This window comes from Acinetobacter nematophilus (genome assembly GCF_026344175.1).
GTDB classification, from domain to species: Bacteria; Pseudomonadota; Gammaproteobacteria; order Pseudomonadales; family Moraxellaceae; genus Acinetobacter; species Acinetobacter nematophilus.
In genome coordinates this window covers 1-51,752 of sequence record NZ_JAPKMY010000018.1, presented here as the reverse complement: position 1 = coordinate 51,752, position 51,752 = coordinate 1, and the positions used below count along the sequence as shown (strand labels likewise).

The 51,752-nt window shown below is 38.9% G+C and carries 46 protein-coding genes and 1 pseudogene; 34 read left to right on the top strand and 13 right to left on the bottom strand.

Translation table 11 applies throughout. The features are described from left to right. Positions 1-163: 163 nt before the first annotated feature. Positions 164-3,520 carry a DEAD/DEAH box helicase gene (locus OSH00_RS19970; RefSeq protein WP_266131877.1) on the bottom strand — a complete coding sequence of 1,119 codons (3,357 nt, stop codon included), beginning with the start codon at positions 3,518-3,520 and terminating at the stop codon, positions 164-166. A gap of 194 nt (positions 3,521-3,714) precedes the next feature. On the opposite strand from OSH00_RS19970, the gene OSH00_RS19965 reads away from it, so the two are divergent. Next, entirely contained in the window at positions 3,715-4,878 is a 1,164-nt protein-coding gene (locus OSH00_RS19965; RefSeq protein ID WP_266131876.1) for an acyl-CoA dehydrogenase family protein, read from the top strand. 74 nt (positions 4,879-4,952) lie between these two features. Then, positions 4,953-6,122 (top strand): acyl-CoA dehydrogenase family protein, encoded by a 1,170-nt coding sequence (locus OSH00_RS19960; RefSeq protein WP_266131875.1) that lies wholly within the window; start codon positions 4,953-4,955, stop codon positions 6,120-6,122. A gap of 53 nt (positions 6,123-6,175) precedes the next feature. On the opposite strand, the gene OSH00_RS19955 is transcribed toward OSH00_RS19960, so the two are convergent. Together OSH00_RS19955 and OSH00_RS19950 are read right to left on the bottom strand one after the other, a co-directional pair. After that, on the bottom strand, positions 6,176-6,586 hold the full coding sequence (locus tag OSH00_RS19955; RefSeq protein ID WP_266131874.1) for a hypothetical protein: 411 nt from the start codon (positions 6,584-6,586) through the stop codon (positions 6,176-6,178). 88 nt (positions 6,587-6,674) lie between these two features. Continuing rightward, positions 6,675-7,274, bottom strand: a complete 600-nt coding sequence (locus tag OSH00_RS19950; RefSeq protein ID WP_266131878.1) for a TetR/AcrR family transcriptional regulator — start codon at positions 7,272-7,274, stop codon at positions 6,675-6,677. Positions 7,275-7,441: 167 nt separating this feature from the next. Here OSH00_RS19950 and OSH00_RS19945 point away from each other — a divergent pair, with 167 nt between their 5' ends. The 7 genes from OSH00_RS19945 to OSH00_RS19915 all read left to right on the top strand — a co-directional run bounded on the left by OSH00_RS19945 (position 7,442) and on the right by OSH00_RS19915 (position 16,799). After that, entirely contained in the window at positions 7,442-9,232 is a 1,791-nt protein-coding gene (locus tag OSH00_RS19945) for an acyclic terpene utilization AtuA family protein (protein ID WP_266131873.1), read from the top strand. Between the two features lie 88 nt (positions 9,233-9,320). Further along, positions 9,321-10,232 carry an SDR family oxidoreductase gene (locus tag OSH00_RS19940; protein WP_266131872.1) on the top strand — a complete coding sequence of 304 codons (912 nt, stop codon included), beginning with the start codon at positions 9,321-9,323 and terminating at the stop codon, positions 10,230-10,232. Beyond that, complete coding sequence (locus tag OSH00_RS19935; protein WP_266131871.1) at positions 10,229-11,842, top strand: acyl-CoA carboxylase subunit beta; 1,614 nt, start codon at positions 10,229-10,231, stop codon at positions 11,840-11,842. Before OSH00_RS19940 ends, OSH00_RS19935 begins: the two co-directional genes overlap by 4 nt. A 100-nt stretch (positions 11,843-11,942) precedes the next feature. After that, entirely contained in the window at positions 11,943-13,100 is a 1,158-nt protein-coding gene (locus OSH00_RS19930) for an acyl-CoA dehydrogenase family protein (protein ID WP_266131870.1), read from the top strand. 17 nt (positions 13,101-13,117) lie between these two features. After that, entirely contained in the window at positions 13,118-13,951 is an 834-nt protein-coding gene (locus OSH00_RS19925) for an enoyl-CoA hydratase/isomerase family protein (protein WP_266131869.1), read from the top strand. 90 nt (positions 13,952-14,041) lie between these two features. Continuing rightward, positions 14,042-15,982: an acetyl/propionyl/methylcrotonyl-CoA carboxylase subunit alpha gene (locus tag OSH00_RS19920; protein WP_266131868.1), complete on the top strand. Its 1,941-nt coding sequence runs from the start codon at positions 14,042-14,044 to the stop codon at positions 15,980-15,982. A gap of 151 nt (positions 15,983-16,133) precedes the next feature. Next, positions 16,134-16,799, top strand: coding sequence for an RluA family pseudouridine synthase (locus OSH00_RS19915; RefSeq protein ID WP_266131867.1), 666 nt, complete (start codon positions 16,134-16,136; stop codon positions 16,797-16,799). Between the two features lie 141 nt (positions 16,800-16,940). Here the strand turns inward: OSH00_RS19915 and OSH00_RS19910 are convergent, their stop codons facing one another. Continuing rightward, positions 16,941-18,251, bottom strand: a complete 1,311-nt coding sequence (locus OSH00_RS19910; RefSeq protein ID WP_266131866.1) for an MFS transporter — start codon at positions 18,249-18,251, stop codon at positions 16,941-16,943. Positions 18,252-18,388: 137 nt separating this feature from the next. Beyond that, positions 18,389-19,033 (bottom strand): PAQR family membrane homeostasis protein TrhA, encoded by a 645-nt coding sequence (gene trhA / locus OSH00_RS19905; RefSeq protein WP_266131865.1) that lies wholly within the window; start codon positions 19,031-19,033, stop codon positions 18,389-18,391. A gap of 101 nt (positions 19,034-19,134) precedes the next feature. Between trhA and OSH00_RS19900 the strand changes: the two genes are divergently transcribed. Then, the gene (locus tag OSH00_RS19900) at positions 19,135-20,382 is read left to right on the top strand and encodes a class I SAM-dependent methyltransferase (protein ID WP_266131864.1); all 1,248 of its coding nucleotides are present in this window, start codon (positions 19,135-19,137) and stop codon (positions 20,380-20,382) included. Between the two features lie 184 nt (positions 20,383-20,566). Here OSH00_RS19900 and OSH00_RS19895 read toward each other — a convergent pair whose 3' ends face one another. Then, on the bottom strand, positions 20,567-21,253 hold the full coding sequence (locus OSH00_RS19895) for a hypothetical protein (protein WP_266131863.1): 687 nt from the start codon (positions 21,251-21,253) through the stop codon (positions 20,567-20,569). A gap of 112 nt (positions 21,254-21,365) precedes the next feature. On the opposite strand from OSH00_RS19895, the gene OSH00_RS19890 reads away from it, so the two are divergent. From OSH00_RS19890 to OSH00_RS19870, 5 genes and pseudogenes are all read left to right on the top strand, one after another. Next, on the top strand, positions 21,366-21,806 hold the full coding sequence (locus OSH00_RS19890) for a GNAT family N-acetyltransferase (RefSeq protein ID WP_266131862.1): 441 nt from the start codon (positions 21,366-21,368) through the stop codon (positions 21,804-21,806). Positions 21,807-21,822: 16 nt separating this feature from the next. Then, positions 21,823-22,731 carry a pyridoxal-phosphate dependent enzyme gene (locus OSH00_RS19885; protein ID WP_266131861.1) on the top strand — a complete coding sequence of 303 codons (909 nt, stop codon included), beginning with the start codon at positions 21,823-21,825 and terminating at the stop codon, positions 22,729-22,731. A 71-nt stretch (positions 22,732-22,802) separates the two neighbouring features. Next, positions 22,803-23,462, top strand: a pseudogene (locus OSH00_RS19880) (HAD family hydrolase). Beyond that, positions 23,459-24,142, top strand: coding sequence for a hypothetical protein (locus tag OSH00_RS19875; RefSeq protein ID WP_266131860.1), 684 nt, complete (start codon positions 23,459-23,461; stop codon positions 24,140-24,142). The pseudogene OSH00_RS19880 and the gene OSH00_RS19875 overlap by 4 nt, the downstream one beginning before the upstream one ends. Then, positions 24,143-24,526, top strand: a complete 384-nt coding sequence (locus tag OSH00_RS19870; protein WP_266131859.1) for a hypothetical protein — start codon at positions 24,143-24,145, stop codon at positions 24,524-24,526. Between the two features lie 12 nt (positions 24,527-24,538). Here the strand turns inward: OSH00_RS19870 and OSH00_RS19865 are convergent, their stop codons facing one another. Continuing rightward, entirely contained in the window at positions 24,539-25,402 is an 864-nt protein-coding gene (locus OSH00_RS19865; protein WP_266131858.1) for a patatin-like phospholipase family protein, read from the bottom strand. Beyond that, on the bottom strand, positions 25,395-25,676 hold the full coding sequence (locus tag OSH00_RS19860; RefSeq protein WP_266131857.1) for a hypothetical protein: 282 nt from the start codon (positions 25,674-25,676) through the stop codon (positions 25,395-25,397). Before OSH00_RS19860 ends, OSH00_RS19865 begins: the two co-directional genes overlap by 8 nt. Before the next feature lie 420 nt (positions 25,677-26,096). Here OSH00_RS19860 and OSH00_RS19855 point away from each other — a divergent pair, with 420 nt between their 5' ends. The 11 genes from OSH00_RS19855 to OSH00_RS19805 all read left to right on the top strand — a co-directional run bounded on the left by OSH00_RS19855 (position 26,097) and on the right by OSH00_RS19805 (position 35,867). Continuing rightward, entirely contained in the window at positions 26,097-28,736 is a 2,640-nt protein-coding gene (locus tag OSH00_RS19855) for a type VI secretion system Vgr family protein (protein WP_266131856.1), read from the top strand. Position 28,737: 1 nt separating this feature from the next. Then, on the top strand, positions 28,738-29,286 hold the full coding sequence (locus OSH00_RS19850) for a DUF4123 domain-containing protein (protein WP_266131855.1): 549 nt from the start codon (positions 28,738-28,740) through the stop codon (positions 29,284-29,286). Beyond that, positions 29,286-29,891 carry a hypothetical protein gene (locus OSH00_RS19845; RefSeq protein ID WP_266131854.1) on the top strand — a complete coding sequence of 202 codons (606 nt, stop codon included), beginning with the start codon at positions 29,286-29,288 and terminating at the stop codon, positions 29,889-29,891. The genes OSH00_RS19850 and OSH00_RS19845 overlap by 1 nt, the downstream gene beginning before the upstream one ends. Position 29,892: 1 nt before the next feature. Then, positions 29,893-31,197, top strand: coding sequence for a hypothetical protein (locus tag OSH00_RS19840; RefSeq protein WP_174763297.1), 1,305 nt, complete (start codon positions 29,893-29,895; stop codon positions 31,195-31,197). A 20-nt stretch (positions 31,198-31,217) separates the two neighbouring features. Then, positions 31,218-31,937 (top strand): hypothetical protein, encoded by a 720-nt coding sequence (locus OSH00_RS19835; protein WP_005031201.1) that lies wholly within the window; start codon positions 31,218-31,220, stop codon positions 31,935-31,937. A gap of 55 nt (positions 31,938-31,992) precedes the next feature. After that, on the top strand, positions 31,993-32,601 hold the full coding sequence (locus OSH00_RS19830; protein WP_266131853.1) for a transporter: 609 nt from the start codon (positions 31,993-31,995) through the stop codon (positions 32,599-32,601). A gap of 20 nt (positions 32,602-32,621) precedes the next feature. Further along, complete coding sequence (locus OSH00_RS19825) at positions 32,622-33,344, top strand: hypothetical protein (RefSeq protein WP_266131852.1); 723 nt, start codon at positions 32,622-32,624, stop codon at positions 33,342-33,344. A 34-nt stretch (positions 33,345-33,378) separates the two neighbouring features. After that, complete coding sequence (locus tag OSH00_RS19820; protein WP_266131851.1) at positions 33,379-34,068, top strand: hypothetical protein; 690 nt, start codon at positions 33,379-33,381, stop codon at positions 34,066-34,068. 60 nt (positions 34,069-34,128) lie between these two features. Next, on the top strand, positions 34,129-34,842 hold the full coding sequence (locus OSH00_RS19815; protein WP_266131850.1) for a hypothetical protein: 714 nt from the start codon (positions 34,129-34,131) through the stop codon (positions 34,840-34,842). Next, the gene (locus OSH00_RS19810; RefSeq protein ID WP_266131849.1) at positions 34,820-35,320 is read left to right on the top strand and encodes a hypothetical protein; all 501 of its coding nucleotides are present in this window, start codon (positions 34,820-34,822) and stop codon (positions 35,318-35,320) included. The genes OSH00_RS19815 and OSH00_RS19810 overlap by 23 nt, the downstream gene beginning before the upstream one ends. Before the next feature lie 169 nt (positions 35,321-35,489). After that, positions 35,490-35,867 carry an SseB family protein gene (locus OSH00_RS19805; protein WP_266131848.1) on the top strand — a complete coding sequence of 126 codons (378 nt, stop codon included), beginning with the start codon at positions 35,490-35,492 and terminating at the stop codon, positions 35,865-35,867. Here OSH00_RS19805 and OSH00_RS19800 read toward each other — a convergent pair. Next, complete coding sequence (locus OSH00_RS19800; protein WP_266131847.1) at positions 35,856-36,782, bottom strand: tRNA dihydrouridine synthase; 927 nt, start codon at positions 36,780-36,782, stop codon at positions 35,856-35,858. The genes OSH00_RS19805 and OSH00_RS19800 overlap by 12 nt on opposite strands. 296 nt (positions 36,783-37,078) lie before the next feature. Then, entirely contained in the window at positions 37,079-37,888 is an 810-nt protein-coding gene (locus tag OSH00_RS19795; protein WP_004830303.1) for a cytochrome C assembly family protein, read from the bottom strand. A gap of 144 nt (positions 37,889-38,032) precedes the next feature. Here OSH00_RS19795 and ffh point away from each other — a divergent pair, with 144 nt between their 5' ends. Together ffh and OSH00_RS19785 are read left to right on the top strand one after the other, a co-directional pair. Further along, entirely contained in the window at positions 38,033-39,439 is a 1,407-nt protein-coding gene (ffh, locus tag OSH00_RS19790) for a signal recognition particle protein (protein WP_196077699.1), read from the top strand. Between the two features lie 133 nt (positions 39,440-39,572). After that, complete coding sequence (locus tag OSH00_RS19785) at positions 39,573-40,148, top strand: RBBP9/YdeN family alpha/beta hydrolase (RefSeq protein WP_266131846.1); 576 nt, start codon at positions 39,573-39,575, stop codon at positions 40,146-40,148. 34 nt (positions 40,149-40,182) lie between these two features. On the opposite strand, the gene OSH00_RS19780 is transcribed toward OSH00_RS19785, so the two are convergent. From OSH00_RS19780 to OSH00_RS19770, 3 genes are all read right to left on the bottom strand, one after another. Next, on the bottom strand, positions 40,183-40,872 hold the full coding sequence (locus OSH00_RS19780; RefSeq protein ID WP_266131845.1) for a toxin-antitoxin system YwqK family antitoxin: 690 nt from the start codon (positions 40,870-40,872) through the stop codon (positions 40,183-40,185). 84 nt (positions 40,873-40,956) lie between these two features. After that, a complete protein-coding gene (locus tag OSH00_RS19775; protein ID WP_196077697.1) occupies positions 40,957-41,688 on the bottom strand; it encodes a type III pantothenate kinase in 732 nt (243 codons plus the stop codon). A gap of 100 nt (positions 41,689-41,788) precedes the next feature. After that, positions 41,789-42,544: a biotin--[acetyl-CoA-carboxylase] ligase gene (locus OSH00_RS19770; protein WP_266131844.1), complete on the bottom strand. Its 756-nt coding sequence runs from the start codon at positions 42,542-42,544 to the stop codon at positions 41,789-41,791. Between the two features lie 30 nt (positions 42,545-42,574). On the opposite strand from OSH00_RS19770, the gene OSH00_RS19765 reads away from it, so the two are divergent. The 6 genes from OSH00_RS19765 to OSH00_RS19740 all read left to right on the top strand — a co-directional run bounded on the left by OSH00_RS19765 (position 42,575) and on the right by OSH00_RS19740 (position 51,704). Continuing rightward, complete coding sequence (locus OSH00_RS19765; protein WP_266131843.1) at positions 42,575-43,378, top strand: sulfite exporter TauE/SafE family protein; 804 nt, start codon at positions 42,575-42,577, stop codon at positions 43,376-43,378. Positions 43,379-43,545: 167 nt separating this feature from the next. Next, entirely contained in the window at positions 43,546-44,241 is a 696-nt protein-coding gene (locus tag OSH00_RS19760) for a GntR family transcriptional regulator (RefSeq protein WP_196077694.1), read from the top strand. Between the two features lie 13 nt (positions 44,242-44,254). After that, a complete protein-coding gene (gene smc, locus OSH00_RS19755; RefSeq protein WP_266131842.1) occupies positions 44,255-47,707 on the top strand; it encodes a chromosome segregation protein SMC in 3,453 nt (1,150 codons plus the stop codon). Between the two features lies 1 nt (position 47,708). Continuing rightward, positions 47,709-48,746, top strand: coding sequence for a cell division protein ZipA C-terminal FtsZ-binding domain-containing protein (locus tag OSH00_RS19750; protein WP_266131841.1), 1,038 nt, complete (start codon positions 47,709-47,711; stop codon positions 48,744-48,746). Between the two features lie 80 nt (positions 48,747-48,826). Beyond that, on the top strand, positions 48,827-50,857 hold the full coding sequence (gene ligA / locus OSH00_RS19745; RefSeq protein ID WP_266131840.1) for an NAD-dependent DNA ligase LigA: 2,031 nt from the start codon (positions 48,827-48,829) through the stop codon (positions 50,855-50,857). Positions 50,858-51,110: 253 nt separating this feature from the next. Further along, positions 51,111-51,704: a hypothetical protein gene (locus OSH00_RS19740; protein WP_266131839.1), complete on the top strand. Its 594-nt coding sequence runs from the start codon at positions 51,111-51,113 to the stop codon at positions 51,702-51,704. The last annotated feature ends 48 nt before the right edge of the window (positions 51,705-51,752 follow it).

The window sequence follows — 51,752 nt, the reverse complement described above, 5'->3', positions numbered from 1 at the left end:
TAACACAAAGGGGCAAAATAAAATGAAAAAAACGTTAAGTTAAAAGATGCTAAAAAGTAATTGAATACAAAAAAACAAACCCCATCACAATGACGGGGCTTTTTTGGTATTGAGGTATGGGATCTAACTTCTGTTCAACCTCTTCACGCTTATCCTGGACCTTTCAATCCAACAAACTCATGACATCTTCTTCTGACAATTTCACTTCATTTTCATGATCGATACTCAATACGGATTTGGCAAGATTTGCCTTGTTCTTTTGCAAAGCTAAAATCTTTTCTTCTATGCTTTGATTGGTAATCAGTTTATAGACAAAAACAGGTTTGTCTTGACCGATTCTCCATGCACGATCAGAGGCTTGATCTTCCGCAGCGGGGTTCCACCATGGATCAAAATGTATCACAGTATCAGCAGCGGTCAGGTTCAGTCCGACACCACCTGCTTTTAAACTGATCAAGAAAACAGGAATTTCTCCTGATTGGAATGCCGTGATCACCTCGTCACGCTTTTTAGTTTGTCCTGTCAGTTTTACATTTCGAATGTTTAATGCTTTCAAATGTTCTTCAATCAGTTGAAGCATGGTTGTAAATTGGGAAAAGATCAAAATCTTGCGTCCTTCTTCAACCATGCCTTGCACCATATCTAATAAATGATCCAATTTAGCAGATTCAACATTTTGATTTTTAATTTGATCAAGCTGTAAAAGGCTAGGATGACAACAGACTTGGCGGAGTTTGAGTAGGGCGCTTAAAATCTGGATTTGACTGCGATGGAAACCCTTGGCTGCAATGAGTTCCCGGATATTTTTTTGCATTGTTGCACGAACAGCTTCATAGAGTTTGGATTGCTGTTCATTCATGTCAATATTGACTTCAATTGTCGTTTTCTCTGGAAGTTCTTTAGCAACTTCTGTTTTTAAACGACGCAACATAAATGGCTTAATACGAGAAATGAGCTTGGCTTTTGTCGCTATATCCGCATGTTTTTCGATAGGATTGCGATATTTTTTATTAAATAACTCTTGGCTGTATAGAAAACCTGGCATGAGGAAATGGAATAAAGACCATAGTTCACCTAGATGATTCTCCATCGGGGTGCCTGTTAAACAAAGACGGTGTTTTGCCTTGATTTGACGAACCACTTGAGATGCTTTGGCCCGCGGATTTTTGATGTTTTGTGCCTCATCTAAAATCAGCATATGGTACTGATGTGGCAATAAAAACGCTTCATCACGACCAATTAATGGATAGGTACTCAGCACAACATCTGCATTTTGAATATCTTGGAAATATTCCAAACGATCTTGGCCTTGAAGCACTAAAACCTTTAACTCCGGGGTAAATTTTTCCGCTTCTTTACGCCAGTTATGCATCAGAGAGGTAGGCGCAATAATCAAGGCTGGTCGTTTTTTCAGGCGACCTGCCTGCTTTTCGATGAGAATGTGCGCAAGCGTTTGCGCAGTTTTACCTAGACCCATATCATCAGCAAGGATACCACCATGTTCAGTTTCACGTAAAAACTGCAACCATGCCAGACCTTGCTGTTGATAGGGGCGTAATTCTCCTTGAAAGCCTTTAGGCGTCGCAATTTGATGCTGATAACTACTTTGCAGCTTTTCAGCAAATATCTGTAAGCGCTCACTACTTTGCCACGGCATACCCAAATGATGCTGTAAATCTAAAAATTGTGCAGCATCGTATTGATCTAATGATGCAGATTCTGGGTGACGTAAAATTTCTTTGAGATAAATCAGAATAGGCTTAATGTCTTGTACTTTTAATGCCAATTGAGATTGAGCCTCTTTTAAATGAACGATGAGAAAACTTTCATCCTTCATTTGTGCAATATAATCGTCTTCTAAAAGGTGTGGATTATGTTGAATAGCATAACCCAATAGGTCAATCAGATTGTAGGTTTGCCCATGCACATCTTGAATGGTTGCGCCGACATTAAACCAATCTTGCTTTTTTTCCGATTCAGTCAAAGACAGCTGCAAATTCTGTGTGGCACGTAAATTGAATTGACTGTCGGCTGTATGTTCCACTTTCCAGCCAAGAAGTTCAATCTTATTTTCAGGGATCAACTGGTCAATCCATGCTGTAGGATCTGCACAAATAATTGAATTTTCGGTGATATTTTCAAATGCAGGTCTTTTGCTTTTCGGTATTTTTTTGATCCATTGCAGCGTTGGAATCGCAGCCATCAATGCATCAACATGTTGTTTTTCTACGACAAGATCACGTTGTTGTCGTACTGTTTTTTGCTGAATGTTGCTGACAAAACATTCATCAGGAAAACCCGCTTTAATTCTTCCAGCTTGATATTCAAATTCAATTTCTGCAAATGCGTAATGATGCATATGACCTAAACGATCATATTGCGGATGAGTACCGAAGCGTAAAATAGGGATGGGTTTTCCAGTCAGAATATCAACACTTTGTGTACATTGGGCTTGTGGCAAGTCTTCAAAACACGAATAAGGCTGAATCGCTTGTTGAAACTCAGGCATAAGTTCAACAGGCATCTGAGGCATATTGAGCAGTTCTTCAATCATTTCACTGGAATAGGATGATTCAAGTGCACCCACTTGATTTTTCAAAAGATCAAGATAACTTAATGGGTGAGAATGAATAATGTAGATGTTTTTTGCATGTTCATCCGTAATTTCTGACTGCTGATCATCGAAAAATTGTGCTTTTAATTTTTCAGTTTGTTGCTCAGGTTGAGATTGCCAGTTAAATTCGATTTTATAGTTTTGTTCAGACCAGATTAATGCGGGTCTTTGCACATCCAATGCATAACAATCCCCACTCAAAACTGCAGTTTTAAGATGCTCCTGATAGATACCTGAAATATCCCATGATGAAGGATAAAAATGAGCATTGTTAAAATTTAATTTTGCAAAAAAGTAGAGGTGGCTAAAGGTTTTCTTTTCTTCAGGACTGACTTTCAAACGTTCATTGAGTACATTGTCATAACTGGTATACAGCGCTGTATCACGGATTTTTCCATCTTTATTATGACGAACTTTGTATACACAAAGTTGCAGTTGAGCCGAGTTATTTTTAGCTTGGAAGATATAGACCAGTTGATGAGGTGTTTTTTTGGTGCTGGGCTGAATTTGAGCCAATTGCTGTTTAAATTGATTTAGCCAAGCTTTTGCAGTGCCATGTGCAGTTTGATTGGTTGTCGCTGAAGACTGCTCTGAATGGTTTAAATTCTGTCGCGTGAGTGCAGCCGACATTTCTTGATCATAAAAATGACGCGCTAAGGCGGCTGCGTGTTTACAATCATAGGCCACAGCACAACTACAGTCAGTATCGACAATCTGATTTTTTAGCGGATTGTAAATAACAGCAGTCTCATAATAATCTGTCCCTTGAACTTGTGCCTCTATCACCAAATTGTCACGGTCAGGATAAATTTCTAGAGATTTAAGATCAATTTTTTTGACATAACTCAAGCTTCGTTGAATAGTTGCCGGGCTAAAACGAGATAAAAATTGATTCAGTGTCGCCATTATTTGTAGAGCTAAAAATTAAAATGAAATTATTAAGAGTGTAACGGATTTTTGAAATGGAAGCTGAAATTAATACATGAGTTTTCAGCAAAATTGACATGTTTTTAATTATAAAATGATCATTTCTGCAACTTTAAAACCCTTAAAATCTGTCAGTATAAGTTTTTAAAAATAATGCTGGGAAGCACATCAGGATGAAACATAACCTAATTTACTATACAGATCAGCATTTTGCCTTTGCGGACTCAGTTCGCAAGTTTGTTCAAAAAGAGTTAATGCCACATATCAATGAATGGGAAGAAACTGAAACATTTCCAAAAGAACTTTACCAAAAAGCAGCAGAAATCGGTTTGCTGGGGATTGGTTTCGACGAACGTTACGGGGGGATCCCTGAAACTGATGCCTTTCATGTGCTTTTATCTTCAATTGAACTGGCTAAAACAGGTTCAGGCGGGTTGTGTGCTTCTTTATTGTCACATTCAATTGGCGCACCGCCGATCAATCACTTTGCAACAGATGAAATTAAGCAAACGGTACTCACACAAATCCTGGCGGGTGAAAAAATCTCTGCGTTAGCGATTACAGAACCAACAGGCGGCTCAGATGTCGCTGCGCTCAAAACCAAAGCCGTACGAGAGGGTAATGACTATATCGTGAGTGGTGAAAAGACGTTTATTACCTCTGGTATACGTGCAGATTACTATACGGTTGCTGTGCGTACGGATGCTGATGCCAAAGGTCCAAATGGTATTTCCATGTTATTGGTCGATGCGCATAGTGAGGGTATAACCAAATCAAAACTCGATAAAATGGGGTGGTGGGCTTCGGATACTGCACATTTACATTTCGATCAAGTTCGTGTTCCAGCAGATCATTTATTGGGTGCTGAAAATATGGGCTTTTTGGTGATTATGAATAATTTCAATATGGAACGATTTTTTCTCGCTGCCAGTAGTTATGGTTTTGCTTTAACCTGTTATGAAGAAGCTTTGGAATGGGCACGAGAACGTAAAACATTTGGCCAGCGTTTGGTGGATCATCAAGTGGTACGGCATAAATTGGTGGATATGGCAACTCGCCTGACCACTACACTGGCTTTATTGGAAGATACAGCGTATCGCCTTGGAAAACCTGAAATGCAGGGCAATGAGTTGATTGCCCAAATCTGTATGCTAAAAAATGTTGCAACACAGACCATGCAATTTTGTGCAGATGCAGCAGTACAAACGCTGGGGGGGATGGGCTTTATGCGAGGAACGAAGTCTGAACGTATTTATCGCGATGTAAAAGTGAATATGATTGGGGGTGGCGCGGAAGAAATTATGAAAGATCTCGCCAGTCGTCAATTGGGCTATTAGAATTCGAGCAATTGATTAAGATAGTACTGTATGGAAAATACAGTGTCATAAAAATAACCAGGGAATAACAAGATATGGATCATTTAAATAACCCGATTTACTACAGCGCTGAACATCGTGCATTTGCTGACAGTGTGAAGAAGTTTGTTGAAAAAGAAATTAGTCCTTATGTTAATGAATGGGATGAGGCGGGAAGCTTTCCACGAGAACTTTATCGAAAAGCGGCATCTATCGGACTTTTAGGGTTAGGGTTTGATGAAGATCATGGTGGGATCCCTGATGCAGATGCATTTCATGTTTTGCTTGCAGCCGTTGAAACAGCTAAAGCTGGTTCAGGTGGGGTACATATCTCACTGATGATTCATACCATTGGAACGCCGCCTATCCATTATTTTGCAAAGCCTCATATTCGTGACCAAGTAATGCCACAAATTATTGCAGGTGAAAAAATTTCTGCACTTGCCATCACTGAACCGAGTGGCGGATCTGATGTTGCTGCATTGCAAACCAAAGCGATACGAGAGGGTGATTTTTACCGGCTCAGTGGAGAAAAAACCTTTATTACTTCAGGTATGCGAGCTGACTATTACACTGTTGCTGTAAGAACCAATCCTGATATAAAAGGCGCCAATGGGATTTCGATGCTGCTGGTCGATGCACATAGTGAAGGTATTACCAAATCCCCTTTAAAGAAAATGGGATGGTGGGCATCGGACACCGCACATTTACATTTTGACCAAGTTAAAGTACCTGTAGAAAATCTTTTAGGAGAAGAAAATGCTGGTTTTAAAGTGATTATGAAAAACTTTAACATGGAGCGTTTTTGGCTGGCATCTATGGCTTATGGTTATGCACTGGTGTGTTATCAAGAGGCTTTGGAATGGTCTAAAGATCGAAAAACTTTTGGTAAACGCCTGGTTGACCACCAAGTGGTTCGTCATAAACTGGTGGATATGGCGACGCGTTTAACCTATACGCGCGCTTTACTGGAGGACACTGCTTATCGGATGGGCAAAGCTGAACTACAGGGCAGTGATTTAATTGCACAGATTTGTATGTCAAAGAATGTTGCGACACAAAGCATGCAATTTTGTGCAGACGCTGCTGTACAAACTTTAGGTGGAATGGGTTTTATGCGTGGAACGAAGACTGAGCGAATTTATCGTGAAGTAAAGGTCAACATGATTGGCGGTGGTGCGGAAGAAATCATGAAGGATTTGATCAGTAAGCAGTTGGGGTTTTGATTTTTGTATCTTAAATGATCTGCTCATAATGATATGTAATCGGAGAATTTCTTTTATTTTGGGACGATTTTTAAATGATTTCGACGTTTAATTTTCCGCAAATATGGCGTTATTCTCCAACACAGCGTGTAAGCTGAATTTCCACATGCCCAATAACAAATCGTCGTTGCATGAATGTCGAGGTTATCTTCTAAAAGCTGAAGAATTGTGCTCCATTGCTGATCTGAATCCAGTATTTTTGTCGATTCCTCAAACGATTGTAAAATCGTTTCCATCAGTGCAAATTTTTCGTCTTCATTGAGTTCATTTGAAAGATAAGCATCTATAAATTCATCAATACGATTTGGGTCAGCAACCTCGTATTCCCAATCTTGCATAAAAGGATCGTAGGGTAAGTTAAAGCGTTGAACCAATGCGTAAATTGCCGAGGCGGTAATGTATCGTTGAGGATATGTTTTAAGCATTATTTTTTTGTCTGTTTGATCATAAAACAAAACTTAACTTATTTCGGTTTTTTTAATATGCAATTGATGCAGAGAAACCAAGCAATATTTATTTCAAAGCCATATTTAAAACGGTTTCAGTCAATTCTTCCATTGTCATTTTACCGTTGGGCTTATACCACGTCACTGTCCAAGCAATTGCACCCCCCAATAAGCGACGCCAAATAAAAGCATCATGTTGAACTTTATTGAGTTTACGTAGCTTTTCAATCACAGTCAGCCAAATGTCCTCATAAGCATTGCGAAGTTTAAGCAACTCATCCTGTCTAGGTTTAGATAAAGCAAACCATTCATAAACCAGAACAGCCATCGCTGAACCTGTATCACCGCTAATAGAGATCAGTTCAGCTTTAATTAAGTGTTTCAATTGTTGCTCAGGATCATCTGATATTTGAATCGCATCCAACAGACGAGCATGATTATAAATAATGGTCTGTTGCATCACATGGGCAAGAATATCATCCTTACTTTTAAAATGATGAAACAAGCTACCTGATTGAATTCCAATAAAATTGGCTAACTCACGTACAGTAGTTTTGGCATAGCCTTGTTTGTGGAACAGGTAGGCAGCACCCAGCAATAAACGACCTCTAGGGCTGTCATCAAAACAGGCAATGGACTGAATATCATTGATTGAATTAGCGATCATCGGATCATTTTTTTCCATAAAGTTAAGCCATTTTTTTATTGTTTGAAATGCGTTTTAACACATTTGCCAATTCAGGATAACATTTTGCACTTTACAAACCAAGCGCTTGCTTGGTAGATTGATGTATAAATTTTATTCAGAACAATCAAAACAACATAGGTGTGAAAATGGACGATCAGCGTATTGTGAAAATTGGATGTGCCTCAGGTTTCTGGGGCGATACCAATACTGCTGCATTTCAACTGGTACATATGTCTGACATTGACTACCTTGTGTTTGATTACCTTTCAGAAATCACCATGTCAATCATGGCAAAAGCGATGATGGTCAATCCTGAGCATGGCTATGCTTTAGACTTTGTCAGTCGGGTGATGACGCCATTACTTAAAAAAATCAGCGATAAAAAGATCAAGGTGATCAGCAATGCAGGTGGGGTGAATCCTTTGGCATGCCGTGATGCTTTGCAAAAAGTGATTGATGCTCAAGGTTTAAATTTAAAAATTGCCGTGGTATTGGGAGATGATCTACTTGCTCAACAGACCACTTTAAAAACACAAAATATTCAAGAAATGTTTAGTGGAGAAAACTTACCCGATCAGCTTGCCAGTTGTAATGCCTATCTAGGGGCAATTCCAATTCGTGATGCGCTTGATCAAGGTGCGGACATCGTGATCACAGGACGGGTGGTGGACTCTGCTGTAGTACTTGCACCCTTACTGCATGAATATCAATGGTCTTTGGATGATTATGACAAACTGGCTCAAGGCTCACTGGCAGGGCATATCATTGAGTGTGGTGCTCAATGCACAGGGGGGAATTTCACCGATTGGCGTTTAGTTCAAGGTTTTGACAATATGGGATTTCCGATTGTTGAAGTCAAATCCGATGCCTCATTTGTTGTAACTAAACCCAAAGGTACGGGGGGATTGGTTTCGACTGCGACAGTTGCTGAACAAATTGTTTATGAAATCGGTAATCCTCAAGCCTATTTGCTACCCGATGTCACTGCGGATTTTAGCCAAGTAACATTACAGCAACTGGAACAGGATCGGGTTCTGGTTATTGGCGCAAAAGGTCGAGCACCCACTCAGCAATATAAAGTCAGTGCAACTTACCCAGATGGATATCGGGTGTTGGTGAGCTTTCTGATCGCAGGGCGTGAAGCACCAGAAAAAGCTCAGGTGATTGCAGATGCGATCCTGAATAAATGCGAACGTGTTTTAGCTTTACGTTCAGTGCCGCCCTTTACTGAAAAGTCTGTTGAGATATTGGGCACTGAAAGTACTTATGGGGGCAATGCAAAACCTATTCAAAGCCGTGAAGTCGTGGTCAAAATTGCAGTAAAACATATGTTTAAAGAAGCATGTCTGTTTTTTGCTTCGGAAATTGCACAAGCATCTACAGGAATGGCACCTGCACTGGCGGGTATCGTTGGCGGTCGCCCTAAAGCCTCACCAGTGATCAAACTCTTTTCATTCTTGGTGGACAAATCAGCACTCAATATAGAAATAGATATTGCTGGACAGCGCCATAAAGTTGAAATTCCATCAGGTTCAAGTGAACAGACCTATGATGCATTGCCTGTTGGAGACATTGCCCAATTTTCTGCTCAGGAAATAACGGTTCCTTTGGTTGAAATCGCTCATGCGCGTAGTGGAGACAAGGGTAACCATAGCAATATTGGGGTGATTGCACGTCAACCTGAATATTTGCCTTGGATTCGTGCCAACTTGAATGAAGAAAATGTCAAAGCATATATGCAGCATGTGTTGGACCCAGAAAAATCTCAAGTGATTCGTTATGAAATCCCTGGATTGAATGCGCTGAATTTTATGCTGGAAAATGCACTCGGTGGTGGCGGCATTGCCAGTTTACGCATTGATCCGCAGGGTAAAGCCTTCGCACAGCAACTGTTGGATATGCCTGTCAAAATCCCTGCGAATTTAAAGCCCTCTTAAGTCTTTTATAAAAGTGGAAAACTCGTTTTTATAAAAGATATTAAAAAGGGTTCAAGGAATCTAAAAGAAATTAATTGGAATTAAGACAATGCATTATCACTCAATATTTAGATCAGATGCTTTTCAAGACAAAGTCATTGTTGTAACAGGTGGTGGCTCGGGTATTGGACGTTGTACTGCGCATGAATTGGCGTCTTTAGGCGCTCAAGTTGTCATCACTGGACGAAAAATTGAAAAGCTCAATAGAGTAAGCCAGGAAATCAGCGACGATGGGGGGAAAGTACATCATATCGTTTGTGATAACCGTGAAGAACAACAAGTCAAAGACATGATTGCTGAAGTGATAGAAAAATTTGGCAAGCTTGATGGTCTGGTCAATAACGCAGGTGGACAATTCCCTTCAAACTTAGAAGGTATTTCAGCGAATGGATTTGATGCTGTAGTCCGCAATAACCTGCATTCAACTTTCTACTTAATGAAAGAAGCATACAACCAATGGATGGCAAAACATGGGGGCAGTATTGTCAATATGGCAGCCGATATGTGGGGAGGAATGCCGGGGATGGGGCACTCTGGTGCAGCACGTTCTGGTGTGGATAACTTGACCAAAACTGCCGCAGTAGAGTGGGGGCGATCAGGTGTCCGAGTCAACTGTGTCGCACCAGGATGGATTATTTCATCAGGGATGGATAATTATTCAGGTGATTTTGCCAAATTCATTATTCCAAGCTTGGCAGGTAATGTGCCACTTAAACGTATGGGAACAGAGTCCGAAATTTCTTCTGCGATCTGCTATCTGCTTTCCGAAGCAGCAGGTTTTATTTCTGGGGTTACACTCCGTATCGATGGAGCAGCTTCTTTAGGGACGCGAATGTATCCTCTGGCGGATGCTGTGAATAGCGAATCATTCAATGGTTTCCATCGTGCTTTTATTCCAGATGTACTCAAAGAACAATTAGGCAATTCATCGAATAACTCAACGACAGGAGAAAATACATGACTGTTCTCCAATCCGAAATTGCAGTCGGCAGCGAGCAATATGAACAGAACAAACAAGCGCTACTGAATCAAATTAAAGAAGTGCGCACGGTGCAAAATAAGAACATTGAAAAGTCTTATGCAGCCAAGGCCAAATTTGATAAGAAAGGCAAAATTTTACCACATGAGCGTGTTCGTTTAGCCTTAGATGCGGATTCACCCTTTGTTGAGTTGTGTGGTTTAGTCGGCTACGGCATGCATGATGATAAAGATGGCTCAGATGCAGGAGGGGGCATTATTTCAGGGATCGGATTTGTGAGTGGTGTCCGCTGTCTAATTTCTGCAAGCAATAGTGCGATCAAAGGTGGAACGATGTCTCCGATGGGGGTGCAAAAAACCTTACGCCTACAAGCGATTGCATTCGAACAAAAATTACCAATGCTGACCCTGACTGAAAGTGGCGGTGCAAACTTAAATTATGCTGCTGAAGTCTTTACCTATGGTGGAATGACTTTTGCCAACCAAGCTCGGCTTTCTGCGGCAGGTTTACCGCAAGTGTCTGTGGTACATGGCAATGCAACAGCGGGTGGGGCATATCAGCCGGGCTTGTCTGACTATGTCATTGTTGTACGCAAACAAACCGAGATGTTACTTGCGGGACCTCCTTTGCTTCTGGCTGCTACAGGTGAGGTTGCGACTGCTGAAGAGCTCGGTGGAGCAGAAATGCATGCCCAAGTTGCGGGTACAGCGGAGTTCTTGGCTGAAAATGATGCAGATGGAATTCGTATTGCAAGGGAGGTGTTTGAGCATCTCAATTGGAAAGAACAAACCCAAAAATTAAAGCGAGATTATCCAGAACCACGTTACCCTGCTGAAGAGTTACTCGGCATTATTCCTGCAAATCCCAAACAGCCTTTTGATATGAAAGAAGTGATTGCAAGGATTGTAGATGATTCTGATTTTTTTGAAGTTAAACAGGAATACGATGCATTGACTGTGTGCGGTTGGGCAAAAATTGGTGGATTACACATTGGCATCATTACCAATAATGGACCGATTACCCCACAAGGTGCAACCAAAGCGGCTCAATTCATTCATCTGTGTGAGCAGACCAAGCGTCCTTTACTGTTTTTGCACAACACCACAGGTTTTATGGTTGGAACAGATGCAGAACAAAACGGCATCATCAAGCATGGTTCAAAATTGATCCAAGCGGTGGCAAATACAACAGTTCCCAAAATTTCAATTGTCGTCGCCGGGTCATATGGTGCAGGAAATTACGCCATGTGTGGTCGTCCGCTGTCACCACAATTTATTTTTGCCTGGCCAAATTCACATGTTGCAGTGATGGGCTCTGCTCAAGCCGGTAAGGTGTTGCGGATTGTAGCAGAAGGTAAACAGAAAGCGTCAGGGATGGAGCCGAATGAACAGATGCTGGACTTCTTGGAACAAAGTACAGCAGCCAAATTAGAACAACAGTCTACCGCCTTATTCAATACGGCAATGCTCCATGATGATGGAATCATTGATCCAAGAGATACGCGTAAGGTTTTGATTTTCTTGCTTGAAACAATTTATGAAGCTGAGCATCGAAAACTGAACCCAATCCGTTTTGGCGTGTCGAGACTTTAAACTGTCTAATTCAAATGATTTTATGTATAGGACTGATTTTGAATCAAAAACTCTCTTGTTAAAGTGTGATAAGAGCAGATTTAATTTAAGGAAAAAAATAATGAAATTTACATCAGAGCATGACGCACTACGCCGTACTACACGTCAGTTTGTTGAGACCGAACTCAATCCATATATTCCAGCATGGGAAGCTGAAGGGCGTTTTCCAATTCATGATGTATTTAAAAAGCTGTCTGACCTGGGATTATTGGGGATTTGTAAACCAGAAGAAAACGGGGGATTGGGCTTAGATTATTCCTATAACCTTGTGGTAGCGGAAGAACTTGGGCGTGCAGCATGTGGGGGAGTACCTCTGGCAATAGGTGTACAGACCGATATGGCAACACCTGCTTTGGCCCGTTTTGGCAGCAAAGAATTGCGTGATGAATTTTTAACACCTGCCATTGCAGGTGAGTATGTTGCCTCCATTGCGGTATCGGAAGTGCATGCCGGTTCAGATGTTGCCGCGATCAAAACCACTGCAAAGAAAGACGGTGATGATTATGTAATTAATGGCAGTAAAATGTGGATTACCAATTCACTGCAAGCAGATTTCTTCTGTTTACTTGCCAATACGTCCGATGACAAACCGCATGTCAACAAATCAATGATTATTGTTCCTGCAAAATCCGCAGGCATCTCATTTTCAGAACCTTTAAATAAGCTGGGCATGCGCTCAACGACTACAGCAGAAGTTTATTTTGACAATGTTCGTGTGCCACAGCGTTACTTGGTCGGTGCAGAAGGCATGGGCTTCATGATGCAGATGATGCAATTTCAAGAAGAGCGTATGTGGGCGGCTGCCAATGCTATTGGTGGTTTAGAAAATGTTATTCAGCAAACCATTCAATACACCAAGGAGCGCAGCACTTTTGGACAACCTTTGATCAACAATCAATATGTACATTTCCGTTTTGCTGAATTGATGACAGAAGTCGAGGCCTTACGTGCTTTAACTTATCGTGCTTGTGAAATTCATGTTGCTGGTGGCAATGCGACTGAAATAGCCTCTATGGCAAAACTCAAAGCAGGACGCTTGACCCGTGAAGTCGCTGACAGTTGTTTACAGTTTTGGGGAGGCAATGGCTTTATGTGGGATAACCCTGCTTCACAACTGTATCGAGATGGTCGTTTAGGTTCAATCGGTGGTGGTGCTGATGAAATCATGCTCGGTATTATTTGTAAGCTGATGGATATTTTACCGTCCAAGCGTAAATAAATAGGGAGAATATGGAGATGACACTTTCACCATCGCTAACAGCACAGGTATTTGATTCAAGTATTGAACTTGAACAAGAGGGCAGTATTTTAACTTTATGGCTTAATCGACCTGACAGTCGTAATGCGATGAGTTTGGATATGGTCAAAGCGATTCAGCAAGTATTTCAAGTCATTGAACAGGATGTATCAATTCGTGCGGTCATTTTACGGGGTAAAGGGGGGCATTTTTGTGCAGGGGGTGACATCAAAGATATGGCAAAACTGCGTGGTGAAGCAATCAATGTAGGCTCTCTGCAACCTTATGTTGATTTCAATCGCCAATTTGGTCATATGATTCAACAAGTTGATCAAGCTCCGCAAACTGTAGTTGCAGTATTGGAAGGTGCTGTGTTGGGGGGCGGCTTTGGTTTGGCTTGTGTTTCAGATATCGCCATCAGTCTTGCTGATGCCAAATTTGGCTTACCTGAAACAGGGCTAGGCGTGATCCCTGCGCAGATTGCACCTTTTGTGGTCAAACGAATCGGTTTGACACAAGCACGTCATTTGGCGCTATTGGGATCACGTTTTGAAGGTTACACTGCATTGAAAGTGGGTGTGGTACATGAAGTCGTTGAGAATGAAAAAGCATTGGCAGTGCTGTTGGTTGAAACCATTCAGCAAATCAAACGGACTGCGCCGCAAGCCTCTCGTGTGACCAAAGCGTTATTACATCGAACCTTAAATGAGCCTTTAACAGCACTGTTGGATGATGCAGCACAGCAATTTGCGCAGGCTGTGGGTGGTGAAGAAGGCATGGAAGGAACCTTGGCATTTATACAAAAACGAGAACCGAATTGGTTTGATGGATAGCCAAGACATCAGGATTGATTTTAAGTGATTGATTTATCATTAAAATCAAGATCATCAAATCAATAAAATATAAAAATAGGGGAAACGAGAATGGCATTTTCAAAAATATTGGTGGCGAATCGTGGTGAAATTGCTGTTCGCGTAATGAAAACAGCAAAAGCAATGGGCTATCAAACAGTGGCTGTCTATTCAGATGCGGATCGTCATGCACGGCATGTTCAGTTTGCAGATGAAGCTGTCTATATCGGTGCGTCAAAGGTTTCAGCGTCCTATCTTTCTATAGATAATATTATCGAAGCATGTCAAAAAACAGGAGCAGATGCCGTACATCCCGGTTATGGTTTTCTTTCGGAGAATACTGACTTTGCCGCAGCATGTGCTAAAAATGATATTACTTTTATCGGACCACCTGCATCCGCAATTGAATTGATGGGAAGTAAACGACTTTCAAAGATTGCCATGATCGAGGCTGGTGTGCCTTGTGTACCTGGTTATGAGGGTGATCAGCAAGATATTGAATATCTTGAACAACAAGCCAACAAAATTGGCTATCCATTGATGGTCAAAGCATCCGCAGGAGGCGGTGGTCGGGGCATGCGTCTGGTTCACCAATCGGCTGATATTGTCGAAGCCTTAAAAACAGCACGTTCTGAAGCTGAGAATGCATTTGGTTCAGGTGAGCTCATTCTTGAAAAAGCTGTAATAGCTCCCCGTCATGTTGAAATTCAGGTGTTTGGCGATACGCATGGCAATTATGTTTATCTGTTTGAACGTGACTGTTCGATTCAACGCCGTCATCAAAAGGTCGTCGAGGAAGCACCTTGTCCAGTCATGACTGAAAGCTTGCGCCAACAAATGGGAGAGGCCGCGGTAGCTGCAGCAAAATCTTGTAAGTATGTCGGGGCAGGAACTGTCGAATTTTTATTGGATCAATCGGGTAATTTTTATTTCTTGGAAATGAATACACGTTTGCAAGTTGAGCATCCTGTAACGGAGATGATTACTGGACTGGATCTTGTGGAATGGCAACTGCGTGTTGCCAATGGAGAAACGCTGCCACTTCAGCAATCTGAGCTGGCCTTGACAGGACATGCGATTGAAGTCCGTTTATATGCAGAAGATCCCCGACAGGATTTTTTACCTCAAACGGGACGTATATATCGTTGGCAAGCTGCGGAGTCGCCTCATGTACGCATTGATCATGGGTTACTTGAACAGGATGAAATTAGTCCTTTTTATGATCCAATGGTGGCGAAAGTCATTGCCTATGGTCAAACCCGGCAAGATGCGATTCGGCTTTTGGCGCGTGCTGTAGATGACTGTGTTCTTTTGGGGGTAAACAGCAATAAACAGTTTTTGGTCAATTTGCTTAGACATCCGATTATTGTCAAAGGCGATACCAACACGGCATTTATCCAAGAGCATTTTCAAAATGATCCAAGTTTGCATTCACAAACACTAGATTTAGAGTATTTGGCAGTTGCCACAGCATTATTCACCCATGCTGCAAGTCAAAGCAGTTGGAATACAGGGATTGCTTTATCTTTACCGTTGAAATTGAAACATGAAGATCAACACATGCATGTACTGGTAAAACGTGATCGTGATTTAGTCGGTGTTGAAATCTGTGGGCAAAGCCTTGACATTCAGATCATTGCACAAGATGTCGACCAACTGATTTACGAAACAAATTCTGTGCGCCGTTCAATCAATTATGTCTTAGATGGAAATCGGGTTTATTTGGACGCTGTAAATGGCAATATTGCCATAGAGAATGTTACTTATGCCCCACCAGAAAGTACCGATATTGCGGGCGATGGTAAAATCCGTGCCCCAATGGATGGTGCAATTATTCATATTTTGGTCAATCCTGGAGATACTGTGTCTAAAGGTCAAACGCTACTGATTTTAGAAGCAATGAAAATACAACAACAGATTAAATCGGATGTAGATGGCGTGGTCGAGGAGATCGTTGGACAGGTTGGGCAACAGGTGAAAAAACGACAATTGGTTTTGAATATTCAGGCCTGAGTCGTTTTCAACTGGATGATATTGGTTTGATATCAACTTCAATATCGTTGGATATTGAAGTTTTATTTTGGAAATAATCAGTTTGCTGTTCCCTTGACAGCTTTTCAGTCTATTGTTATTTTTCCGCAATTCTTATCAACAAACATTCTACATGCCCATTGATGATGGCTTTGTTTATCAGCCACCTTTAGACCCGCTCGATATTATTTTTGAAGACGATGACTTTGTTGCAATTAACAAACCCGCTGGTTTGTTATCTGTTCCCGGACGTTTAGTTGAGCATCATGACAGTGCTTATTTTCGAGTATTGGCATTATACCCGAATGCCAAAATCACGCATCGTCTGGATATGGCAACTTCAGGGATTCTGCTTTTTGCCAAGCACCGTGATGCTGAAGTGGCAGCCAGTAAAATGTTTCAGGCCAGAACCGTTAAAAAAAATTATATCGCTTTGGTTCAGGGACAGATCAACAGCAATGGTCAGGTTGATGTACCCTTAATTACAGACTGGGAAAATCGTCCGCGTCAGATTGTGCATTTTGAGTTGGGGAAACCTGCTCAGACCCTGTTTGAAGCTGTAAGCTATGATGCGGAACGGGATATCAGCCGTGTATTGCTCACGCCAATTACAGGTCGTTCACATCAATTACGTGTACATATGCAATATATCGGACATCCGATTATCCGAGATAAGTTATATCATCCTGAACCCTTAAATACCGATTTAAATCGTATGGCGTTACATGCAAGTTATTTATCATTTTTACAGCCGTTTAACAATCAGCTTGTAGAAATCGTCTCTCAACCAGATTTTTAGCCACATTACGTTAACATGAGTTTGATGCAACCATATCTTCAACTCATTGAAAAAATAAGTTTTGACTCGGATATAAAGCTCAAAACAGCAATGAAAAAGCCTGCAAAATTGCAGGCTTCTTTGGTCTGATTGCCAGTGCGATTAAACTTGGTTATTTACATCGTCATTTTTAGTTTCACGAATTGCCAAGAACGCTAAAAGTGAAAGAATGGATGCAGCTGTTAAGTAGTAACCCACAGCTTGTAAACCATATTTGGTGGCAAGCTCTGTGGCGATTAAAGGAGCAAATGATGCACCTAGAATACCTGCCAAGTTAAAGGTTAATGCAGACCCTGTATAACGAACAGAAATTGGAAAGATTTCAGATAAAACTGTCCCAATCGGTCCATATGTCATGCCCATCAATGCCAAACCCACACATAAAAACAGGAACACAATCACTGTACTTCCTGATTCAAGCATACTTGCAAATACTAAACCAAAAAGTGCTGAGGCAACACATACCCCGATCGAGGTGGTTTTACGTCCAAACTTTTCAGCAAACACAGCAGAAAGTGGAATAAATGCAGCAAAACACAGTGTTGCTACAAGTTGCATTTCTAAGAATTGTGCACGAGAGTACCCCAGTTGTTTGGTTCCCCAGTTGAGTGCAAATACAGTGGTCAGATAGAACACAACAAAGGTACAAACCGCTGCAATTGTGCCGAGGAATAACATTTTATAATGCTTGGTCACAACTTCTTTAAATGGGACATTCACTTCTTTTTGTTTGTTCAGTACTTTTTGGAAAGCAGGCGTTTCATGCAACTTTAAGCGAATATATAAACCGACGATCACCAATGCCGCACTTGCGAGGAATGGAATACGCCAACCCCATTGCATAAAGTCTGCTTCAGACATCAATGCACCAAGACCAAGAAAAGAGCCTGTTGCAAGAATAAAACCAATCGGTGCGCCCAGCTGTGGGAACATTCCATACCAAGCACGTTTACCTTCAGGTGCATTTTCAGTAGCCAGCAATACTGCTCCTGACCATTCACCACCAAGACCTAAACCTTGACCTAAACGGCAGAGAGCAAGTAACAGTGGAGCAGCAATACCAATTTGAGCATAAGTTGGAAGCAGACCAATACAAACTGTTGAAATACCCATGGTCAACAATGCTGCGACCAGGGTAGCTTTACGACCAATACGATCGCCTAAGTGACCAAATACAGCAGCACCAATTGGACGTGCAATAAATGCAATGGCAAATGTCGCGAGTGATTGAATGGTTGCCGTCATTGGATCTGTACTTGCTGGAAAGAACAAGTGTGGAAAAATCAAGACTGCCGCAGTGGCATAGATATAAAAATCGAAGAATTCGATTGTTGTACCGACAAGACTTGCGAAAAGAACGCGAGTTTTTGAGTTTGTTTGAATTTCAGGAGTAGCAATAGTTGATGACGCCATGGTGAACCTTACACTTTTAAAAGTAAAACGAGTCTTTAAAGCGTAATCTTTTTAAAAAAGGCGTAATTTCTTAAAAAAACAACGAGATCAACTCAAATCCACTCCATCAGGGTCACTGAATTTTGAGTGTCTATGAATTAAATGACGTAAAGATAGATTGCAAGGAAATGTGATCCTGCACCGATCAGAACAAATATATGCCAAATAGCATGAGTGTATCTTACGCTTTTCAAGGCATAAAACAATGCGCCTATTGTATATGCTAAACCACCGATGACCAATAATTTTAATGCTTCTGGTTGCAAAAACTGTTGCATATCATCCATAACGAGCACTGCGAGCCACCCCATGGTGAGATATGCAGCCAAGGAAATTTTTTCAAAGCGATGAATGAATATTAACTTGAATAGTGTTCCAATAGCTGCAATGACCCAAAGTGCAATCAGCAAGTAATGTGCTTTAGCTGTTGGAATTGCAATTGCCAAAAATGGTGTATAGGTTCCTGCAATTAAGTAATAGATGGCAGTATGATCCAGTTTTTTATACCAGTTCCGCTTTTTTTCATCGACAGCAAAGTGGTAAATGGCTGAACTTGAGAAGAGTAAAATCATACTCAATCCATAAACCACCAATCCGAAAAATTGCCATCCTTGCAGATCATGTCCCTTAATCAGCATAAATACAGTTGCTATGGCAGCCAAAACGGCACCAAATGCATGACTCAAAGCATTGATGCGTTCTTCATGTGCTGCATATGTATGAATCATTTGATCAGTCGACATTGGATTTTATGACCTTAAAAATACACTTGTATAGTAATGCAGTTTTACCTTTAAAGTAAGACGTTTTAAAATAGGTAACTTAATTAATACGAGTTTTGATCATGTCTGATGTCGCGAGTTTATCTGTCCAAGAAAAACAGTTTTTTGATAGCGTACAGCAAGCTATTGATAATCAAAATTTAGATCGATTAATTTTAAGTCAGTATAAAGGTGAATTGACTGATCTGGAGAAAATGACCTTTCGAGTCATCCAATTACAACAAGTGCCTGTGCTGAGTTGTTTATATCGTTATAAAACCAATGATATTACTAAAAATTATCCTTTATCCGATGCTTTAAACACCATTCAACAATTGGCGGAACAATGTAAGCAAGCCAATTTATTTACCAATGAAGCAGAAATACAGCTGAAAAAGAATAAGAAGAAAGCCTTGCTGACCGTAACTAAAAACAAGGTAGGCAAATCTCCTAAAGCCGAACAGCAAGTACATGACCGTAGCAAACAGCGATTTGTCGATCAGCAGAGCTACTTTCTACAACCGCTTGGAATTACCGATGCCAATGCACAGGTGATTCCCAGTATGGCGCGTAAATGGAAACAAATTAATAAATTTGTTGAAATTTTTTCAGGAGCGTTAACGCAGATACAGCAGCAAGGACGACAGGATCAGGTGCAATCTCAAATGCCAGCATTAAAGGTGGTTGATTTTGGTTCGGGGAAAGGTTATCTGACCTTTGCTTTGTATGATTATTTGTCAAAACAGGGGCAAATTCCCTTTGTAACGGGCGTAGAGCTGAATGATAAGATGGTGAAGTTTTGTCAAGATGTGGCAGAAGTCTCTCATTTTGAACAATTGGATTTTTTCCAAGGCGATGTCAGAACTTATCATCCATCACATCTTGATGTGATGATTGCATTACATGCCTGTGATGTAGCAACGGATTTTGCCATTCATACGGGGATTCGCTTAAATGCACAAATCATCATGTGCGCGCCGTGTTGCCATAAAGAATTACGCCCGCAATTGAAAAGCCCACAAGTTTTACAACCGATGTTGCAGTTTGGTATTCATGCTGGACAACAGGCAGAGATGTTAACAGATACGATTCGTGCCTTATTACTCAAGGCATATGGCTATGAAACCAAAGTTTTTGAGTTTGTCGCTTTGGAACATACCAGTAAGAATAAAATGATTTTGGCGACCAAGCGCAAAGATTTTGTCGAACCTGACCAAGCCGTATTGGCTCAGATTCAAGCCTTGAAAACCATGTATGGTGTTCAAAAGCAATCCCTGGAGTTGTTGTTAAACGGGCAATGGGATCAACAAGATATTGGAGCAAAGTGCTAATAAGCTGATGCTCGAGAGGCGCCTCACATTTATAAGAATCGCAAGGGAAAGGTTTACCATAGGGCTAAGCGCAGTTTTATACGCTTAGCCCAGAGTGATCTGAAATGTGGCTACAGTAAAATACCGATATCAGGTTAACTAAAAACAACCTCAATTGATATACAGTTTATTTTATCAATCAACGTTATTCTTGGTTAGTTGTAGCGAGTTCTTCTTCACTTGATCCCATTATTTTTTGAGTAATCGTATCAGGAAAATAGGCTGGGTTATCCATTTCTGGCACCAATTGTTCGTCCACTTTATGAATCAAGATATGGGTTGTTAACGTCTCACGAGGTGCTTTATTGATCAGGTCTGTTAAGAAGTCGGACGCTTTAACAACAGATTTTGCTTCACTGTCTTTACTGTCTTGTACAGGCATTTGAATTTTCTCAAAATCTATGACAGGAACTTTACAGCTTAATGGTACTTGAAAATTTTCTTTATTTTCAATGATTTTTCCGTTCTGTTGACAACTTTTATATACAGCGCCTTGAGCTTTTAATTGGCGTTCAAAAGCAGGTTCAACAATTTTAAAATCGTTGCCGTTAAATTGTTCTTTAAGCATCTGTTTCATTTGTTCAGAAGCCGTTAATTGCTTTTCACCATTTTCATCAAGGTTTTTCTTTGCTTCAACTTCTGAAACACCTGCGATCGCCGCAGCCATTTTTAAATTGAGTTGATCTTGGTGATCATCTTGAGAAAATAATCCGATCATACTTTGCGAGATCACTTTGACACGATCAACATCGGAGGTTTTGGCGTAAATATTTTGAGCAGAAAGTAAAATTGCGCTATAAATAAGTACTTTAAATTTTTGATTTAACAACATAATTATTCTACAGGTTTGGTTAAGTAAGTGATAATGAATACATTATTATGCGTACATTAACATAAATTGAAACAATCAAGGACCAATTTATTGAACATTAGGATTTAAGAGAATGAGTCGATTTGAAATTCAATCAGGACCGTGGAGCCAACTTCAACACGATGCACAGTTGATTCGTAGAAAGGTTTTTATTGAAGAACAAAATATCAGTGAAGTGGATGAATGGGACGACCAAGATGCTGTCTCACTGCATTTTGTGATGTATGAACAAAATCAACCGATTGCCACTGCGCGGTTATTACAAAATGACAGTATCGGGCGTGTAGCGGTATTAAAAAGCTATCGCGGTGAAGGCATCGGGAGGTTGCTCATGCAACATATTATCGATGTTGCCAAGCAGGAACATAGAACAGTACTTAAACTATCTGCACAAACCTATGCGACAAAATTCTATGAAAATTTGGGTTTTCAATTACAAGGTGAAGCATATCTGGATTGTGGAATCCCACATATCGATATGTATCAGAGTTTAAAAAATAGCGAAATAAAATAAGGGAATATCGTCATCAATGCTCAGTATAAAAACCCCGTTAATACAGTCACTCGTTTTAAGTCAACTCAACCAATGCCAGGTATGGCTGAAAATGGAGGCTTTGCAAGCTTCTGCTTCATTTAAACAGCGAAGCATTGGTTATGCTTGTCAAAAATATTTTGAGCAAGGCGCTCAGCGATTTGTCAGCTCTTCAGGTGGAAATGCGGGTTTAGCGGTTGCTTATACTGGACGACAACTCGGTGTTCCTGTCACAGTGGTTGTTCCTGAAACCACAGCACAGCGCGCTCAAGAATTGATTGCTCAACAAGGTGCTGAAGTTATTGTACAAGGTGCTTCATGGGTTGAGGCGAATGCTTTAGCACAGTCGTTATTAACGCCAGATGATGTTTTTATTCACCCTTTTGATGATCCACTGCTTTGGGACGGGATTATCCCCATGATTGATGAGGTGATTGCAGCGGGTGTTGTACCGGATGCAGTCGTGTTATCTGTCGGTGGTGGAAGTCTACTTTCTGGTGTGGTTGCAGGTCTAAATAAACATGGGTTAGGACATATTCCAATTTATGCTGTTGAAACACACGGAACAGCGTCTTTAAATGCGTCTATTATTGCTGGACAACATGTGGAGTTGGATCGTGTAAGCGGAATAGCCACGACATTGGCTGCAAAAAAAGTTTGTCAAAATGCTTTTGATCTGAGCCAGCAATTCGATATACATAGTCAAGTTGTTTCAGACCAAGCGGCTGTAAATGCCTGTCTAAAGTTTGCTGATGACCATCGTATTTTGGTGGAGCCTGCATGTGGTGCAACACTATCGGTACTTTATGATCAGAAAATTCAGTTTAAATTGACTGATCAGGTGTTGGTTATTGTTTGTGGAGGAGCGGGTATTTCATTAAAGACTTTACAAGGATTGAATGGATAAATTCGTTGGATCAGGAATAAACGTTAAAGATATTTTGAATGCTATGCTTTGACTATGGAGCAGATGATAAAATGATTCAAGCTGTATTATTTGATCTAGATCAGACACTTTTGGACCGAACCTCGTCCCTTGAAAAATTTTTAGAATGGTAAATCAATACTTCAACCCTTGTTCCGTTATCACAACAGCAAAATTTTATTCAACGTTTTATTACTCTCGATGCGAATGGTACAGTATGGAAAGACAAGGTCTATGCACAACTCATTCAAGAATTTCAGATTTCCAAAATTACAGTACAAGCATTGCTCACGAGTTATATTGAAGATTTCAACAAGTTTTGTGTGACTTTTCAAAGTGTTGATTCAGTACTTGATCGATTGGTTAAGGCTGATTTTTCCCTTGGACTCATTTCTAATGGCCGAAGTCCATTTCAAGAGCGTAATTTTCAGGCATTGGGTGTAGAGAAGCTTTTCTCTAGCATTATCGTTTCAGAAGCCGTCGGGCTAAGAAAGCCTGATCCAAAAATTTTCCAGTTGGCGTGTCATCAACTTGAACTGATGCCTGAGCAATGTATTTTCGTGGGGGACAATGAAGTTGTTGATATTGTGGGGGCAAAATCTGTCGGCATGCACGCCATTTTATTTGATCCAGAACAAAAAGTGATATCGACACAAGCAGATCATCATGTAAAGTCTTTTAAACACATACTCAGTATTTTAAAAATAAAATGAACAGATTATATAAGCATGGCAGTGTACGACTTCAGATTTTATTTCTATTTGGAGGAGTATTGCTATTCAGTGTATTTGTACACGCTGAAACACAGCAACCATCACCATTAGCCTATGAGATACAGGTGGAAACAAAGCCAAAAACGTATGACCCAGCGACACAGTCACGGATTCGGGTCTATCGAAAGGGTGCGACAAAAACCTTAATTCAGCATTCATTTGATTGTGCAGGAAGAAAAGCTGGGATACGGGATTACTTAAGTGGAAATGGTGCATTATCTGCGCTAAAAGCGTATGCGAGAATCACCTTTAATATTGAAGAAGGGATGCCTCGTAGTGCAATGCAGAAAGAAGCTGAAAGCAATGCGATGCGAACTTACCAACTGATCTCCTATAAAGAGTTTATTTTAAATGCCGATCAACCTGTGAATTTATATGGTTTTGTATTTGGAGCAACTGATTCATCTCGGACAAAAGCACAAGTGATTGATCAATGTGTGGATGCTGTTGCTTCTTTTAGACCTCAGGCTGGGCATGATTACGAAATTTTAGGTCAATATCAAAATAACCAATGTCGATTTCAGGTATTTGATCTAAAAACAAACCATGAAGTCACAGTGTCAGATAAACTTTATGCTTGCCCTGAAAAATCTTGGAAGTTTTGGAAAAAGGGCAACTAGATGAAGCAATTGAATGCAGTTTTTTTGTGGATGATGAGCTTAGTCATCCCCAATTTTACATGGGCATCTTATGTCAATCATTGCCTATTGAGTGCTAAAGTCTTAGATATTAAAGCCCCAACAACAGTTAATTTTAACAATCAGCACAAGGATAAACTTGTTAAAAGTCAATTATTCATCAACATAAAAGTGCTTAAAGCAGAAAAACATGGAAGAGCTGATAGTGGGTGTCAAACATTCATCAATCAAACCATCAAAATAAAAATTGAACATCCACTTTCAGTGATTTTAAGAAAAGGTCAAATCATTGAGATAGAGAGTATCACCAAAGATGCATTTCCTCGTGAAGGGTACGACACAACATACTTGTTGAAGACAAACTAAAGTAAAAAGACTTTATGCTTTTTTGGAAAATCTTTCCCAATCTTCGATGGCTTTGTGACCGCAATCCAAACCAACGTGATAAGTATATTGCAATTTGCGTTTATCCTTACATAAACGCCCTGCTAACATTTTATTGTCAGGAGGACAGACTTCCAAAATACCCTGTTGATTATTTTGACGCATAAAATCGACCGTTGCATTATAACGTTGGCAGCGTTGCTTAAGACTATCTGAAAATCCAGCATGTTGATTCATTAAATATTTGGCAAAAAATTGGTCTGCTTTGCTGCTGGCTTTGAAATAGCTTTGGGTTCGAGTACGGATCACCAATAGGTTTTGAACCTGCTGCTGCTGAGCTGCCCATTGCACTGGAAGAGCATCTGCGACACCACCATCAAAATAAGGTTCACCAAAAATCTCAACAGCTTTCCTTGTAAGATAGGGAATAGAGCTTGAAGCGCGTAATCCGTCAATAATATTGTCTTTCCCTGCCCGTAAATACTCGGCATGACCAGATCGAGCATGAGTCAAGACCATGTAAAAATCAGGGTTTTGTGCAAATAAAGTGTTTTGGTCTAAAGGATTTTCCTTTTCAACAATCTCCCACATCCACTGCATATCCAGTAAATCCCCACCTTTTAAAAAACGCCCGTAACGGATAAATTCAGGACGCAGTGAATGGTCGAGATACAGTTCAATATTGCGACCCTGTTGCTTGGCAATATAATTGGCGAGATTGGTTGAACCTGATGAAACACCCACAAATAGATCAAATGGATTGAAGTTTTGTTGCAGAAAAGCATCGAGTACACCGCAGGTGAAAGCACCACGCATACCACCCCCTTCAACAACAAGGGCATTACGTAAATTATTCATGATTGATTACTGAGTGAGAACGTTGTATGTGGCGATCATTATGAGACATATTTTTCATTTGCGGATTGGACATTTGCATGTCATGGTTTGATTGCTCAGATTCTGTATGCGTAGTTGAATGTGTGGTTGACTTATTTTGTTGGCTTGGCATGTAGTCTGGTTCGTTGCTTACAGCCATATAGAAAAACAGCAGAAACAGGCAACTAAAAATCGTAGCGAAAATAACAGCTTTGGATTTCCATAAGGGTTTTTTGGGAGATTTTATATTGTTCATAGGGAAATACCTAAGAAAATGAACTATGCATCTATCTTATCGTAAAAATCCAGTCAAACGTGTACGTTGATTTAGAAAGGCATAAAATAAATATGGTTTTATACTTAATCTAAGAAAAACGGCTTCTAGCTAAGTCGGATGAGTGAAAAGACAGCGAATATTGAAATAGAGCAAAGAGGACAAACTCATAGAATCTTTTAGCTTATTTGAGGATGTTTATCAGGGAGTAATTTAAATTAAAACTTAAAATATCAAAATAATAATAAGATTTAGCCCTTAACTTATTATTTAACTTTTCAACAAATAATAAAAAAATGTATTTGAATTTAAGGACTTTAGTGTATGAAATTGTTTCTTGGAATAGAAAAAAAATGATTTTGATTTATAATAACTTCAACTAAAAATGAATAAATTATTAAAATGAATAGCTTAGTCAATAGTATTTATAAAGTATTGGATCAGTTCGGATTAACCGCTCAAAAAAGAGCCTTGCATATTCAGTTTAGCAATCCTGATCTGACCGCCCAAGTGTTTCTGCAACGCATCGATGGACAACATGCCATCAATCAAGGCGTGTCTGTGGAACTGATCTGTCTTGCAACATCTGCAAATATTCCACTCAAACAGTTTATCGGTTGCCAAGCTGCAATCGACCAAGTCACCGACCGAGGACAATTGTTCCGTACCACAGGCATCATCACCGAAGCCTCACAAGGGCAGAGTGATGGTGCATTGACGGTCTATAAGCTTAAACTTGAAGATGCGACATCACTGTGGCACAAACGCCGTAATAGCAGAGTGTTTATGAATAAATCAGTGATTCAGGTCATTGAAATATTGCATAAAGAATGGCAGCAAAGAAGTCCGCTGTTTGCTGCGAGTCTGAGTTTAGATAAAACTGGGCTGACCAAAGACTACGATGTTCGTCCCTTGATTATACAGATGAACGAAAGCGACCACGATCTACTCACTCGTTTGATGAGAAGTGAAAATTTAAGCTGGTTGATTGATGAAGCCGAACTCAATGTTGCCAACATTTCAGCACCGATCCAAGCCCAAAAACTACGTTTAATTGATGACAACAGCCAATATACTGCGCTAGAACGCAGAAACATCCGCTTCCACCGCAGCAGTGCAGTAGAACCCCTAGACACGATTACATCATTTACAGGTATACGTTCACTCCAACCGACTTCAGTACATATTCACCGTTGGCAAGCCGATATTCTTGAAACCGAAGAAGGTGCAGGCAATGTACAAAGCAAGCATCAGCACAGTGACCAGTACGACAATGCCAGTCTAGGCTTAGAACAAGTCTGGCACTTTAGCCCGGCATGGATTCCTGATCTGAATGGGGAAGATGGTGCAACCCCATCAGGCAACAGTCAGATCGAACGCTTTAACCAAAACCTCAGTAACTACTACGATGCCCAAGCCAAACAATTCACGGCAATATCGACAGTACGAGATGCACAGGTCGGCTACTGGTTTGAATTCAACGAACACCCAGAAATAGACCGGCACAGTGAGGCAGATCGCCAATTTCTAATCATTGAAAAGCGCTACTACAACCAAAACAACCTTCCCAAAGACTTAAACGAACAAATCAATCGTTTAGTTGAACAAAGCCATTGGCAGCTTACCAATATCACCACAAACAACAGTGAAGAACGCCAAGCCAATCAACTGATCTTACAACGCAGAAACATCAGCACAGCAGCAGAATACAACCCACTCAAACACCGTCCAGTGGCATATCCACAACGCGCCAAAGTGGTTGGTCCAAGTGGAGAAGAAATCCATGTGGATGAATGGGGACGCATCAAAGTACGCTTCCTGTTTACCCGCAATGAAGACCACACTCACGATGGTGGTGCAGGCTCGAATGACAATGATACCGACTCGGCTTGGGTTGATGTCTTGACACCCTGGGCAGGCGAAGGTTATGGGGCACGCTTCCTACCAAGAATTGGAGAGATTGTTGTTATTGACTTCTTTGATGGCGATATCGACAGACCGTTTGTGGTGGGTCGAATCCATGAAGCACAACGCAGCCCGAGCAAGTTTGATGACCAAGGCAAGCTGCCTGATACCAAGAAATTGGCAGGGATTAAAAGCAAGGAATATCAGGGTAGTGGCTATAACCAACTGCGTTTTGATGATACTACCAACCAGATCAGCAGTCAGTTGCACAGCAGTCATGGCGCAAGCCAACTCAATCTCGGCAATCTCAGCCATCCCAAAGAAACAGAGAGCAGTGACGGGCGAGGAGAAGGCTTTGAGCTGAGGACGGACCAATGGGGAGCTATACGCGCAGGGCAAGGCTTACTGGTCAGTACCCATGCACAAGATGGCGCATCAGGCAATCATCTGGATACAACCGCAGCCAAAAGCCAGCTAGAAAGTAACCTGAACAATGCCAAAGCATTAAGTGAAGTTGCCAAGAACCAACAGACGGATCCTTTAGAAGTCTTGGATGAATTAAAACAATTTCTGAATCAAATCGAAAAAGGTGAAAAAGATAAAGCCGATGCATTTAAACAAGCACTGATGATTTTGGCCTCGCCGAATTCAATTGGCTTGTCGAGCAATGAAGACATCCATCTTTCTGCGGACAAGCAAATCAGCCAAAGTGCAGGCGATAGTATCAATCTGAGTACACAAAAGAATTTCTTGGCGCATGCACAAAACAAAATCAGTTTGTTTGCAGCACAGGAAGGAGCAAGGCTTTATGCTGGAAAAGGTAAAGTAGAGATTCAAGCCCAAGGAGATGGTGCGGATTTGATTGCCCGTAAAGGTATTCAAATTATTTCGACTGAAGATGTGGTTGAAGTTAAAAGCTTAAAAGAAATTGTTCTTACATCTGGCACTTCACAATTAAAAATTAATGGCTCAGGTGTATTTGTGACGACTGGCGCTATGTTTGAGGTTAAGGCTGGGCAACACAGTTTTATTGGTGGAGCAAAAGTAGATTATTCATTGCCTACTTTCTATGAAAATATCTGTAAGCCATGCCTTTTAAATGCCGCAAAGTTTGGAATGGCATTTGTAGATAAATAAAATGAAAAGAGAAATTATTCTATTTAAACCGATACAGCGCTGCATCGAAGATTATCAACATGATTTGAAGATGTATTTAATCTTGGATGCAGCACAAGTTTCAGATCAAGCCTTGTCATTTATTCATGAGTTTCAAAATGACTCGAGAATAGAATTCTATTCGTTATTTTCAGGGACCACCGAGGGAAATGCACCTTTTGAAGTCGCACCTGTACTTATACTCATCCATGAATTAGAACTATTCAACGATCAGAGATTTAACTTTATTCATCAAACGTGGAAAGATGAACAGGCGCTCAGTATGGTATTGAGCTCTTTGGATCTGACTCAATTTGTTAAGAAAATGAAAAGTTATCTAACGGTTGAGTTTCCTGATGGAACCCAAAAGCTATTTAGATGGTTTGATCCAAGAATTATCAAGAAAATTCATAAAGTACTGCAAGATGAACAGGTTGATGAGTTTTTTCAAGGCATTGAGCGTTGGGTGATCGCAATTCGAAATTATCAGGATGTGTATACGAATCAATTAATGATATTGGAGCATGCTTGATGTTTGTATTGAGCCAAGAAAAATTATTTGAACTCGATGTTGAACAAAACAAAGAGTTTTTATACGACTTAGTTTATGAAATTATTAAGGAAAATCCAGTATTAAAGCTGAATGGTCAATTTGATCAGTTATTAGCACCTATCCAGACGCTAGTTGATCAATATCTTGAAAAAGGAATCAACCAAATCAACACGCTCAAATATATGGTGAAAAGCCATGTGTATTTGGGAATGGATTATCCGACTGATCCTCAATTTGCTTGGATAGAAAATGAAATGCAGCATCATGATATTGGAGAACAAGTCACTTATGTCGAGGCTTTCGATAAACTTTTGGAAGACTATAGGAAACGTGTTTTAGGGCAAGATTTCAACTTTTTTTTAACAGCAATAGCTCAATTAAAACAGAATCTTAGTCAAATAGATCATCGAGAAAAATTTTCAATTCTTTATCCAGAAAAAGCTGAGTTTTTAAGAGAAAAAGGTGTATTTGATTCTCTTCAAGATCATTATTCAAATGATCTTCAATCTTATAGCGCATATGTGCTAGGAAATGAGTTTGATCAAAATGTCTTTATAAAAAATATAATGCATTGGGAGGTGTAAGATGGGTGTGGGTGGTGCAAGTCCGACAGTAGGTACTTCATGTGCAACGTGTTTGAAAAAATTTTTAGTACATTTTCGTAGACCTCAAGACTATAGTGGTAACTATGGCTTTGATTGGTTGAGAGATGACTATATTTATGCGAATAAATTTATTGCGGAAGCAAGTAATGCGAAAAAACCTCTTTGTGTTGACGTACAAAAATTAAAAAATGAATATAAAACTGATGTTAAAAATCCAATCTCACCTTATGGACAAGAATACTTTCCTGCTTGGTTAAGTCTATTTTCTTATATTGAGGATTCTAATAGCCCACATATATCAAAGATGACAAAAGATGGAGTAAAATTAGATTTATTTATAGAAGAAATAGAACCTTTAAGTAATGATGGAACAGAATTGATTTTTGAATGTCAAAATAACTTTATTCAACTATCACCTAAACAAATCCCTTTAGTAAATGCACTTAAAAAGAAAGTAAAAGATTCAGATGGAAAAAAACAATACTATCATCTGGCTCGTAGTATTTTAATTAAATGTCAAGGTGGATGGTTAAATGACCATGAGGAAATTAAAGTATTTGCAAAGAAAGGAAGTGTGAAAGTTGAAGTAGGAAAATTAATGCTCTATAAGAATAGCATTGTGAAACATGCAGATATTATATTGATTCCAGTTGTTACTGAATATAGAGGTGGAAAACCAGTTCTACCTGATCGTGTAGATGCTTATGAATATCTGATAAAACGTATAGCATTTAATCAGGCATTGATTCGTGCAGAAATTAAAAGAGAGGCGGTGTTAGACTTAACAAAGTATCAGAATGATCCTTTAGTAAATTTTATTCAAGGAGCAACTAGCAAAACACAAGCTTCTAATTTCGCAAGAGTTTTACGAGAATTATATAATAAGTATGGTCCAATACAGGTTAATGGTGGAATTGATCAAAATGGAAATGGAATATCAAATAGTAAGAAAACATTCGTTTTCTTAACTACAAAGCAGACAGAAGCTGGAGGTGTTTGTACACTTGATGGTCATGTCTGGGGGGATATGGTTATTGTTTTTAAATCAAATTTGAATCATGCACATTCTTATCCACATGAACTTGGTCATTCATTTTCATTACCTCATACATTTCAAAAGGGAAGTATGGCAAAACACACTTTTTATCGTGGTTCGACTGAAAACTATATGGATTATATGACAGATAGTTTGGGAAATAACAACCCTTTTCATACTGATAAAAAGTCATTTACATTTTTTAAATGGCAGTGGGATATCATGCGCCAAGACAAAAGTATGAATTGATAAAATGATGGAGAATCGTTATGAATATTTATTTTAAGATAAGTTTTTTAATATGCTCTTTTTTTATTTCATCTTGTAGTTCTGGAAATAACTCAGAGAAGAAATTCATTAAAAGAGAAAAATCTGTTTATGTCTTTGAAAATAAGAATGATATAGAGTTAAGTTCTGAAATAAACTACTCAAGGTTTGCTCCAGTAAATCAACTTAAATTAAAAGAGATACCAATCAGTTTAGGTAAAATAATAAATAATATTGAAAAGAAAGGATATAAAAATAGTGATGAATTAATAAATGAAAAACATTTCGAAGTTATTGATTATGGCTTAACTATGAAGAAAATATACTTTTTTAATAATGGGGGGGATGTGCCAGATTTTTTTTCTGAAATTTATGCAACAAATTCTAAATTTAATCAACTCAAAAGTGTTAGATTGAATTTGAGTATGGGATATAATGGAAATAAATTTGAAGAAATAAACTTGGATACAGAAATTCCTGTATCTCTGATTTCGTCGTTGGATATTGCTGATGAAGATGAGTCGAGATATATATATCAAACAATTTTGAATAAGCATGTTTTAAATATAAGAAATAATATAAATGAATATTGTAAGTACTTGGTGACAACAAGAATAAATTTTAAAGATTATTGGTTGGAATTAAATACAGAACGTATAAAAAATAATACTTACTTTAATATTTATAAGAGTGAAGATAATCCTAAGAAGTGTGATTTCTAATAAATTTAGTAATTTAAAGAAAAAAAATTTCTACATTTAATGGAGGATATGAGTTTTGAAAGAGAATTTTTTTTTAACAGTTTTTTTTATTTTGTGTGTGTCTTGTTCTTCTGAAAATAAAGGCGATACTCAATTAGAGGCTCATAGTGTCAATAAAAAGAATATAAATGATACATGTTTTAATTCAGATTGTACTCCAGAGAAATTTAATTTACCTTACTATAAAATTCCATATGAGAAGTTAAAGGATCTTGAATTTTTAAATTATGAAAATTTTGGTACTGTCTTATTAAGCAAAGATGTCTTAAGTAGTGAAGTTTTGAAGAGATATAGTTTTAAAGATAAAGATAACTCGAATTATATAGATCTTGAAAATGAAGCTATGTTAACAATAAATCCAAATCCATCAACAGGCAAGGTTAAATCGATAGATTATGATTTTTTAATGTGTTCATCAATTCAATTAATAGATAAAGATAGAATAAAAAAAATTATAAACATTTTTAAAAATAATAAAGTTGATGAAGGTTTTTTAAAATTTGATATTAATAACATTAAGGATGGTTTTTCAACCAACACAATTTACAATGAAGATAAGATTATTTATGAAATTTCATGTGATATTAAGTCACAGAATGGTCAATTTCATATTTATAGAAAATAAATTTTAAGTGATTTAAAATAATGATTTTTAATAAGGGTAATTACAAGGTATATTTAGGGTTGGTTCTAGCTTTTGCTGTTGGCTGTGATGGGAAGGTAATAACGAATGATAGTAAAGAGATAGATTTGATAAATAAGTTCTGTCTAAATAAAGAACCTAATGTAAATCTAGATATAAATAAGTATTTACCTTCGGAAAGTTCAATGGAAAATCCTATAAAGAAGAATTTAGGAATAAGTGTAGTGAATTTTTTTGATAAAATTCAAAATGCAAAAGCATTGGATAATATGAATATATATGAAAATCAGGGGTATATTGATATTATTGATGAAAATTATGACTCAATAGGCAGGATTATAATAATTCCAGATGGAAAATATGTTAAATATATTAATTTGGAAGTTAGATCTGCTCCTGATATTTTTAAGAAAGAAATTTTAAAGAAAACGATAGTAGATGTAATAAATGTGTTGAATAATCATGGCGATTCAGAGATTGCCTACAATAAGATGTTAGAAGACTTGTTGGTAAATATGAAAAATGGTGTGTTTAATTTAAAAAATGGTATCTATTCAGGTTCTTTTAAAGATAATGAAATTGTATATGAGATTTCAACAATTAATAAAAAATTTATTGCTTCTAAAGTTGCTAGTGGTGAAATTAAGGATGTCAATTGTAAAACTAGAAAATACCATGATTATAGTGATATAGAGCTTTCGATTTTTTCAATATATAGAAAATAATTTATATATTTTATAGTTTTTAGGCAGTGTTTTTATGAAATTTTTAATTTTGATATTAACGATTTTTTTAATAAGCGCATTTGCTTTTTTATTTAAATCGAATAATAATGATTGTAAAGTAAGGAATAGTGAAAATTCAGATGCTGGGAGTAGTTACGATGTTCGAGTAGGTAGGAATATATCATTATTCGTTGAAAATAATAAAATTTATCTAAATTATAATCAAAATGAAATTATAAAAAGGTATTTTGAGTTAAATAGTCATTATTTAATATTGAAAGTTTTACATAGTCTTTCTCCTGAAGTGGGATTTGCAGATGGTACTGTTAATAATAGTGTGAAGAGGAATTTTGATTACATTTCCGACCTTTCAGCTAATAGTAATTTAAAGGGTAATCATATATTTTTTAGTAGCGATAACTATGTTTCTTATAATGAAAATATAGAAGAAAAAATTGTGTCTATGATTAAGGATCAGATTTATGTGGTAAGTGGTGAGAAAGTGGGTAGTGTTGATTTAAATAGTAAAGTTAATGCTTTTATAAGGAAATTACAATGTGGTGATTCAAATGTGACAGAAGTAGAAGAGTGGAATATAAATGATATACATATTATTTTAGAAGCCGAAGGAAAACAAATTAAAAATAGAAAATATAATAGTTTAAAGTTTTTTATTTATTTTACAAAGCAAACGGATAAAAAGTATGAAACATCAATATATTAGTTTTATGTATTTGGTAGTTAATCTTGTTTTAATTTATGTAGCATGTGATGAGGTGTAATATTGATCAAGATAATTCTAACTATCATACTAAGCTTTTCTCTATTACAAGGCTGTTCATCTAAAGAAGTATTAAGTTACCTCTGCAAAGTTGATGGTAAAAAAGCTAAAGAAGAGAAATATCAAAGTATAGAAAAGAATCTATCTAGAGATATTTATTTATTTGTTGTGAATAATGATTTGTATTTGGACTATAATTTTAAAAAAATATATAGCAAATATAAGGAAATGAATTCAAATTATTTGAAGTTAAAAGTTATAGATCGATTATCTGCTACTCAAGGTTTTGATAATGGAATAGTTCACAATGAAAATTTTGAAGATAATTATCATCAGATGTCTACATTAGAAGTACGAACTACAGGACAAGGTCCAAATACAAATTATTATGTTAGTGATAATTTCGTTCCATTTGATGAAAATATCCATAAAAATATCTATCAATCAATTTCTGATCAAATTTTTTTAATAAATTCAAAAGCTTTAGATAAAAGCAGTTTTGATAACTTCATAGAAAATTTTTTAACTAAAGGGCGATGTCAAGGTGGGGATCAGTACGGAAAGGTTATTACTGAAAAGAATTTTAATGGTGTACATATTATCTTGGAATCTGAACTTGAATGGTTTGTAGGGAAAGGTCAAGTCAATAGTTTTGCTTATACTGTATATTATACAAAAATGACAGATAAAATTTATGAAAAATCATTGTATTATTAAAATTAAAGCCATATTTTTAATACTTTTTTCTCTGGCATGCTATGGCTGTAAGAATAATATTGAAGATTCTAAAAAATATTATATTTTTAAGAGTACTACAGAACATCAAGTCGTTCCAGAAATAGATTTCAGTAAAAACTCACCTGTAAATCAACTTAAATTGGAAGAGATTCCTGTTAGTTTTTCTAAAATCGAAAATGCAATCTTAACTTCAGGATACATTGAATCAAATAAAGATGCTTCAATAGTTCATAAACGATATGAAATAGAACCAAACTCATATGGTATAAATAAGATTTTCTTTTATAGTCAAGGTGTTGAACTACCTGAAATTTCTTCTACAGTGTATTCAACTGGAGAAAACTTAAAGTATCAACGTAAGATCGTCATTTATTTGGGGAATGATTTTGATAAAGCTACTGGGAAATATAAGAAAATTAATTTGAATTCAGAAGTTCCTCAGAAGTGCGGCCTTTAAAAGTGAAAAAAGACATTAAATAAAATTTTAATAATTTTCAAATTCGATCATGCAGCGCTTAAAATCGTGGTTAGCCTAAGCATTATATGATCCAATTGATCATTCTGGTCAATTCCATATCTATCGTGAATAAGCTATATTAGCAACACCAAAATAGATAATTTATAACATGTCAAATTTACAACAACTTTTTGTTCAAACTCAAGAAAACTACGAATTGATCCCTGATTTTATTGATCAACTTTTAGCATCAGAAATTTATTGTCTAGCGACGCAGGACAAAGACAGGAACGTTGAATTCCGCATTTTGGAAACACCAGAGGGTGACCAAGCAATCCCATTCTTTATTGAACTTGAAACCATTCAAAATGATATTGGCGCAGATGTAGAATATATTGCTTTGAACACGCGCCAATTCTTTGAAATGACTAAAGGCGCAACCTTGGTATTGAACCCCACTTCAGCATTGTCAAAAGAATTTCAACCTGAAGAGATCAAAGCTATTTTAGAAATTGATCAAATAGACTCTAATAATTTAAGCATTTAATTTTTCGAGTACTTCATCAATTTTTTTCAAACGCTTAATTTCATCCCACAATACCTTGGCTTCGGGGTAATGCTTAGACATCATTCCAAGCCATTGTTTATAACGCCCAACCATATTCATTTCTTTTTTATAGCTGCCGTTCAAAAAACGAATCTGTAAATTGAGTAATTCTGACCATGTAATCAGCGGCTCATCTGTATTTTTACGGATGCATTGTGTTAGGTCGGGTGTCGTGACTGCGCCACGCCCGATCATTAAGTCTTCGCATCCTGATTCAAGTTGGCATTGCTTGGCATCAGCATTGGTCCAAATTTCACCATTGGCAATGACGTTGATTTTAATGGCTTCACGAATAGGTTGAAGTTGATCCCAAAAAGCTGGTGGCGTATACCCGTCCGCTTTGGTTCGAGCGTGTACTGTAAGCCATGAAGCACCTGCATCTTCTATGGCATGGGCATTTTCAAGGGTAAAGTTTCGATCCATGTAACCCAAACGCATTTTGGCAGATACAGAAATATGTTTGGGTACTGCATCACGTACAGCCTTAACCAACTCATGTACAACCTCAGGCTCATCGAGAAGTACTGCACCTCCTCGATGACGGTTGACTGTTTTGGCAGGGCAACCAAAATTCATATCGATGGCTGGAGCGCCTAGTTCAGCAGCGCGTACTGCATTGGCAGCCAGCATTTCAGGGTTATTTCCTAGAAACTGTACATGTACAGGCGTTCCAGCAGCAGTCTTCCCTTGATTTTTGAGTTCTGGGCAGTAGCTATGGTAAATATGATCAGGCAAGACAGAGTCTGTTACACGGATAAACTCAGTCACACACCAGTCGAAACTACCGACATGCGTTAAAACATCACGCATGATGGGGTCAGTTAAGCCTTCCATGGGAGCAAGAATGAGTTTCACAGTGGAGTTACCCGATCAGATAAAAACAGCGTTATACGCATTTTTGAAACAGATGTCTACTCATACAAATATAATCTGGCAGAGGTTATTGATTTGAAGATGGGGTGTTAATTTGGATAGATTGAAAAATTTATCTATAGAGTTTTAAGCTTGAAGCTTTGCATAGAAAGCTTAATTTTAAACTTAAGAACAATATTGCTTATCTAATTCATATAACAAAGATTTTTCTGCTTCTATATCACTATGTTTAGACTAGGAATATAAAATACGACCTACACTTGCCAGAGTTTCATTTATCAACGATGCAAAATCATTTCTAAAACGAATTTAGAACCAATAAAACCAATTGCCAGTAAGAAGAATCCAATCATGGTAAAGCGAATGGCTTTCTGACCCCGCCAACCAAACTTATAGTGACCGATCAACAGTGCGCCATATACAAACCAAGACACAATACTAAATACTGTCTTATGTGCTAGATGCTGTGCAAAGAAGTCATCAATGGTAAAGAAACCAAAACACAAGGCTACTGTGAGTAGGACAAAACCTGTGATTAGCATATCGAACAGTAAAGACTCCATGGCTTGATAAGCGGGAAGGAAATTCACCCAGATACGTTTTTTCTGTTTCTTCTTAAGTTCACGATTTTGAAACCAAATCAGTACAGCTTGTATGGTGGCCATGAGTAAAACTGCATAGGCGGATAACGACAAAATGATATGAATGTCTAATCCCAAAGAGTGCTGTTCGATGAACTGATCTGGTTTACTAAAGCCAAAACCTAAAATCAGTCCAAAAGCGGCAACGGGAATTCCAATCAAATTGAGTGAAAGTACAGGGCGGTAGGTACTGTACAACATACTTAAAAGTAACATTAAAGCGGAGGTAAACGACATCAAGTTAAAGACGTCATAATTAATCCCTAGTGGTGTAAGTATATCGTTATGCAGTACACTTGCATGCAATATCAGCCCTAAACCTGACACGATGCCAATAAACCAAGGGTTTGCAGGACGTTTAGACATTAAGTGCATAAACAAATACCAAAACGAAGAGGTATAGGCAATTAATGCTAAAATCGTATAAACCAAGGGTAGGCTAATCATGTCAAACCTTTTTCAGGATGATGAATATTCATGCTATATGATATAAATTCTATGTGAACTACAGTATCCTATAGCATCTTGAGCATAAATTTTCTATTTTAAGAAAGATTTTTTTGCTACTAGCTATTTTAAGCGGATTTTGCAATGTTTGATACCTTAACAGAACGACTCACGCAGAGTCTCAGAAATGTTACTGGCTCTGGGCAGCTAACCGAAGATAATATTAAAGATACCTTACGTGAAGTGCGTATGGCACTTCTTGAAGCCGATGTTGCTTTGCCTGTAACTCGTGAGTTTATTGCGAAAGTTAAGGAAGAAGCATTGGGACAAGAAGTGATGACCCAGCTTTCACCAGGTCAGGCTTTCGTTAAAATTGTTTATGATGAACTCACCAAAATGATGGGTGAGGCGAATGAAAGTCTAGATTTAGCTGCCAAGCCACCAGTTGTCATTCTTTTAGCCGGTTTGCAGGGTGCAGGTAAAACCACCACTGCTGCAAAACTTGGGCGTTTCTTAAAAGAACGCCAAAAGAAAAAAGTCGCCATGGTTTCTGCCGACGTTTATCGCCCTGCCGCAATTAAGCAGCTGCAAACCGTTGCGGGTGAAGTTGGTGTCGACTTTATCGAATCAGATGCCGCTGAAGATCCAATTAAAATTGTACAGCGCGCAATTGGACAGGCCAAAATTAACTTTAACGATGTTTTGATCGTCGATACCGCAGGTCGTTTGCATGTCGATGATGACATGATGGACGAGATCAAAGCATTACATGCAGCCGTCGGACCAACAGAAACCCTGTTTGTTGTCGATGCAATGACAGGTCAAGATGCTGCAAATACTGCAAAAGCCTTCAATGATGCATTGCCACTGACAGGGGTCATTCTGACTAAAACTGATGGTGATGCGCGTGGTGGCGCAGCGCTTTCAGTACGTGCAATTACAGGTAAGCCAATTAAATTCTTGGGTATGGGTGAAAAACTCGATGCCTTGGAGCCATTCCACCCAGAGCGTGTTGCACAACGTATCTTAGGTATGGGTGATGTGCTTTCTCTTGTCGAAGAAGTTGAACGTAAAATCGACAAAGAAAAAGCCGAAAAAATGGCGAAAAAGTTGCAAAAAGGCGGAAACTTCAATTTTGAAGATATGTTGATGCAATTTGAGCAAATGAACAAAATGGGCGGCATGATGGGCTTTTTGGATAAGTTGCCCGGCATGAGTAATTCAGGTATTCAAGATGCGATTGCACAGGCAAACCCTGAAAAACAAGTGAAAAAAATGGAAGCGATTATTCAGTCGATGACCATTAAGGAACGCCGAAATCCTGATTTGATGAATCCAAGCCGTAAAAAGCGTATTGCTGCGGGTTGCGGTATGGATGTTGTTGAAGTGAATAAACTCATCAAACAACATGCACAAATGGCGAAAATGATGAAGAAATTTGCCAATCCATCGGGTATGGCAAAAATGATGCGTTCTTTGAGTGGAATGCAAAAGCAATTTGGTGGCGGTGGTGGTATGGGACCGTTATTTGGAAATAATGACAAGAAGTAAGTCTCTCTTTCTTTTATAAAAAGCGCCTTAGGGCGCTTTTTTGTTAAATAAAAACAACATACTTCTCTTTATTATTTAGATATTCTGATTTAATTGCTTAGATAAAATTTAAATTGATGATAAGAAAAGGTCTATGAAAAGAGTCTTGATCGTACATGATTATCATGTTTCTTCAGAGGATCATTGGTATCCCTGGCTTAAATTACAAATACTTGCGACGGGAAATGAATGTGAAATTATTCAATTAGAGCAGGCAGATCATCCTTTATATGAAGTTTGGAAGCATAATTTGTTTCAACAGATTAAAACACTGAATGAAGATGTGATTATTGTTGCCCATGGTCTAGGCTGTGTTGCAAGCTTAGCTTTTCTTTCTAGTGAGCTATTCGGAAGAAAATTGGGTGCAGTGTTTTTAGTGGCCGGGTTTAATCAAAATGTATCGACATTGCCTGAGCTGAATTTATTTTTAAACACAGCTCGAATCGATGATGCCTTACTTCGATTGAACATTGTTCACCGTTTTATTTTTTTCTCCAACAATGATCCTTTTGTTCCTGCACCATTAAGTATTCAACTCGGGCATTTATTGAATACTCAAATGGTTGAAGTGAAAGGTGCAGGGCATTTTATGGCTACAGACGGATTTAATACACTCACCGTATTGTGGGAAAAGCTAGTTATTTTACTCAACACAGCATCTCGAACGTAGATTGTGGATTGAGATTGTTTGATCGGTTTTAAAATCATTGATCAGTAGTGAATTGTAAATATAATTCCTCAAGTATTTTTTGAGATTGTACCTCGTCATCAACAACTTGACCTTGTTGGTCCCAAACTTTGCTGTCAAGAATAAAGTAATCCTCAGTTGGACTTAATTTAAGTTCCGCTGCAGGTTTGCCATTTTCATACCATATTTTTTGAATGATGGTTTGGTCATCTATATATTCTTCTTGCAATCCGAGTTGCTCATTTGAATAATAATTTTCAGATTTTCCAATTGGTTGCAGGTCTTTATAGCTGGCTTTGAAATTGATCGTTCCATTCTCATAATAGCCCGTTACATCGCCATCAATATATTTTCCATCAAAACTGTTTAAGCCTAGAGGTTCTTTTATCCAAAATGGATCAGATTGTTTTTTGTGGCTGTTTTGATAGAAATCTTGGACTAAAAAGCGGCCATCTTTGTCTCTACCCAGTAGTTTTCTAAAATAACCGTTTTCTACTGGATGAAGTGAATAGCCTCGATCCAAGATTGATGAATCACATGCGCATTCTTCCTCACCAGCATCGGGTGCAAAATAGGCAATAATCGCTTCATGTGTTGCAACAGTTGGAGATGGGGTTACTGAGTTTGATGTGACAGGAAGTTGACTACAGCCAATCATGGTTGTACTCAGGAGGCAGCTACTCAACAAGAGCGGTATTATTTTCATGATGAATTCTCTTTTTGGGTTTTTTAATGATTTGGATGTATTGTGACCGAGCATAATTCATTCATCATAAAAATGTATGTAGATTTAATTTGTCTGTCGATCTATATAAAACTGTAGCCCTTTGAGTAATAAATCTGTTTCAATATGGGGATGGTACTTCTCAAGAAATTGAGCAAATAAATAAGCATCACCACCCGTTAATACAAGCTTCCGAGGCTGTTGTTCAAGTACTTTTTCAATCGTACTCAATAAACCCAAAAAAATCCCATGATGTACTGCATCTATAGTGTTACGACCTGGGCTTAATTCCGAAAATGCTGCATCGGGAATTTTAATTCCTTTGGTTTTTTGAATCAAAGAGTCTCGTTGCAGATAGAGATTAGGGAGAATATAACCGCCTAAGTGTTGAAAGCCTTGCGTTAAATCAATGGTTAATGCAGTACCGCAACTGATCACACATAAATCTTCTTCGGCTTTTGCAACCGCTAAAACCTGTAACCATCGGTCAATACCCAATTGTTCAATATGGTCATAGCCACAACGTAAGCCAGCATATTCTGCATGGACTTTGGCAAAAGTGACAGGAATGTCGAGTAGCTTTAAAATCTGAACAATACGTTCATTGTTTTTTTTATCTTGAACAGAAGAAATGCCGATACTGTCTAAACTTAAACTACGAAAATGTTGAATTAAACCAAGTAATAAATCCGCAGGGGACTGCAAATGCAATTCGGCTGCTTGCTCGATGATTTGATCATTTTCTGTGATCCAATATTTTAGACGGGTATTTCCGATATCTAACCAAAGTGCTTTCATTTACAACGACTCATATTAGGTGGCACACAAAGCGCAATCATTGCTGATTGCTTTTTGCATGCTGTACAGATTTGATCTTTAAAATAGTGTTCATCCAGATTCACGATTCAGCTAAACGTAAACGCCCCTGATACACACTGACTAAGCCCTGAGGAGTCAATAAATTGAGTGCGCCATCGTCCGAGATCCCTTTAAAAATCCCACTGATTGAATCATGCACTTGCTCAAAATGTACAGCACGATCCATAAATGCTGCATAATGATTGAATCGGGCAGCAAGATTATAACAACCATGATCAAACCATTGTCCGGCTTGCTGTATTGCTAGATACATTTCAGAAATGATCTGTATGCGATTCGGGAATTGTAGACCCAATTGCATCACTGAAGTTGCCTGTTGAGTAATCTCTTGCACGGAAACTGGAAATAGATTGATACCAATTCCAACAATTGCTTGATGTGGTGAAATAGGTTCAACCAAAATACCGCCCCATTTACCTTGATGGCTGTAAAGATCATTGGGCCATTTAACCTGTAGTTCATTCAAGCCTTTGAATGAAGGCATTTGTAAGATATTTAAAGCAATTTCTAAGGCTAAACGCCCATCTAAGGGTGTTCGAGTTTCAAGCAATGTGCTTAAATAAATATTACCGACTGGGGAAATCCATTCCCGTTGGTGCTGACCTCGCCCTTGAGTCTGAGTTTCACTACAGACCAAAACCGTCTTGACGCCACTGAGCGCAATTTCACGTACATCATCATTGGTTGATGTTGTTGTCTGTTTTAAAAGCAGCACTTCGGGAAGCTGATGTGCTTGTGTAAGCAGTTGTCTAAGATGACGAGTCTCTAAATCCATGTTGAATCTGAGAAGAGTGAAGGAACATTTATGGAGTTAATCATATATCTAGGTATTGGTGCAATCGCTGGATTCGCCGCTGGGTTATTTGGTGTTGGTGGTGGCTTAATTATTGTGCCAATTCTATATGTGGTATTTACCAAAATGGGCTACGATCCATCGGTCATCATGCATATGGCATTGGGAACGTCACTGGCGACAATTATTGTCACATCGATTAGCTCTGTCACTGCACATCATAAAAAAGGCGCAGTACTTTGGAATGTTTTTAAAAATCTCGCACCAGGGTTGGTACTGGGTTCATTTATTGGTGCTGGAATCGCAGATATTTTATCTGGACAGCATTTACAGCTGATTATCGGTGCGTTTGCAATGTGGGTGGCATTTAAAATGTTTAAAGGGGCGAATGTTCAGGTCGATGAATCTAGGCAATTGCCTTCTGCACCCAAACAAATGTTGGCGGGTGGTGGAATTGGGGTTGCTTCTGCAATATTTGGTATTGGTGGTGGAAGCCTGACCGTGCCTTATTTAAATAGAAATGGTGTAGTCATGCAGAAAGCTGTAGCGACTTCAGCAGCTTGTGGCTTACCGATTGCAATAGCGGGGGCTCTAGGTTTTATGTTCTTTGGTGCGCAAGAGCAGACTGAGATTAAAAATGCGATTGGTTATGTGCATATCTATGCGTTTATTGGTATTAGTGTGATGAGTTTTATTACAGCCAAATTAGGAGCAAAAGTTGCACATGCGCTTTCACCTGCAATGTTGAAAAAATGTTTTGCATGTTTACTCACACTGGTTGGTCTTTATTTTATTTATCAGGGGGTTATGAAGTAGTTTTCTGTGTTTTTTCCGATCAACAGCACTTCTCCATTCAGCAAAGTTGACTTAAAATGCATTAAAATTGTCGGACAATGTCATGGTTTATTTTGAATTAAATCAGGTAAAACTAAAATAATGACAATTGACATTGTCCAAGAATAATAAACCGAGATAGGAACGATATGCATTTGGAAGAAGTGGACAGCCTTTCAGAACAAATTGCCAAACATATTAGCGAACAAATCATTAGTGGCGAATTGGTTGAAGGCGAACGTATACAAGAACTACGTATTGCCAAAGAACTGGATGTCAGTCGTGGCTCGGTACGCGAAGCTCTTTTGCTTTTAGAAAGAACGCATCTTATTGAAATTTATCCGCGCCGTGGCGCAATCGTATCTGAAATGTCCGCACAACAGGTGCGTGCATTATTTGATACCAGCGCTTTATTGCTCGGTCAGGTTGTGCAGCGGATGAGTGAAACTTGGCGCAATCATGAAGCTGAAGCGATTCAACAAATGATGAATCATTTGGTTGAACAGGTAAAGCAGGGCAATACAGAAAAATTTTATGACGGTATTTTCCAATTTCTCTCCGCTCAGCAAGATATGGTGGGTAATCCATACTTGATGAAGTTTTATCGTGAGCTCTTGCCATCACTACGTAGAAGTTATTTTTTAACCTTAAATACTTCAAGACGTGAGCTTCAAGAAGCTTTAGAATTACTTAAGTTGGTGATTGATGCAATTTTAATCCGAAAATCACAACAAGCTACTTTATTTATGGAAGATTTTTGTCGACACTTGCGTAATCTCGTGTTGGAATCTCTGACACGGATGAAACAAATTGAACTCGCTTGGGCGCGGAGATCGCGTCGGTAGTAACTAGGACATTATGCGTTTAAGCAGCTTAAAACTTTCAGGCTTCAAATCGTTTGCCGATAGTACAACATTACAATTCAAAGATAACCGTACCGCGGTCGTAGGTCCAAATGGTTGTGGTAAATCCAATGTGATTGATGCCATTCGATGGGTCATGGGAGAATCCAGTGCACGCCAGTTACGTGGTGGCAGTATGCAGGATGTCATTTTTACTGGAACGGCAAAGCGAAAGCCTGTGGGTATGGCAAGTGTAGAATTACGCTTTGAGAATACCTATGGCAAGCTTGGCGGTGCGTATAATGCTTATACGGAGTTAGCCGTTCGTCGTCAGGTCAATCGTGACGGTAAATCTGAATATTTCCTCAATGGAACCAAATGTCGTCGTCGCGATATCACCGATATTTTCTTGGGTACAGGTTTGGGACCTCGTTCATATGCGATCATTGAACAAGGGATGATCAATCGGTTGGTTGATGCCAAACCAGAAGAAATGCGAATTTTTATTGAAGAAGCTGCAGGTGTTTCTCGTTATCAAGCGCGTCGTCGTGAGACATTGCAACATTTAGAACATACGACACAAAACCTAGACCGTCTTGAGGATATTGCCTCAGAACTCAAATCACAGTTAAAAACATTAAAACGCCAGTCTGAAACTGCGGTTCAATATAAGACTCTGGAAACCGAGATTCGTACCCTCAAGATTGAAATTCTGTCATTCCAGTGTGAACGTAGTGCTCGTCTGCAAGAACAATATACGGTGGAAATGAACGAACTGGGTGAACACTTTAAATTGGTTCGTTCCGATATGAGTACTTTGGAACATGATCTCACTTCAACCAACGAATTGTTTCAACGCTTAATCCAACAATCGACACCGTTGCAAAATGAATGGCAACAGGCAGAGAAAAAGTTGTCTGAGTTGAAAATGACTTTAGAGCAAAAGCAAAGTCTGTTTCAACAAAATTCAGAGGCTTTGGGAAGTTTTGAGCAACAAAAAGCGCAGACTAAAGAAAAAATCCAATTGATGGAGTTGCAATTAGAAACTTTGCATAGTCAGTTGGAGCAACAAGCTGAACAGTTAAAACAATCGGAGTCTGAAACTCAACAAGGGACACAAGCATTCAGTGAGTTAAAAGCACAGCAGTTGCAAGCACAACAACAATATGAACAGGTCAAAGTTCAAGTTGAGAAACAACAGCAGCAAAAAGCCCAGATGCAGGCACAGGTTGAGCAACTTGCCAAAAATGTCGCACGTATTGAGCAGCAAAAAGAAACCTTAAAAACTCAGGCAAGTCAGATCCAAAGCCAATTTCAGACTGAAGATTTAATACAACTCGAACAAGATAAATCTGTCGCGCACGCGAGTGTTTTGCAGTTAGAGCAAAAAATTGCTGAAACTAAAATGCAACTGCAACAATTGCAGGAACAAATCAGTCAACAAAAGACTCATATTTCCAGTTTGAAATCCGAGTTGCATGTTTTACAGTCGGAACAGAAAAATTTAAATCAACTTATCGCAAAGCGTGCGGTCAAGACGGATATCAATGCAGTACAATTGATGCAGGTTTTGCAGTTAAATACTCAGGGTAAAACGCATGCCAATTTGATTGAAAAATTCTTAGCCAAGTGGCTATCTGCAGAGGTTTTAGATCAAAATACAAATTATGCCGATAGTTCAGCACGTCAGCTTAAAGCCTTGCAGGGATTAGAAAAAATCCAGCTGGCGGGTTTGGTTTGTTTAGCCGACTGGATTGAGTCACCACAGTATTCATTGTGGAATCATGTGGCGATTGCTGAAAATAAGGCACAGGCATTGGCTGTCCAATCAAAGCTCAAGACGGGACAGAGTATATTAACCTTGGATGGCTATCATGTCGGTCAAGATTGGATGATTGGGCTGTTTTTCGATGAGTCGAGTCAAGCGGCACAAGGTGCATTGAGTCATCGGGTTCGTATCGAAGAAATTGAGCATCAACTTGCGGCTTTACAACCACAATTGATAGAAGCAGAAGCCGTATTACCTCAATTGAGCCAAAATTTTACTGAGTTGCAAAAGCATCTTCAAGCAGATCAAGACTCACTCAAGCATCAGCAAAAGTTAGTACAACAGTTGGATGTACAGATTGCCAAACAGCAAAGTGCCTCGCAAGCATTTGAATTGCATAAAGTCCAGTTGAATAATCAGTTGCAGCAACTCGACGAACAACTTGAAGAAGATGCGATGCAAAAAGATGATCTTGAGATCGATATGCATTCTGTCATTCTCAAACTTGAGCAAAATCTTCCAGAATTTAAGACATTGCAATACAAACTGGATGAGTTAAATGAGCAAGTAGAAGAACATCAGCAGCAACTACAACATAAACAACAGGACTTTGAAACAACTCGTCGTTTAGCAGAGCAAAATAAACAACAAATTGAATTATTGGACAAAGATCTGTCTTTTTCTAAAACTCAATATCAGCAAATCATGGCTCAGATGGATCAAGCCAAAAAGTTTGTTGATCCAATTCAACTGGAATTGCCAAGTTTAGAGTCTCAGTATGCTGAACAAGCACAACAAACTGAAAAATTGCAGAAGACCTGGACTGAGTGGCAAGTTGAGTTAAACAACATTCAGTCAAAACAGCAGCAGCTCACTGAAATGCGTCATTTGCATCAGCAGAACGATGAGCAATTGCGTAACAAGCTGGAAGAACGTCGTTTGGCTTGGCAATCTGCTAAATCGGATTTACAGCACTATTCTGATCAGCTTAAACAAATGAATGCTGAAATTAAGCAAGGCGTGTTAATTGACTTGCCAACACACCAAGAGAAATTTGAAAAAGCACAGCGTCAGTTTGAAAAATTAGGAGCAGTCAACCTTGCAGCTTCTGAAGAATATGAGGAAGTGTCGAAGCGTTTTGAAGATCTAACCCATCAGATGCAAGACTTGGAAAATACAGTTGGGCAATTAAAAGATGCCATGAAAACAATTGACCAAGAAACCAAAAAACTGTTTATGGGAACCTTTGATCAAGTCAACTCAGAGCTGAAAGTGTTATTCCCTAAAGTCTTTAATGGGGGGGAGGCGAGTTTAAGCCTTGAAGATGACTGGCAGTCTGGCGTAAAGTTAATGGCGCGTCCACCGGGCAAGAAAAATAGCTCTTTAGCATTGTTATCCGGTGGTGAAAAAGCTTTAACTGCACTGGCATTGGTGTTTGCGATTTTCCGTTTGAATCCTGCGCCATTCTGTGTTTTGGATGAAGTTGATGCACCTTTAGACGATGCCAATGTTGGACGCTTTTGTAATTTGGTAAAAGAGCTTTCTGATCAAGTGCAATTCATTTACATTACACATAATAAAGTTGCAATGACGATGGCAACCGATTTGTTGGGGGTGACGATGCCTGAACCAGGCACTTCAAAACTCGTCACTGTGAATTTGGAAGAGGCAAGAGAGTACGGTTTAGCCGCGGAGTCGTAGTATGGAAATCACCACAATTATTGGAATTGTTGCTGCCGTAATCATCATTTTGGTCGGTTTGAGAATGCTGCTACGAAAACCAAATGATGCAGCACCTTCTCTTGAATCAGAGTTACACATCAATGCTGACTGTCAGCAACCTGTAATTCCTCGTCATGTGCGTGATCAATTGCAGATTGCACGTGCTACCCCAGAGCAACAACGTGTTGAACCGAATTTAAATGCATTGGATTTCGTTGAAATTGCTGAAGAAAAAACACAAAAGCTTGATAATGCCTTGCAAGATACAAATCCAGCGCAGTCAACTGAAGTAGGCTCAATTAAAGATATTGACCAAAATGATCCAGCAAAAGCTGAATTGCACCATAAAACTGATCATGCTGAATCTGAAGCATTGGATACGACGGATTTATCTGAAAAGACTGACGAGAATTCGTCTGAAAATACCATTGAATCAGACAAAGGCGTTGCAGAGAAAGAAAAAGAGCCGGTATTTCAGCTCAATGCCAATGTAGAAACTGCTGAAATCAAAGAGTTTGATGAAGAAAGCAATATTTTAGATGTACATCTCAATGAACAGCAAAAATACGATGATGAAAGTGTGCTTTCAAAAGCGGAAACAATTATTGCGTTAAATGTTTATCCCAACCCACGTAAAGCATTGTCAGGTGATAAGACACTGAAAATGCTGTTAAAGTATGGTTTACGTTTTGGTGAACTTTCCTGTTTTCATCGTTATGAAAACCCAGAGGAAGAGAGCCATTTACTGTTTTCTGTATTGCGGGTGACAGACAATGGACCTGATGGATTTGATCTTGAAACGTTGTCCACTGAGCAAGTACAAGGATTAGCATTCTTTTTGGCATTGCCCCATTCAGATGTGCAAAAAGGTTTTGATACCATGGTTAGTATTGCTGGGTTAATCGCCCGTGAAATTGATGGTACGGTCTATGACGAAAATAATCTTGAGTTTACGCCACAGTTGAAAGAGCACTGGCGTCATAAGGCGATTGATTATCGCTCAAGCCATGACGCTTAGCATCAGCTTATATTTACTTTATAATTGGTATTCAAAATTTTAGGCGGAGTTATCCGCCTTTTTAGATGGTGAAATAATTTATGGAAAATAATCCTGTCGTGACGCAAATGCGTCAATTGATTCAGCTCATAGCCAAACATAATCATGCTTATTATGTGATGGATCAACCAACTATCGAAGACAGTGAATATGATCAGCTATTTCATCAACTCAAAGCATTAGAACAGCAATATCCAGATTTAATTCAGGCAGATAGTCCTGTGAATAAAGTCGGTGGCAAACCGCTGTCTAAATTTGAAACCATTACGCATACTGTACCCATGTTGTCATTGGGCAATGTGTTTAATCAGGAAGAACTGTTTGCTTTTGCTCGCCGTATTGAAGAGCGACTTCCAAACCAGAAAATTCAGTACGATGTTGAGTTGAAATTCGATGGATTGGCTATTTCGCTCTGGTATGAAAACGGGGTATTGACCCGAGGTGTAACCCGCGGAGATGGTGAAACAGGTGAAGTGATTACTCAAAATGTTAAAACGATTCGCAACTTACCCAAAGTACTGTCTTCAGACAAGGTTGCAGTGCCTCGTTTGCTAGAAGTGCGTGGCGAAGTACTCATGCCTAAAGCAGGTTTTGAGCGATTGAATGCTGAAAATGAAGCCAAAGGTGAAAAAACATTTGCCAACCCGCGTAATGCTGCAGCAGGGAGTTTGCGTCAGCTTGATCCAAGTATTGCTGCGTCACGCCCATTAGCATTCTATGCGTATGGCATTGCACAGTGCGAACCCAATCATGGGCTAAGCTCCATGTCAGCAAGTCTTGAATGGTTGACCAACTTTGGCTTTGCCGTGGGTGAGCGTCATTTTATTTGTGACAGTATTCAGGAAGTACAGGAAAAATATCAGCAAATCAATCAAGAGCGCCCCAATCTAGCCGTTGAAATTGATGGTATGGTGATTAAGGTGGATGACTTGCAACAACAACAGAAGCTCGGTTTTTTAAGTCGTGAACCACGTTGGGCAACAGCCTATAAATTTCCTGCAATTGCTGCGCTGACGACAGTTGAAAATATTGATTGGCAAGTGGGACGAACAGGTACATTGACCCCTGTGGCCCGTTTAAACCCTGTGGCTGTGGGCGGGGTGACCGTTTCAAATGTAACTTTGCATAATATTGGCGAAATCCATCGTTTGGATGTCCGGATTGGCGATACGGTAAGTGTCTATCGCAGTGGCGATGTGATTCCAAAAGTTGAGAAAGTATGGTTGGAGTTTCGCCCAGACAATGTGGTTGAAGTACATTTACCAGAAAATTGTCCTGTATGTTCCTCGCCAGTGGTGATGCCAGAAGGTGAGGCTTTGGCGCGTTGTTCGGGTGGTCTATATTGTTCTGCGCAACGTATTGAAGCTATTCGGCACTTTGTGTCACGTAAAGCAATGGACATTGAAGGTCTAGGCGATCGCTGGGTTGAATCATTGCTCTATCTTGATTTATTAAAAGATGTAGCGGATATCTATCACTTACATGAGCACCGTGAACAACTATTGACCATTGAAAAAATGGGTGAGAAGTCTGTTCAGAATTTACTGGATGCTATTGAAAATAGTAAGAAAACGACCCTGGCTGCATTCATCTATGCGCTTGGAATCCGTGGAGTGGGTGAAACGACGGCCCGTATGCTTGCCAATACATTCCAAACTTTTGATGCAATTCGCCATGCTGATCTAGAAGCCTTGAAAAAGACACCTGATGTGGGGGGGATTACGGCTGAATGGATTGTGGATTTCTTCCAAGCCCCACATAATTTAGAAGTCATTGATCGTTTACTGGCGGCTGGAATTCACTGGGATGCACCAATCGCTCCAACACGTCAGCCTTTAAATGGTGAGAGTTGGGTCATCACAGGAACCTTGGCAACCATGGGGCGCGATGATGCGACTCAGATGCTGCAAGCCTTAGGTGCACGCGTGAGTGGCAGTGTCTCAAGTAAAACCAAATGTGTTGTTGCAGGAGAAAAGGCAGGTTCTAAACTGGAAAAAGCAGAAAAATTGGGCATACCAGTATTGGATGAACAAGCCTTTTTGGCGCTGATGGCTGATTATGGTCAAGCTTAAATAGGCTTGAATAAATTACTAAGCTATTGTAAAGATACACTCTAAGTGTCTTTACAATAGCATTTTAGCCATGAAAATAACTAAACAATGTGTTGTTTGCTTCTTAGTGTTATTGTCGACAACCTCAATTTTTGCCGGCACTGATTGTGGGAAGCCGAGTGTTTTAAGCCAGTTGGATGAGCATATAAATCAATCCATAACAGATCATTTATCTCGTTATTCTCAGCTGCGGCTCAAATATTTTGATGAATTCATGACCACATACTTTGAACAGAATCAACAATGGGTGAATGAGTTGATTGGATCAAAACAATATACACAAGCTCAACTCTACTCAAAGATGATACAAAAAAACCAAAACATCTACTCAGATTTGAATACTCAGTTTGTCAAAATTGCCCAACAACATGTGACTGAAACAGAATTAGATGATGTTTATCACTATAATGCCAATTATGAAAATTTACTGGAACCTTATTTAGCCACGCAATTAGAAGAACAACAAAAGCAGCTTTTGATGATTTATAATGGTCAGAAAGATCAAGCTGTCAATGAATTCTTTAAGTATGATATTCAAGAGAACAAATTATTAAAACAGCAGATCCAACAAAACTTTCATTTTAAATTTACAGAAATCAAAACAATAGATCTGGAAAATGATCGGGACAAAAGTATTTCCTATTGTCAGATGAAGCTGATGTTAAACCCACAAAAAAATGTGATTTTACGATATACGATCGGTCAATTTGTCAATGAGACAGAAGTGCGGTTAATGTCAGCTCAATTTAAACTGAATAAGCAGAATGTCGAATATGAAGATATTGGGCATTACCTGATCTTGCAATAATCAGTTCACAATGCTTGCGCAAGTAACCTGTGGATGATGTTTAAACCT

Excerpts from the sequence above, each read along its gene's own strand:
- OSH00_RS19770 (WP_266131844.1), bottom strand. The coding sequence starts at position 42,544 with ATGGATTTAGAGACTCGTCATCTTAGACAACTGCTTACACAAGCACAT.
- OSH00_RS19900 (WP_266131864.1), top strand. The coding sequence starts at position 19,135 with ATGTCTGATGTCGCGAGTTTATCTGTCCAAGAAAAACAGTTTTTTGAT.
- OSH00_RS19845 (WP_266131854.1), top strand. The coding sequence starts at position 29,286 with ATGTTTGTATTGAGCCAAGAAAAATTATTTGAACTCGATGTTGAACAA.
- OSH00_RS19955 (WP_266131874.1), bottom strand. The coding sequence starts at position 6,586 with ATGCTTAAAACATATCCTCAACGATACATTACCGCCTCGGCAATTTAC.
- OSH00_RS19875 (WP_266131860.1), top strand. The coding sequence starts at position 23,459 with ATGAACAGATTATATAAGCATGGCAGTGTACGACTTCAGATTTTATTT.
- ligA (WP_266131840.1), top strand. The coding sequence starts at position 48,827 with ATGGAAAATAATCCTGTCGTGACGCAAATGCGTCAATTGATTCAGCTC.
- ffh (WP_196077699.1), top strand. The coding sequence starts at position 38,033 with ATGTTTGATACCTTAACAGAACGACTCACGCAGAGTCTCAGAAATGTT.
- OSH00_RS19835 (WP_005031201.1), top strand. The coding sequence starts at position 31,218 with ATGAATATTTATTTTAAGATAAGTTTTTTAATATGCTCTTTTTTTATT.
- OSH00_RS19945 (WP_266131873.1), top strand. The coding sequence starts at position 7,442 with ATGGACGATCAGCGTATTGTGAAAATTGGATGTGCCTCAGGTTTCTGG.
- OSH00_RS19970 (WP_266131877.1), bottom strand. The coding sequence starts at position 3,520 with ATGGCGACACTGAATCAATTTTTATCTCGTTTTAGCCCGGCAACTATT.
- OSH00_RS19885 (WP_266131861.1), top strand. The coding sequence starts at position 21,823 with ATGCTCAGTATAAAAACCCCGTTAATACAGTCACTCGTTTTAAGTCAA.
- OSH00_RS19895 (WP_266131863.1), bottom strand. The coding sequence starts at position 21,253 with ATGTTGTTAAATCAAAAATTTAAAGTACTTATTTATAGCGCAATTTTA.
- OSH00_RS19960 (WP_266131875.1), top strand. The coding sequence starts at position 4,953 with ATGGATCATTTAAATAACCCGATTTACTACAGCGCTGAACATCGTGCA.
- OSH00_RS19765 (WP_266131843.1), top strand. The coding sequence starts at position 42,575 with ATGGAGTTAATCATATATCTAGGTATTGGTGCAATCGCTGGATTCGCC.
- OSH00_RS19920 (WP_266131868.1), top strand. The coding sequence starts at position 14,042 with ATGGCATTTTCAAAAATATTGGTGGCGAATCGTGGTGAAATTGCTGTT.
- OSH00_RS19865 (WP_266131858.1), bottom strand. The coding sequence starts at position 25,402 with ATGAATAATTTACGTAATGCCCTTGTTGTTGAAGGGGGTGGTATGCGT.
- OSH00_RS19935 (WP_266131871.1), top strand. The coding sequence starts at position 10,229 with ATGACTGTTCTCCAATCCGAAATTGCAGTCGGCAGCGAGCAATATGAA.
- OSH00_RS19950 (WP_266131878.1), bottom strand. The coding sequence starts at position 7,274 with ATGATCGCTAATTCAATCAATGATATTCAGTCCATTGCCTGTTTTGAT.
- OSH00_RS19785 (WP_266131846.1), top strand. The coding sequence starts at position 39,573 with ATGAAAAGAGTCTTGATCGTACATGATTATCATGTTTCTTCAGAGGAT.
- OSH00_RS19850 (WP_266131855.1), top strand. The coding sequence starts at position 28,738 with ATGAAAAGAGAAATTATTCTATTTAAACCGATACAGCGCTGCATCGAA.
- OSH00_RS19915 (WP_266131867.1), top strand. The coding sequence starts at position 16,134 with ATGCCCATTGATGATGGCTTTGTTTATCAGCCACCTTTAGACCCGCTC.
- OSH00_RS19965 (WP_266131876.1), top strand. The coding sequence starts at position 3,715 with ATGAAACATAACCTAATTTACTATACAGATCAGCATTTTGCCTTTGCG.
- OSH00_RS19775 (WP_196077697.1), bottom strand. The coding sequence starts at position 41,688 with ATGAAAGCACTTTGGTTAGATATCGGAAATACCCGTCTAAAATATTGG.
- OSH00_RS19740 (WP_266131839.1), top strand. The coding sequence starts at position 51,111 with ATGACCACATACTTTGAACAGAATCAACAATGGGTGAATGAGTTGATT.
- OSH00_RS19825 (WP_266131852.1), top strand. The coding sequence starts at position 32,622 with ATGATTTTTAATAAGGGTAATTACAAGGTATATTTAGGGTTGGTTCTA.
- OSH00_RS19940 (WP_266131872.1), top strand. The coding sequence starts at position 9,321 with ATGCATTATCACTCAATATTTAGATCAGATGCTTTTCAAGACAAAGTC.
- OSH00_RS19860 (WP_266131857.1), bottom strand. The coding sequence starts at position 25,676 with ATGAACAATATAAAATCTCCCAAAAAACCCTTATGGAAATCCAAAGCT.
- OSH00_RS19925 (WP_266131869.1), top strand. The coding sequence starts at position 13,118 with ATGACACTTTCACCATCGCTAACAGCACAGGTATTTGATTCAAGTATT.
- OSH00_RS19820 (WP_266131851.1), top strand. The coding sequence starts at position 33,379 with ATGAAATTTTTAATTTTGATATTAACGATTTTTTTAATAAGCGCATTT.
- OSH00_RS19780 (WP_266131845.1), bottom strand. The coding sequence starts at position 40,872 with ATGAAAATAATACCGCTCTTGTTGAGTAGCTGCCTCCTGAGTACAACC.
- OSH00_RS19855 (WP_266131856.1), top strand. The coding sequence starts at position 26,097 with ATGAATAGCTTAGTCAATAGTATTTATAAAGTATTGGATCAGTTCGGA.
- OSH00_RS19760 (WP_196077694.1), top strand. The coding sequence starts at position 43,546 with ATGCATTTGGAAGAAGTGGACAGCCTTTCAGAACAAATTGCCAAACAT.
- trhA (WP_266131865.1), bottom strand. The coding sequence starts at position 19,033 with ATGTCGACTGATCAAATGATTCATACATATGCAGCACATGAAGAACGC.
- OSH00_RS19750 (WP_266131841.1), top strand. The coding sequence starts at position 47,709 with ATGGAAATCACCACAATTATTGGAATTGTTGCTGCCGTAATCATCATT.
- OSH00_RS19930 (WP_266131870.1), top strand. The coding sequence starts at position 11,943 with ATGAAATTTACATCAGAGCATGACGCACTACGCCGTACTACACGTCAG.
- OSH00_RS19810 (WP_266131849.1), top strand. The coding sequence starts at position 34,820 with ATGAAAAATCATTGTATTATTAAAATTAAAGCCATATTTTTAATACTT.
- OSH00_RS19795 (WP_004830303.1), bottom strand. The coding sequence starts at position 37,888 with ATGATTAGCCTACCCTTGGTTTATACGATTTTAGCATTAATTGCCTAT.
- OSH00_RS19805 (WP_266131848.1), top strand. The coding sequence starts at position 35,490 with ATGTCAAATTTACAACAACTTTTTGTTCAAACTCAAGAAAACTACGAA.
- OSH00_RS19870 (WP_266131859.1), top strand. The coding sequence starts at position 24,143 with ATGAAGCAATTGAATGCAGTTTTTTTGTGGATGATGAGCTTAGTCATC.
- OSH00_RS19890 (WP_266131862.1), top strand. The coding sequence starts at position 21,366 with ATGAGTCGATTTGAAATTCAATCAGGACCGTGGAGCCAACTTCAACAC.
- smc (WP_266131842.1), top strand. The coding sequence starts at position 44,255 with ATGCGTTTAAGCAGCTTAAAACTTTCAGGCTTCAAATCGTTTGCCGAT.
- OSH00_RS19910 (WP_266131866.1), bottom strand. The coding sequence starts at position 18,251 with ATGGCGTCATCAACTATTGCTACTCCTGAAATTCAAACAAACTCAAAA.
- OSH00_RS19840 (WP_174763297.1), top strand. The coding sequence starts at position 29,893 with ATGGGTGTGGGTGGTGCAAGTCCGACAGTAGGTACTTCATGTGCAACG.